Origin of the sequence: Vibrio sp. 661, assembly GCF_033339315.1 — a bacterium.
In the GTDB taxonomy this organism is placed as follows: Bacteria; Pseudomonadota; Gammaproteobacteria; order Enterobacterales; family Vibrionaceae; genus Vibrio; species Vibrio alginolyticus.
In genome coordinates this window covers 547,866-605,536 of the sequence record NZ_JAWOUJ010000002.1, presented here as the reverse complement: position 1 = coordinate 605,536, position 57,671 = coordinate 547,866, and the positions used below count along the sequence as shown (strand labels likewise).

General features: G+C 44.3%; 42 protein-coding genes and 1 tRNA gene (2 of these 43 cut by a window edge). 12 read left to right on the top strand and 31 right to left on the bottom strand.

Annotated elements, in window-relative coordinates:
• Positions 1 to 14,717, bottom strand: partial view of a retention module-containing protein gene (locus tag R7P69_RS06820; RefSeq protein ID WP_318121533.1) — the 5' portion only. It extends 3,901 nt beyond the left edge of the window; only the first 14,717 of its 18,618 coding nucleotides appear in the window; its start codon is at positions 14,715 to 14,717; its stop codon lies off the left edge, out of view.
• A gap of 861 nt (positions 14,718 to 15,578) precedes the next feature.
• Between R7P69_RS06820 and R7P69_RS06815 the strand changes: the two genes are divergently transcribed.
• Positions 15,579 to 15,830, top strand: a complete 252-nt coding sequence (locus tag R7P69_RS06815) for a YgjV family protein (RefSeq protein ID WP_005376619.1) — start codon at positions 15,579 to 15,581, stop codon at positions 15,828 to 15,830.
• A gap of 88 nt (positions 15,831 to 15,918) precedes the next feature.
• Here the strand turns inward: R7P69_RS06815 and R7P69_RS06810 are convergent, their stop codons facing one another.
• Together R7P69_RS06810 and R7P69_RS06805 are read right to left on the bottom strand one after the other, a co-directional pair.
• The gene (locus tag R7P69_RS06810; RefSeq protein ID WP_005376622.1) at positions 15,919 to 16,200 is read right to left on the bottom strand and encodes a DUF2218 domain-containing protein; all 282 of its coding nucleotides are present in this window, start codon (positions 16,198 to 16,200) and stop codon (positions 15,919 to 15,921) included.
• A 41-nt stretch (positions 16,201 to 16,241) separates the two neighbouring features.
• Entirely contained in the window at positions 16,242 to 18,248 is a 2,007-nt protein-coding gene (locus R7P69_RS06805) for a TonB-dependent siderophore receptor (protein WP_025767866.1), read from the bottom strand.
• Positions 18,249 to 18,364: 116 nt separating this feature from the next.
• Here R7P69_RS06805 and R7P69_RS06800 point away from each other — a divergent pair, with 116 nt between their 5' ends.
• Together R7P69_RS06800 and cueR are read left to right on the top strand one after the other, a co-directional pair.
• Positions 18,365 to 19,333, top strand: a complete 969-nt coding sequence (locus R7P69_RS06800; RefSeq protein ID WP_238952701.1) for a helix-turn-helix domain-containing protein — start codon at positions 18,365 to 18,367, stop codon at positions 19,331 to 19,333.
• Between the two features lie 87 nt (positions 19,334 to 19,420).
• Positions 19,421 to 19,807, top strand: coding sequence for a Cu(I)-responsive transcriptional regulator (gene cueR / locus R7P69_RS06795; RefSeq protein WP_005376627.1), 387 nt, complete (start codon positions 19,421 to 19,423; stop codon positions 19,805 to 19,807).
• Positions 19,808 to 19,849: 42 nt separating this feature from the next.
• Here cueR and vctC read toward each other — a convergent pair whose 3' ends face one another.
• The 13 genes from vctC to rbsD all read right to left on the bottom strand — a co-directional run bounded on the left by vctC (position 19,850) and on the right by rbsD (position 32,462).
• Positions 19,850 to 20,605 (bottom strand): iron chelate ABC transporter ATP-binding protein VctC, encoded by a 756-nt coding sequence (gene vctC / locus R7P69_RS06790; protein ID WP_005376629.1) that lies wholly within the window; start codon positions 20,603 to 20,605, stop codon positions 19,850 to 19,852.
• Between the two features lie 2 nt (positions 20,606 to 20,607).
• Positions 20,608 to 21,558, bottom strand: coding sequence for an iron chelate uptake ABC transporter permease subunit VctG (gene vctG, locus R7P69_RS06785; RefSeq protein ID WP_171345628.1), 951 nt, complete (start codon positions 21,556 to 21,558; stop codon positions 20,608 to 20,610).
• Positions 21,551 to 22,486, bottom strand: a complete 936-nt coding sequence (gene vctD / locus R7P69_RS06780; protein WP_017820306.1) for an iron chelate uptake ABC transporter permease subunit VctD — start codon at positions 22,484 to 22,486, stop codon at positions 21,551 to 21,553. The genes vctG and vctD overlap by 8 nt, the downstream gene beginning before the upstream one ends.
• Before the next feature lie 22 nt (positions 22,487 to 22,508).
• A complete protein-coding gene (locus R7P69_RS06775) occupies positions 22,509 to 23,417 on the bottom strand; it encodes a siderophore ABC transporter substrate-binding protein (RefSeq protein ID WP_005376635.1) in 909 nt (302 codons plus the stop codon).
• Positions 23,418 to 23,580: 163 nt separating this feature from the next.
• Complete coding sequence (locus tag R7P69_RS06770) at positions 23,581 to 24,261, bottom strand: Crp/Fnr family transcriptional regulator (RefSeq protein ID WP_238952702.1); 681 nt, start codon at positions 24,259 to 24,261, stop codon at positions 23,581 to 23,583.
• A 134-nt stretch (positions 24,262 to 24,395) separates the two neighbouring features.
• Positions 24,396 to 25,127 carry a nucleoside phosphorylase gene (locus R7P69_RS06765; protein WP_017635382.1) on the bottom strand — a complete coding sequence of 244 codons (732 nt, stop codon included), beginning with the start codon at positions 25,125 to 25,127 and terminating at the stop codon, positions 24,396 to 24,398.
• Between the two features lie 10 nt (positions 25,128 to 25,137).
• The gene (gene pnuC, locus R7P69_RS06760) at positions 25,138 to 25,869 is read right to left on the bottom strand and encodes a nicotinamide riboside transporter PnuC (RefSeq protein ID WP_025767870.1); all 732 of its coding nucleotides are present in this window, start codon (positions 25,867 to 25,869) and stop codon (positions 25,138 to 25,140) included.
• 499 nt (positions 25,870 to 26,368) lie between these two features.
• Positions 26,369 to 27,391, bottom strand: coding sequence for a substrate-binding domain-containing protein (locus tag R7P69_RS06755; RefSeq protein WP_025767871.1), 1,023 nt, complete (start codon positions 27,389 to 27,391; stop codon positions 26,369 to 26,371).
• Positions 27,392 to 27,426: 35 nt separating this feature from the next.
• Positions 27,427 to 28,344: a ribokinase gene (gene rbsK / locus R7P69_RS06750; protein ID WP_017820311.1), complete on the bottom strand. Its 918-nt coding sequence runs from the start codon at positions 28,342 to 28,344 to the stop codon at positions 27,427 to 27,429.
• A gap of 223 nt (positions 28,345 to 28,567) precedes the next feature.
• Entirely contained in the window at positions 28,568 to 29,446 is an 879-nt protein-coding gene (rbsB, locus tag R7P69_RS06745; protein ID WP_005373143.1) for a ribose ABC transporter substrate-binding protein RbsB, read from the bottom strand.
• A gap of 87 nt (positions 29,447 to 29,533) precedes the next feature.
• Positions 29,534 to 30,517, bottom strand: a complete 984-nt coding sequence (rbsC, locus tag R7P69_RS06740; RefSeq protein WP_005382618.1) for a ribose ABC transporter permease — start codon at positions 30,515 to 30,517, stop codon at positions 29,534 to 29,536.
• Positions 30,514 to 32,019: a ribose ABC transporter ATP-binding protein RbsA gene (rbsA, locus tag R7P69_RS06735; protein WP_238952704.1), complete on the bottom strand. Its 1,506-nt coding sequence runs from the start codon at positions 32,017 to 32,019 to the stop codon at positions 30,514 to 30,516. Before rbsA ends, rbsC begins: the two co-directional genes overlap by 4 nt.
• A gap of 23 nt (positions 32,020 to 32,042) precedes the next feature.
• On the bottom strand, positions 32,043 to 32,462 hold the full coding sequence (gene rbsD / locus R7P69_RS06730; RefSeq protein ID WP_005382620.1) for a D-ribose pyranase: 420 nt from the start codon (positions 32,460 to 32,462) through the stop codon (positions 32,043 to 32,045).
• A gap of 473 nt (positions 32,463 to 32,935) precedes the next feature.
• Between rbsD and R7P69_RS06725 the strand changes: the two genes are divergently transcribed.
• The gene (locus tag R7P69_RS06725; RefSeq protein ID WP_054574642.1) at positions 32,936 to 35,296 is read left to right on the top strand and encodes an EAL domain-containing protein; all 2,361 of its coding nucleotides are present in this window, start codon (positions 32,936 to 32,938) and stop codon (positions 35,294 to 35,296) included.
• Between the two features lie 139 nt (positions 35,297 to 35,435).
• Here R7P69_RS06725 and R7P69_RS06720 read toward each other — a convergent pair whose 3' ends face one another.
• Positions 35,436 to 36,011 (bottom strand): imm11 family protein, encoded by a 576-nt coding sequence (locus tag R7P69_RS06720; protein WP_025767876.1) that lies wholly within the window; start codon positions 36,009 to 36,011, stop codon positions 35,436 to 35,438.
• Positions 36,012 to 36,833: 822 nt separating this feature from the next.
• Between R7P69_RS06720 and R7P69_RS06715 the strand changes: the two genes are divergently transcribed.
• The 3 genes from R7P69_RS06715 to R7P69_RS06705 all read left to right on the top strand — a co-directional run bounded on the left by R7P69_RS06715 (position 36,834) and on the right by R7P69_RS06705 (position 38,672).
• Complete coding sequence (locus R7P69_RS06715; protein ID WP_025767877.1) at positions 36,834 to 37,475, top strand: murein L,D-transpeptidase catalytic domain family protein; 642 nt, start codon at positions 36,834 to 36,836, stop codon at positions 37,473 to 37,475.
• A 328-nt stretch (positions 37,476 to 37,803) separates the two neighbouring features.
• Positions 37,804 to 38,262, top strand: a complete 459-nt coding sequence (locus tag R7P69_RS06710; protein ID WP_017633653.1) for a hypothetical protein — start codon at positions 37,804 to 37,806, stop codon at positions 38,260 to 38,262.
• 86 nt (positions 38,263 to 38,348) lie between these two features.
• Positions 38,349 to 38,672: a hypothetical protein gene (locus R7P69_RS06705; RefSeq protein ID WP_042522561.1), complete on the top strand. Its 324-nt coding sequence runs from the start codon at positions 38,349 to 38,351 to the stop codon at positions 38,670 to 38,672.
• A 124-nt stretch (positions 38,673 to 38,796) separates the two neighbouring features.
• Here R7P69_RS06705 and R7P69_RS06700 read toward each other — a convergent pair whose 3' ends face one another.
• From R7P69_RS06700 to R7P69_RS06690, 3 genes are all read right to left on the bottom strand, one after another.
• Positions 38,797 to 39,477: a DedA family protein gene (locus tag R7P69_RS06700; protein ID WP_017820317.1), complete on the bottom strand. Its 681-nt coding sequence runs from the start codon at positions 39,475 to 39,477 to the stop codon at positions 38,797 to 38,799.
• A 50-nt stretch (positions 39,478 to 39,527) separates the two neighbouring features.
• Positions 39,528 to 39,965 carry a hypothetical protein gene (locus R7P69_RS06695; RefSeq protein WP_230855318.1) on the bottom strand — a complete coding sequence of 146 codons (438 nt, stop codon included), beginning with the start codon at positions 39,963 to 39,965 and terminating at the stop codon, positions 39,528 to 39,530.
• An 87-nt stretch (positions 39,966 to 40,052) separates the two neighbouring features.
• Complete coding sequence (locus R7P69_RS06690) at positions 40,053 to 40,571, bottom strand: DUF4136 domain-containing protein (protein WP_005382627.1); 519 nt, start codon at positions 40,569 to 40,571, stop codon at positions 40,053 to 40,055.
• A gap of 371 nt (positions 40,572 to 40,942) precedes the next feature.
• Here R7P69_RS06690 and R7P69_RS06685 point away from each other — a divergent pair.
• Positions 40,943 to 41,017: transfer RNA gene (locus R7P69_RS06685), tRNA-Gly, on the top strand.
• Between the two features lie 16 nt (positions 41,018 to 41,033).
• On the opposite strand, the gene R7P69_RS06680 is transcribed toward R7P69_RS06685, so the two are convergent.
• Positions 41,034 to 41,891: a sterol desaturase family protein gene (locus tag R7P69_RS06680; RefSeq protein WP_005373167.1), complete on the bottom strand. Its 858-nt coding sequence runs from the start codon at positions 41,889 to 41,891 to the stop codon at positions 41,034 to 41,036.
• A gap of 7 nt (positions 41,892 to 41,898) precedes the next feature.
• On the bottom strand, positions 41,899 to 42,909 hold the full coding sequence (locus R7P69_RS06675; protein ID WP_053307607.1) for a DUF2804 domain-containing protein: 1,011 nt from the start codon (positions 42,907 to 42,909) through the stop codon (positions 41,899 to 41,901).
• A 305-nt stretch (positions 42,910 to 43,214) separates the two neighbouring features.
• Between R7P69_RS06675 and gdhA the strand changes: the two genes are divergently transcribed.
• Positions 43,215 to 44,567, top strand: a complete 1,353-nt coding sequence (gene gdhA, locus R7P69_RS06670; protein WP_238952705.1) for an NADP-specific glutamate dehydrogenase — start codon at positions 43,215 to 43,217, stop codon at positions 44,565 to 44,567.
• Positions 44,568 to 44,643: 76 nt separating this feature from the next.
• Here gdhA and R7P69_RS06665 read toward each other — a convergent pair whose 3' ends face one another.
• The 3 genes from R7P69_RS06665 to R7P69_RS06655 all read right to left on the bottom strand — a co-directional run bounded on the left by R7P69_RS06665 (position 44,644) and on the right by R7P69_RS06655 (position 48,529).
• Positions 44,644 to 45,111 (bottom strand): OsmC family protein, encoded by a 468-nt coding sequence (locus R7P69_RS06665; RefSeq protein WP_025767882.1) that lies wholly within the window; start codon positions 45,109 to 45,111, stop codon positions 44,644 to 44,646.
• A gap of 99 nt (positions 45,112 to 45,210) precedes the next feature.
• Positions 45,211 to 47,568, bottom strand: coding sequence for an ATP-binding protein (locus R7P69_RS06660; RefSeq protein ID WP_238952706.1), 2,358 nt, complete (start codon positions 47,566 to 47,568; stop codon positions 45,211 to 45,213).
• Positions 47,561 to 48,529, bottom strand: coding sequence for a cytochrome-c peroxidase (locus R7P69_RS06655; RefSeq protein ID WP_411978696.1), 969 nt, complete (start codon positions 48,527 to 48,529; stop codon positions 47,561 to 47,563). The genes R7P69_RS06660 and R7P69_RS06655 overlap by 8 nt, the downstream gene beginning before the upstream one ends.
• A 498-nt stretch (positions 48,530 to 49,027) precedes the next feature.
• On the opposite strand from R7P69_RS06655, the gene R7P69_RS06650 reads away from it, so the two are divergent.
• Complete coding sequence (locus R7P69_RS06650) at positions 49,028 to 50,404, top strand: NfeD family protein (RefSeq protein ID WP_005373182.1); 1,377 nt, start codon at positions 49,028 to 49,030, stop codon at positions 50,402 to 50,404.
• Between the two features lie 10 nt (positions 50,405 to 50,414).
• Positions 50,415 to 51,197 carry a slipin family protein gene (locus R7P69_RS06645; protein WP_238952708.1) on the top strand — a complete coding sequence of 261 codons (783 nt, stop codon included), beginning with the start codon at positions 50,415 to 50,417 and terminating at the stop codon, positions 51,195 to 51,197.
• Positions 51,198 to 51,238: 41 nt separating this feature from the next.
• Here the strand turns inward: R7P69_RS06645 and R7P69_RS06640 are convergent, their stop codons facing one another.
• Positions 51,239 to 51,673 (bottom strand): globin, encoded by a 435-nt coding sequence (locus R7P69_RS06640; protein WP_115386585.1) that lies wholly within the window; start codon positions 51,671 to 51,673, stop codon positions 51,239 to 51,241.
• Positions 51,674 to 51,916: 243 nt separating this feature from the next.
• Here R7P69_RS06640 and R7P69_RS06635 point away from each other — a divergent pair, with 243 nt between their 5' ends.
• On the top strand, positions 51,917 to 52,573 hold the full coding sequence (locus tag R7P69_RS06635) for an NAD(P)H-dependent oxidoreductase (protein ID WP_042523604.1): 657 nt from the start codon (positions 51,917 to 51,919) through the stop codon (positions 52,571 to 52,573).
• A 96-nt stretch (positions 52,574 to 52,669) separates the two neighbouring features.
• Here R7P69_RS06635 and choV read toward each other — a convergent pair whose 3' ends face one another.
• The 5 genes from choV to betB form a co-directional block, all read right to left on the bottom strand.
• Complete coding sequence (gene choV, locus R7P69_RS06630; RefSeq protein ID WP_213972714.1) at positions 52,670 to 53,848, bottom strand: choline ABC transporter ATP-binding protein; 1,179 nt, start codon at positions 53,846 to 53,848, stop codon at positions 52,670 to 52,672.
• Between the two features lie 2 nt (positions 53,849 to 53,850).
• Positions 53,851 to 54,693: a choline ABC transporter permease subunit gene (gene choW / locus R7P69_RS06625; RefSeq protein ID WP_213869860.1), complete on the bottom strand. Its 843-nt coding sequence runs from the start codon at positions 54,691 to 54,693 to the stop codon at positions 53,851 to 53,853.
• A gap of 75 nt (positions 54,694 to 54,768) precedes the next feature.
• On the bottom strand, positions 54,769 to 55,707 hold the full coding sequence (locus tag R7P69_RS06620; protein ID WP_005382646.1) for a choline ABC transporter substrate-binding protein: 939 nt from the start codon (positions 55,705 to 55,707) through the stop codon (positions 54,769 to 54,771).
• Positions 55,708 to 55,743: 36 nt separating this feature from the next.
• On the bottom strand, positions 55,744 to 57,459 hold the full coding sequence (betA, locus tag R7P69_RS06615; protein ID WP_005373209.1) for a choline dehydrogenase: 1,716 nt from the start codon (positions 57,457 to 57,459) through the stop codon (positions 55,744 to 55,746).
• Between the two features lie 180 nt (positions 57,460 to 57,639).
• Positions 57,640 to 57,671, bottom strand: the 3' portion of a protein-coding gene (gene betB, locus R7P69_RS06610; RefSeq protein ID WP_025767886.1) for a betaine-aldehyde dehydrogenase. 1,429 nt of this gene lie beyond the right edge of the window; 32 of the gene's 1,461 nt are visible here — the last part of the coding sequence; its start codon lies off the right edge, out of view; it ends in the stop codon at positions 57,640 to 57,642.

Below are 57,671 nucleotides of genomic sequence, written 5' to 3'. Positions count from 1 at the left end.
CCATCTTCGTAACCAACACCATCCGCCGTGGGAACGTCGTTATTTAGATCAGTCACAGGTTGTTTGTTTGCATCCAAGCCGAAAGTACCGACGATATCTACTCTTACATTTGGTGTGACATCGCTATCCAACGGCTGATCCCCGGCTGAACTCGGAACGTCTGCAACCGGTAAAACCTGAACTGGAAACTGAACATTATTTTCTTTTTCATCACCGGACTCAGTGTCTTTAGTGACGAACCGAATTGGTAAATCGAAATCACCTGCGTAATCTTCTGCCAAGTGCATCGTCAAACCATCAAGGCCAGTAATATTTCCACTCGCATCGATATGGGCTTGGAACACGTATTTGCCATTGACAAAGTCGATATCCGTCCCCGTGATCACCAAACCAGGAGGAATGCCAGGAGCTGAAGGATCGACGATAATAGTCAAGACATCCTCCACGCCATCTGCATTAATCGCATCAACTTTCGACGTTAACTGAGCACCAAGGTTGATAGAATTATCTTCCAACGCTTGAATTTGGACATCATCAGCCACCTGAATCTCTGCCGCTACACTCATTTGCGGTGTGAGAACGGTAGGAAATTCAAGTGTCACATCCGTTTGGCGCACGACCGTCGCATCTTTTTCGTTGCCCAAATCTTCGCCCAAATCATTTACTTCTGCGTAAATGGTTAAGCCAATTTGAGAGAGACCACCGTTATCGCCATCGTCACTGTCATCGTTTGGTGTTAAATCAAGTCCAGACGGCGCTTTAATTGAGAAGTTGTCTTCATTGGTTACTGTCCAACGACCTCCACCTTCATTTAGTGCACCGACGATAACCAATTGGTTGAGGATCTCAGGGTCCACATTGTGAAATTGAACAACAAGTTGAGTCACCACTTCATCTGAAGACGCATCAAACTCTTGATATTTAATGATATGAGCACCAGATTCGCCCCCCATAGAAGTGTTGATCGTAAAGTCAATGTTACCTTGATCGTCTGACTTCACGATATCGGTAGCACCACCACCACTTTCAGTGACAAGCAGACGGGTTTGGTCATCTATTGCCCCCGTTTTATCCTCTGGCTCAACGATTGGATTAACTTGGACATTCACCGTACCATTGATGGTTTTCTCAGCGATACCTTCACCGGGATTCGAAGCGTCAACATATTCATGGTCAATCTCTTTCACAGTGACGGTCGTGGTCAAGTCAAAGTCAGTACTTGAATCCTGCTCCAACTGGACTTGAACATAGCCACTTTGAGAGATTTTAGCGGAAAAATCTTGCTCTGATTCACCGGCTTGCGGTGAAAGCGTTAGTGTTCCAGAAACAAGCGTTTGTGCCACACCATCTACATAGACCGTGCTGCCTGGAGGAAATCCAGAGATGGTTACATCACTAAAGAATTCATCGGTATCAGGGCTTTGTACGAGCGTCGGTTTCCAATCGATGTCAAAGCGCGTATCTTCATCTCCCTCCGATCGAACAACGTAGTTATCTTGAGCGTCAATAACGGGTTCGACCTTGATCCTTACCTCTCTTTCAATCACACGACTATGACCATCATTTTCGGTAACAATGATCGTCCCTGTAATCGCAATGTTTTCGGTTGAAGAGGCTTCTGGAATAATTTGAATACCGGAATTAAAATTCAGCCCAGTGATGTTTGCTTCGTAAATCGGTTGACCGTTACCATCATAGCCAACAAAGGTGAGGTCAACGCTTGAACCGTCTGAATCTACGACACGAACACCATCGGGGATGTTGGACAGGATAACAGTAATGGCTTCTGAATCATCCAGAGGTCTATCGGCAACTTCACCTGATACAACCGAGAAGTTGAGGTTTACAACACCATTCTCTTCAATAGTCGTCTCTATCCCGGCCACATCTCCGTCTACGAATCGGTTCCAAACGTTCCCCGCGTCAATTAATACCGTGTCTGGTATGTCAGCAACACCTTTTACACCAACGATGACAGTCTTACTGCCCAGTGACAACACATCTTCTGTCGTACCGGTAGACAATGATGCTGTGTCTTTCACAATGCCTTCGACATTGAAAGTAAAGTCATCATTGCTGTGCAACGGAGGAAGAACTTCGACGTTCGCTAATTCAGACTCTGGCACTTCGTAATAGAGTACATTGCCGCCTGAGTCGGTCACTTCTACTATCTGACTTGGGTTTGCTGAGTCCAGCCACACCAAAGTAACCCCATCAATTGAGAAGTTAGAAATGCGCACAAATAACGCTTCAGAACCATCTAAGTCCGCTGATGGTTTCATGGTGATCACTTCACTTAATTGGAGTGGGTCGTGATCAGTGACAGGGTCTACCGTATTTTGAGTTCGAGCATTATCCTCAAACACATTAATTCGGTTTACAGTAAAACTACCTTTATCCGCAACTGGGTTTACATCAATAATGATGGTTTCGGTTTCTGAGCGAGCGGTATCTTTCCCAAGCAGTGGATTGTTGTTTTCCGTCGTAATAGCGGTGACATCAATTCTGATTTCGCCCGAGAAGTTATCTATCGGATCAACTTGAACTTCATCAATTCGGCTTGCATCCACCAGATAAACACCACTGGATTTTGGTATCGCACTACCATCTGAATAGACTAACTCTGCGTTACCTTCTCCTTGTGTAAAGACAAGCTCGTACACAATGCCTTCAGGGTTACTAGTGTCTTGGGTTTCAGCCGTGATGTTAAGTGCGACATTGTTTCCATCTTCATCAACCGAGTAGTTAAATTCGCTGCTTGCCGTCCACGTTGCAATATCTGCAACGGCAGCAACTTCAATGTCTAAACGACCATTAATCGTATGATCTGGCGTACCATTGTTAAGAATTTCCACGCGGATACGAGGATCGATACCAGAAGGATCGGTTGATGTATGACGATCTGGTACGAAGTACAAGTTATCTAGCGAGACAAGCTCACCATTGAATGACTGCTCAACATTTGATGCGTCGAGAACAACCGTATTGCCCACAGATGTTAATTCAATGTAGTTGCCACTGCCGTCTCTGTAGTAGAACGTACCGTTGTGAGTATCAGCATCTCGAATAGTGATGTCACCTAAGCTCTCGTTACGGTCGATATCGTGTAAATTGATAACCAAGTCGACTTTCGCAGGGCTAACATCCAGCGTCGACAAGTTGTCCTGAGTATTTGCAGAGTCAACGCCCACAACGACACCATCACGCCCTTGGTCTTCGAACGCAGTAACGGTAGACGTGTCAATTTGCGCATTGCGGTCTCTTATCGAGATATCCACATCGGCATCTGCGATATCGCCATCACCATCGGTTGCAACAACGTTGATGGTGAAATCAATCGAGTCGGTTTCGGTATGGTCAAGGTCGTCATTCGGACGGAATGACACACTGCCATCGGTTCGAACAACCAAACGACCGATTTCAGTATCCACTCCGTCAAGAACCTTGTGAACAAATACGACTTGGTCGCTGCCGTTCAAATCGACAGAATCAGAATCAACACCGTTTTGCTTAAAGTAAATGCCTGAATCATCAGCCGAGAATGAAGTCACTTGTGCGCCGTCAGCACCAAGGTCATCATCCCCCTCTACAGGGTCTCGGAATAAACGAACCGTGCGGCTGCCTTGTCCCTCAACACGTGAAATAGACGCATCGTGCAAGGTTGGAACATCATCGGTAATCGTCACTGGTAAGTTAATACCGGCCGTATCGCCATCGACATCGGTCGCAAAGACTGGGAGATCAAGTATGAGTGTATCTTCGCCTTGAGTTGAGTGATCTAGCGCACCCTCAAGCGTAAACTTGTAAGAGCCGTCAGCGTTCAAAACTAGCGTGAACACTGAGTTACCATCAGGTGTTTGACCTTGATAAGTAAAGTTGTTGTTGCTTACCGCGGTTTGAACTAACGTCACCGCAAGACCACCTGAAGTTACTCCTGGTATCGGGTTAGAAGTAAGATCTAACTGGTAAGAGACAACGGTATCTGCCCCTTCCACCGTATCGAAATTGCCCGTTGCTTCTAGGCTGTCTTTGTTGGTTGCCTGAGAGCCGTTGGCAAGGTCATCCTCATCAACAGCCAAAGCATCTGCTGATTTAATTTCGGGAATGTCATCAACTACGGTAATTGGAAGATTCAGTGATGATGACGTGTCACCATCAAAGTCTGTTACTGTAATTGGAATATCAATGACAAGGTTGTTTTCACCTTGAACAGCGTCATGGTCGATTGGTCCCAACAGCTCAAATTGGTAGCTGTCATTATTCGCATCAAGAGACAGCGTGAAGATCTTAGTTGATGTGCCAGTAATAACCGCTTCGTAACTGGTTACTCCACCATTCGTGCCTACTAGATTCAACTCGATGCTGCTGCCGTTCGACGTTAAGCCAGACACGACTGCATCGAGGTCTGAAACTTGGTAGCTGACAATCTTGTCTGCACCAGCAACGACCTCAAATCCGCCGTTCAATACCGTTGAATCACTACTTGTCGTGTCAGAGCCACCAGCAAGATCATCTTCATCAACGGTTTGTTGGCTTGAGTCTGTCACTTTCACAATCGCTGGAACATCGTCCACTACTGTGATCGGCAAGGTGATGTTATTGGACACATCGCCGTCAAAATCGGTCGCGTTGACTGGGAAGTTGATGACTAACGAGTTTTCATCGTTACCCGCAGGATGATCAAGTGCACCCAACAGTTCAAATTCATAACTGTCTGCTGAACCATTTAGCGTCAGTTTAAAGACGGTGTCCGTCGTACCTTGTACATAAGCTCGGTACTCAATCACACCGTTTGAATTTGAAAACTCAACCAACTCAAGCGGTTGACCACCTGAGGTAAGTCCAGAAACAGGCGACGTTAAGCTATCCAACTGGAAGCTAACGATAGAGTCGGCACCATCAGTAACGTCAAAGTTGCCACCAATGATATTGGATTCTGGCGTGTCGTCCGAACCTTGGCTTGGAATATCATCCTCATCCACAGACAAGGTACTACCAGAGCTAATAGCATCAATGGTTGGTTTGTCATCTACGATGGTCACTGGCAAGGTCGCAGTGATGGTATCGTTGTCGCCATCCGTGATCTTCACAGGTAGATTCAACAAAATTTCATCAGAGTTAACCGCGTGATCTAACTGACCAGATAACTCAAAGTCGTATTTACCATCTTGATGAAGTGTCAACGTGAAGACCGTCACTCCACCCTGAGTTTGTCCCACGTATACAAGCACGTCAGCAGTTGAAGCGCCAACGTCTTGAGAAAGTGTTACCTCTTCTCCACCCGATTTCAGATTCGGGATAGGATTTGAGCTTAGATCCAATTCGAAAGCATCAATACCATCTGCGCTAGTGACTTCGAACTCACCTGATACCGTTAACGGCTCTTTAGTGCCATCAGAACCAAGAGGTAAGTCATCTTCGTCGACACGTAGACTTTCAATATTAGTAACAACTGGAACATCGTCCACAACGGTAATTGGCAATGTGAAGGCTGGTGAAGTATCACCATCATTATCTGTCGCCGTCACAGGGAGGTTAATAACAATCTCGTTTTGCTGATTACCATCGGGATGATCAAGCGGCTTCTGTAAATCGAACTCGTAGGTGTTGTTCGTTGCATCCAACGTCAGTTCGAACACAACTTCAGCAAGATTGCCAGCGACACCTTGGTATACGTTCACGCCGTTTGCGCTAGAAGACAGAACTAAGGTGATAGCTTCACCATCTGAAGTCAGTGACGCAACAGGCGTGGTCAGGTCACTCAGCTGAATAGAAGCAACTTGGTCAGCACCTTCGGTGATATCAAAAGTACCTGAAATAACAGTATCTTCTGCACTTGCAGCATCCGTACCTGCTGGTAGGTCATCTTCATCAACGGTTTGTTCGCTGCCTGCTAGTAAACCATCAATGGTCGGAACATCATCCACAACCGTAATTGGTAAGGTGATGTTGTTCGACACATCTCCATCAAAGTCCGTCGCGTTTATCGGCAAATTGATGACCAGTTCATTTTGGCCATCAGCATTTGGATGATCGAGAGGAGCGAGCAAATCGAACGTGTAGCTGTCATCAGAGGCATCGAGGGTCACACGGAATACCGGTGTCGTCATGCCATCAATACGAGCTTCGTAAACTGAAACGCCACCTGCGTTTGATACTTCAACCATAACCAGAGATTGACCACCAGAGGTCAGGCCTTGTACTGGCGTCGTTAGGTCAGAAACGCTGTACTCGACAATGCCATCAGAACCATCAGTCGCGATGAAGTTACCAGCAATGCTGTTCGACTGTGTACCATCAGATCCGACTGTTGGGATATCATCCTCATCAACCGTTTGCACACTTGTTGCTTCGATTCCGCCAAGTGTCGGCTTGTCATCAACGATCTTGACAGGAATTGTCTCAGCAGAGGTATCGCCATCAAAGTCTGTCGCGATGACTGGGAAGTTCAGTGTCAACTCATCACTATCTACTGCGTGGTCGATTGGACCTTCAAGCGTGAAGTTGTAACTACCATCAGTATTCACTATCAGAGTAAAGACCGCTTCAGTACCCGCTGTCGCCTCGTAAGTAAAGCTGCCATCACCGTTTGCGGTTTCCGTCAGTGTGACTGCCACGCCTTGTGATGTAAGGCCAGCCACTGGTGTTGCAGACGCGTCAAGCTGATAACTTACCACTCGGTCCGAGCCTTGTGTGGTAGTGAAGTTGCCATCGATTGAAATCGGGCCAGTCTGATCTGAACCAATCGTGCCTAGGTCATCTTCATCAACGGTAATCGCATCGACATCGGTAATGGTCGGCTTATCATCCACAATGGTGACTGGGATCGTTTCTGTGGTGGTATCACCATCAAAATCCGTTGCGATGATTGGGAAGTTCAGTGTCAGCTCATCACTACCCGTCGCATGGTCGATTGGACCTTGCAGCGTAAAGTTGTATGAACCATCCGTATTAACGGTCAGCGTAAATACTGCTTCAGTTCCTGCTGTCGCTTCATAAGTGTAGCTACCATCACCGTTTGCAGTTTCAGTCAGGGTCACTGCCACACCTTGTGATGTTAGGCCATCAACTGGCGTTGCAGCCGCATCCAATTGGTAGCTTACTACCCCATCAGAGCCTTGCGTTGTAGTGAAGTTGCCATCGATTGAAATTGGATCTGCGCCGTCAGAGCCAATCGTCGCTAAGTCATCTTCATCCACACGGATCGCGTCTACGTTAGTGATGGTTGGTTTATCGTCAACGATGGTAACAGGCAGTGTTTCTTTCGACGTATCGCCATCAAAGTCTGTTGCGATAATCGGGAAGTCGATTTGCAGGCTGTCGCTATTCACCGCATGGTCTAGTGGACCCTGCAGAGTAAAGGTGTAGCTGCCGTCTGGCTTCACCACCAATTCAAATACGTCATTGCCATTTGCTGTGGCAGTGTAAGTAAAGCTGCCATCACCATTTGCTGTCTCTGCAAGCACGACAGGCTCACCATGAGAGGTCAACCCTGCTACTGGATCTGCCGTTGCATCAAGCTGGTATTTAACAACGCTGTCTGAGCCTTCAGTTGTGCTGAAAGACCCCGACATAAACGCATCATCGTTTTGGTCTGAGCCAATTGTAGCGAGATCATCTTCGTCTACTGTCAGTGGAACAACGTTATTAATGGTTGGAACGTCATCAGTAATCGTGACTGGAATGGTCGCGGTCGTCGTATCGCCATCAAAGTCTGTTGCAATGATTGGGAAGTTCAGAACTAGTTCATCGCTGTTTAACGCATGATCAACCGGACCTTCTAGACGGAAGCTGTATGTGCCGTCAGCATTCACATTCATGGTGAAGACAGGATTGCCATCCGCGGTAGCCACGTAAGTGAAGCTGCCATCGGCATTCGCAGTCTCCACCAAAGTAACAGGCTCACCTTGAGAAGTTAAACCTGAAACAGGATCAGCCGTTGAATCAAGTTGGTAGCTCACCACACGGTCTGAACCTTGAGTGGTCGTAAACGCGCCTTCAACAAACACAGCGTCAGTTTGGTCTGAGCCAATGCCTGATAAATCATCTTCATCAACAGCCAGAGGCACGACATTATCAATGATTGGTGCATCATCCGTAATCGTGACTGGAATGGTTGCCGAAGTCGTATCACCATCAAAATCGGTGGCAATAATTGGGAAATCAATCGTCAGGCTGTCGCTGTTGGCGGCATGATCAATCGGGCCTTGCAGCGTAAAGTCGTACGTACCATCTGTTGCTACGTTTAACGTGAAAACAGGATTGCCATCTGCGGTCGCCACATAGGTAAAGCTGCCATCACCGTTGGCGGTTTCCACCAAGGTAATCGCCTCACCTTGAGACGTTAGCCCCGCAACAGGATCAGCGGTTGAATCCAGTTGATAGCTCACCACTCGGTCAGAGCCTTGTGTGGTAGTAAACGCGCCTTCAACGAACAGATCGCCGCCAGGGTCCGAACCCACACCGGTAAGGTCATCTTCATCGACACTTAACGCATCCACCGCTGTGATGGTCGGTACATCATCAACAATCGTGACTGGAATGGTTTCAGTAACGGTGTCGCCATCAAAGTCGGTTGCGATAATTGGGAAGTTGAGTGTCAGTTCGTCACTATCAACCGCGTGATCAATTGGCCCTTCAAGTGTGAAGTTGTAAGAGCCATCAGTATCTACTGTCAGAGTAAATACTGGGTTGCCACCCGCAGTCGCTTCATAAGTGAAACTACCATCACCATTTGCGGTTTCAGTCAGCGTTACCGCTACACCTTGCGATGTTAAACCGTCCACCGGTGTTGCTGAAGCATCGAGTTGGTAGCTCACTACTCGGTCAGAGCCTTGTGTGGTAGTGAAGTTACCATCAATAGAAATCGGGTTGCTTTGGTCTGAGCCAATTGACGCTAGATCATCTTCATCAACCGTGATTGCGTCGACGTCAGTAATAACTGGCTTATCGTCCACGATCGTCACAGGGATCGTGGCGTTTGTGGTATCGCCATCAAAGTCTGTTGCGATGATTGGGAAGTTCAGTGTCAACTCGTCGCTATCTACCGCGTGGTCGATTGGACCTTCAAGCGTGAAGTTATAGCTACCATCAGTATTCACGGTCAGTGTAAAGACCGACTCGGTGCCTGCTGTTGCTTGATAGGTAAAGCTGCCATCGCCGTTTGCGGTTTCAGTTAGCGTGACTGCCACGCCTTGTGATGTGAGTCCAGCCACTGGTGTTGCAGAAGCATCGAGCTGATAGCTCACCACTCGATCAGAGCCTTGTGTGGTGGTGAAGTTGCCATCGATTGAAATCGGGCCAGTCTGATCTGAGCCAATCGTACCTAAGTCATCTTCATCAACGGTAATCGCATCAGCATCGGTAATGGTCGGTTTATCATCCACGATGGTGACAGGGATCGTTTCTGTGGTGGTATCACCATCAAAATCCGTTGCGATGATTGGGAAGTTCAGTGTCAGCTCATCACTGTCTGTCGCATGGTCGATTGGACCTTGCAGCGTGAAGTTGTATGAACCATCCGTATTAACGGTCAGCGTAAATACTGCTTCAGTTCCTGCTGTCGCTTCATAAGTGTAGCTACCGTCGCCGTTTGCGGTTTCAGCCAGCGTGACGGCCACACCTTGTGATGTTAGACCATCAACTGGCGTTGCAGCAGTATCTAATTGGTAGCTTACTACCCCATCAGAACCTTGCGTTGTAGTGAAGTTGCCGTCGATTGAAATTGGATCTGAGCCGTCAGAGCCAATCGTCGCTAAGTCATCTTCATCCACACGGATTGCGTCTACGTCAGTGATGGTTGGTTTATCATCAACGATAGTGACAGGTAACGTCTCCGATGAGGTATCGCCATCAAAGTCTGTTGCGATAATCGGGAAGTCGATTTGCAGGCTGTCGCTATTCACCGCATGGTCTAGTGGGCCCTGCAGAGTAAAGGTGTAGCTGCCGTCTGGCTTCACAACCAATTCAAATACGGCATTGCCATCTGCTGTGGCTGTGTAAGTAAAACTACCGTCGCCGTTAGCAGTTTCAGTAAGCACGACAGGCTCACCATGAGAGGTCAACCCTGCTACTGGATCTGCGGTTGCATCAAGCTGGTATTTAACAACGCTGTCTGAGCCTTCAGTTGTGGTGAAAGAGCCCGACATAAACGCATCATCGTTCTGGTCTGAGCCAATTGAGGCAAGGTCATCTTCGTCCACCGTAAGTGGGACAACGTTATCGATGGTTGGAACGTCATCAGTAATCGTGACTGGAATGGTCGCGGTCGTCGTATCGCCATCAAAGTCTGTTGCAATGATTGGGAAGTTCAGAACTAGTTCATCGCTGTTTAACGCATGATCAACCGGACCTTCTAGACGGAAGCTGTATGTGCCGTCAGCATTCACATTCATGGTGAAGACAGGATTGCCATCCGCGGTAGCCACGTAAGTGAAGCTGCCATCGGCATTCGCAGTCTCCACCAAAGTAACAGGCTCACCTTGAGAAGTTAAACCTGAAACAGGATCAGCCGTTGAATCAAGTTGGTAGCTCACCACACGGTCTGAACCTTGGGTAGTGGTGAACGCGCCTTCAACAAACACAGCGTCACTTTGGTCTGAGCCAATACCTGATAAATCATCTTCGTCTACAGCCAGAGGCACAACATTATCGATGATTGGCGCATCATCCGTAATGGTGACTGGAATGGTTGCCGTGGTCGTATCACCATCAAAATCGGTGGCAATAATTGGGAAATCAATCGTCAGGCTGTCGCTGTTAGCGGCATGGTCAATCGGGCCTTGCAGCGTAAAGTCGTACGTACCATCTGTTGCGACATTCAACGTGAAGACAGGATTACCGTCAGCGGTCGCCACATAGGTAAAGCTGCCGTCGCCATTCGCGGTTTCCACCAAGGTAATCGCCTCACCTTGAGATGTCAGACCCGCAACAGGATCAGCGGTTGAATCCAGTTGATAGCTCACCACTCGGTCAGAGCCTTGTGTGGTCGTAAACGCGCCTTCAACGAACACAGCGTCAGTTTGGTCTGAGCCCACGCCGCTAAGGTCATCTTCATCGACACTCAACGCATCCACCGCTGTGATGGTCGGTACATCATCAACAATCGTGACTGGAATGGTTTCAGTAACGGTGTCGCCATCGAAGTCGGTTGCGATAATTGGGAAGTTGAGTGTCAGCTCATCACTATCAACCGCGTGATCAATTGGCCCTTCTAGCGTGAAGTTATAAGAGCCATCAGTATTCACTGTCAGCGTAAAGACCGCTTCAGAGCCCGCTGTTGCTTCGTAGGTAAAACTGCCATCACCATTTGCAGTTTCTGTTAGCGTGACAGCCACACCTTGCGAGGTTAAACCGTCAACTGGTGTTGATGTGCCATCGAGTTGGTAGCTCACCACTCGGTCTGAACCTTGCGTGGTGGTGAAGTTACCATCAATAGAAATCGGGTTGCTTTGGTCTGAGCCAATTGACGCTAGATCATCTTCATCAACCGTAATGGAATCCACGTCAGTAATAACTGGCTTATCGTCTACGATCGTCACTGGGATAGTGGCATTTGTGGTGTCGCCATCAAAGTCGGTCGCGATGATTGGGAAGTTCAGTATCAACTCATCACTATCTACTGCGTGGTCGATTGGACCTTCAAGCGTGAAGTTATAGCTACCATCAGTATTCACCGTCAGCGTAAAGACCGCTTCACTACCCGCTGTCGCCTCGTAAGTAAAGCTGCCATCAGCGTTTGCGGTTTCAGTCAGCGTAACTGCCACGCCTTGTGATGTAAGGCCGTCAACTGGTGTTGCAGAAGCATCAAGCTGATAACTTACCACTCGGTCAGAGCCTTGTGTGGTGGTGAAGCTACCATCAATAGAAATCGGGTCAGTCTGGTCCGAACCAATCGTGCCTAAATCATCTTCATCAACAGTAATCGCATCAACATCGGTAATAGTTGGCTTATCATCCACGATGGTAACAGGCAATACGATTTGGCTTGTGTCACCATCGAAGTCTGTAGCAATAACGCTAAAATCAAGGGTTAAGCTGTCGCTATTTGCCGCATGGTCAATTGGACCTTGCAGCTCAAAACTGTACGAGCCGTCGGTATTCAAAATTAATGTGAAAACTGCACTGCCATTTGCCGTTGCGCTGTAGGTGTAACTGCCATCTGCATTTTGCGTTTCGGTAATGGAAACGGTTTGACCTTGAGATTGCAGGCCATTTAAAGAATCAGCGTTTACATCCAACTGATACTGTACGACGCCATCAGAACCTTGAGTTGTCGTAAACTGACCTTCGACCAGCGTTGACTGTGATTGGTCAGAGCCTACCAAACTTAAGTCATCTTCATCGACGGTAAGAGCGACAACGTCATTAATGGTTGGCACATCATCGGCAATGGTTACCGGTAGAACAAGTGAACTGGTGTCACCGTCAAAGTCCGTTGCGACAATAGTGAAGTCTAGAGTTAAGCTATCGCTACCCACAGCATGATCGATTGGACCTTCAAGGGTAAATGAATAAGAACCGTCAGGGTTCACTTGTAAGGTGAAGATAGCGTCCCCTTCTGCCGTTGCAGAATAGGTAAAGCTGCCATCTGAATTGGTTGTTTCCGTCAGAGAGATAGATCGCCCCTGCGATTCCAACCCATTGAGTGGATCAGTGCCGCTCTCTAATTGATAACTTACAACACGGTCTGAGCCCTGAGTCGTCGTGAAGCTACCTTGCGCGAACACAGAGTCGCTTTGATCGGAGCCAATGCTTGATAAATCGTCTTCATCGACGGCTAGCGCATCAACGCCATCAATCGAAGGAACGTCATCTTGAACTTGAATGACAATTTGCGCAGCTTCTGGTGTGTTCGAACCTTCGGTAATAGAGGAGCGGTCACCATCCGCATCTACCGCGTAAACTGGCAGTGAGAAAGTGAGCGAGTCATCGTTAGCACCCGTATGGTCAAGTTGTTCATACAAGTTGAATTGGTATTCGCCCAATGCAGGTGCATCAATCGCCACATCAAATACGGTAATACGCACACCATCCAGCTCGATGAAGCCTTCGTAAGTACGTACGCCGTTACTCTCGGACGCTAGTTCTAGTTGAACAACCTGCCCTTGAGATTGGAGTTCTCCACCAACATTGAACTCTGTAGGTTCCAACTCATAGTGATCAATGATGTCACTTCCGACCGCTGTCGTGATCGACCCAGTACCACTTGTTACTGCCGCGCCTGCCTGTGAACCTTGGTCAACCCCCGCCTCATCTAAAGACAAGCCCGTCACGTTCTCAATCACTGGGTTATCGCCATCGCGGATGGTCATCGTAAAGGTGTTGCTTGCCGTATCTTGGTCGAAATCGACGATTGTGGTTGGCAAAGAGAGCTCAATCGTATCTTCACCGTTTGTTTGTTCTAACGGCTTAAATTGCTCAAATTGGTAGGTACCATCAGTATTCAAACTGATGGTTAAGACGGTCTCATTCGAGCCCGCAATGGACAAGGTGATAGTACTGCCGTCTTCAGAGAGTACCGCTTCTGCCGCCTGATTATCACTCAGTAGGCCATCGAACTGACTAAGTCCTTCTTGATTAAACGTGACCGTTGCCAATTGATCACTACCAATATCAACAAAAGTGCCAGTAATTGGTGTAGAAGAAGATTCAACGTTTTCAAAAGTAACGTTCTGCGGCGCAGGATCATCGCCATCAATAACGGTTGTCGTAAAATCGATAGGCGCTTGAATGCTATTACCACCAATATCTGCGCCTGTAATGTCAAAAGCGATACTGATTTGATCACCGACGATAGATACTTGGCCATCAGCGATGGACGCCACATGGTCAATACCCTGGCTAATCGTGGTAACGACCTCTAACTCTAAATCACGGCCTAAAGATGTCGCTTCGATCTCGATACGAAGCACTTCGTTACCACCTTGAGTGCCGATAATGGCATTTTGCGCTTCGTCGTAAACAAACGCCACTGGCTGACCACCAGAGGTAATGTCACTATTTAACTCGGCTAACAAAGACTCTAATGAGGACGTTTCAGGTACAAATGAAGCAGTATCAAGTGCGAGATCCCCTGCTTCAACCAGCACACTAGAAGAAATGGTTTGCGGGTAGCTAGATAGAGAAATTGAGCCTTCTGTTACGCTAGATTGCAGTGACTGCCCACCATCAGCAAAAATCGTGACATTCAAACCATCATCTTCGTCGCGATCATCTTCTCCGCTGCGAGTCGCAGACGTTTCAAAAAAAGTAGAAGCGAGTACTTCCGGGTTATTATATTCAACCGTCACGTAGCCAGCATTAGCCGAGCCTTCAGCACCTGCGCCAGCAGCTGTTGCTTCTAAGATAGCGGTAGGGTCAGCTCCGTCTAAAATAGCTTGCTGGATAGCGGCAATATCGTTGGCGTCGAAGTCAGCACTTCCAATAGCCGTTGGGTTAAAAGTCACTAAGCCATTAACTGGAGATTGTACCAATACTGGTTCTAACGGTTCAGAAGAAGGCACAGGAAGACAAGCAACACAATTTGCATCGACCAGATAAAGCTCATTATTTATCTGTACGTCGAGAGAAGCATTATTTTCTGTGATAATAATCTCGCCAGGTCTTAACTCATCCCCCGCTTTTATGACCTTAACGTTTCCATCCAGGCCCAAAACCAAAACTTCACCTTTGACAGCATTTACAATCGCGCTCTGCGGTACCGTGTGCGTACTCATCTGACCTCCGCTAATGGCTTACGTTTCCCATTAACCTTTTTAGATAATTTCTTATTAATTTAGTGCGGCATACTGCACACCTTTATACGATTAAACTAAGTATTGAATCATTAAACAATCGATAAATACCCTACTACCAAGCAACATAAGTAAAACTTACTCGTAGTCACAGAAATGTGACACATGTGCTGACGCGTAGATATCGAATAATTATATGAAATTGATACCTTATTCTGATTAAGTGTAGTTGTTTTAAGAAAAGAAGAGAGATGAAATCATTCAGCTAAACGCCAGACTGCCGGTTGCGATCAATAATGGAAGAAAAGCAATGAGAATGTTGTATACACCGGAGCGTGATGACAGCTTAATCAATATCGGTGACGAAAAAAACGTAACGATTAAATATTGAACAACATAAATTGCAGGACAAAATGCAACGATAAAAAAGTGGCTTACGATATGAATCCCCGCACACCACGAGTTCGGTTTTGTTCTGATATACAGCAAAAAAAACACGAGCAAGCTAATAATAAAATACATAAACACAGCACTTGAAAATAATTATCATTTTCAATCATATGTAAATATTCCCTTACTTTCAATGGTGTTTGAGCTATTAATGTCATCGTTATTATCAATCAACACAATAAGTAAAATTATCAGTAATTCCAGTCCTAAACGTTTGCGTAATCGCTAACCTTCTCTTAACCTTGATTTGAGGCTTTTATCACGGTTTTTCCATTGATATAGTGCGTCCATACAACAAAAAAAGACCATTCGAGGCATGGAGCTTCCTCATTAATCTCAAGATGAGAAGAATTGGTACCGACAAAATTCGGCAGATTTTAAGAGGGTCAAAAAATGGACATGAATATGGTTGAGATTTTAGGTTATGCAGCTTCAATCATGGTCGCTATTTCGCTAACTATGAAAGATATTGTTAAGCTTCGTATCCTTAACTTTATTGGTTGTGCGCTATTTACTGCTTACGGACTAATGATTGATTCTTGGCCTGTAGTACTAACTAACGGTTTTATTGCTTGCGTTAACATCTACTTCCTAGCAAAAATGCAGCAGGAAAAAAAAAGCCTAGAGCCTGAGAAAGCGCAATAGCATTCAAACAATAAAAGCCCGCAAATCATAAGATTGCGGGCTTTTGCTTTTAACATTCCCTTTCTATCACAGCATCCTTAAACGAGCGCTAACGAACCCAGCTAAGTGCTAGTGTTTCTCGACGAGAAAACATGTCCACATGCGATGAAATGATCGCCTTCACCGTATTCAGTTTCTCTTCTGAATCCGCCTCACAGGTTATAGTTAAGCTAGATGCACAAAGGTTAAACTCAGCTTTTCCCGTCGGAAATGTCACCAAACCGCTATTTTCATTCCAAGTAGCAGGAACTTTTCGTCCAAAATGCCGACAAAGCGTCACTAAGTATTTGTCAGCGTGTTCGCTATCTATTCGGGTGCTTTCTTTAATCATGAACTTACTCGTTACTTTGAAACGTCCTATGAAGAACCTTGTTAGAATTGATAAGCTGCAGAGAGCTTGAAGTTGCGACCCGGCTCGTAGTCATCAAGCGTGAAGCCACGTGCAGTCCCCGAACGAGACGCATGAGAGCTGTACAACTCGTCAAATACATTATCAATACCAAAGGTCACCGACAGCCCATCAATATCAGACGGCACCCATTGAGCGTATAGATTATGCACATCATAACTTGCTTTCTTTGGCTGACCATCAAAGACGTTGTCTTCCTCTAGAACAAACATTGAGTTCCACCCGAAGATCGTTTCTAAAGCGTCTGACTGGTAATCCAAAGTTAGAGCAATGCTATCACCCATATCAATGCTACGCCCATTGCCCCCAGCAACAGGACCACCAGTATTCTTGTTTTTGGTGTCCGACTTAGAGTAAGAAAGTTTGCTGTTAAACTTGTCGTAACCATAAGAAGCACTTGCTTCAAAGCCTTTAATCTCAACATCACCTAAGTTGTAAATCAGGTAAGTTTGAGTCGCGTTTTGGTACTGATCTGCAATGTAATCATCAATTTCCGTTTGGAATACCGTAATATTCGCCCCAAAGAAATGTTTATCAAAGGTTTTATCAAAACGAACACCACCCTGCGTGTTCAATCCCGTTTCTGGCTTTAACCCATCCTCTAAAAATGCAACGTCTTGGTAAGCAATAAAGGTTTCCATTAGCTCTGGACCTTTAAATAGAGAGCGTGCACTCGCAAACAACGTCCAATCTTGCGTCACCGCCCATTCTGCTGCTAGAGCCCAAGTCACATCATCATAATTACTGTTTCCTGTCTCAGCTTTGCGTTTGTAATCATCAAAGCGCATACCTGCAGTAATAAAGAAGGCATCAGAGAAGAAGAACTGATCTTCTACAAACAGTGCGGTTGAAATCGCCGATTCGTCCATAAACTTACGACTACCGTAGTAACTCGAAGACGTTTTATCCATGTAGTCGAAGCCATAAGTGACTCGATTATCAAACTCACCTAACATAACATCTGACTGGAATTTGCCATTCAAACCAAAGTTTTGGTTTTTGGCGGTGTTCTTTGATAAACGGTTCGAGGGCCAACGAGGGGCCATCACCGTTTCGTCACGTTTAATTTCTGTCTCGGTATTATAAAGAGTGACGTTTCCTTGGTGTTGTTCGCCTCGCAACTCGTAACTCAAGGTAACGGTATCGCGGTCATAATCCGTAGGGATAAGTAACTTGCTCGACAGGCTATTATTTGCACTACCCGACATATCAGGACGCGGACTGTAATCTCCACTGTCTCGGTACATGTCATAAGAGAGCTCAAAACGATGGATGTCATTTAGTTCATACCCCAGCTTAGCCAGAATGTTGTAAACATCACCTGCAGCACCGTAGGTTTTATTGCCATCACCATCTTCAAAATCATCACGCGTAACGTAATGGCCATAGACCATCGCATCAATGTTTTCGGACAAAAGTCCGTACAGTGTCAACGAACCTTGTTGGTTGTCGTTGGATGCATAGCCGCCATAAACACGCGCACCAAACTTTTCATCGTAACGAAGTAAGTCACGAGCGTCTTTCGTTTCAAAGTAGACCGAACCGCCTAACCCGTTTTGAGTCACAGAGTTATTACCTACCTGAATGTCCGCAGATTTGAGAATGTCAGGGTTCAACGTCAAGTTACCAATATGATGGAACATGCTCGCATGCTGAGAAGCACCGTCAAGACGAATGTCCAAATCGGTTTCGCTCAAACCACGAATCGTAATACGTTGATTCACAGAGTGTGTTCCACCAACATCCACACCGGGAATATCGCGCAGTAAATCAGACATATGATCCGCTTGCTTCAGTGACATGTCGTCCGCAAACATCGACTCAGTGTTGCTGGAAACTTTCGTTCCCCATACAACGACCTCTTCAAAATGTGACTCAGTATCTTGAGCTAAAACAGGGGTTGATAGCGCCATTCCCACTGCAAGGCAAAGGCTTGAAAGCTTGATAGGTGAACAAGCAGGGCTTTCCATAACTTCATTCCTAAATATTAATGATAATAATTCTCAGGTATAATAAGCATGAGTTTTATAAATACAAAGGCGATTTGGTTATGCGAAATCGCACAAGTGTTATGAGGAAGTGTCAAATGCAGGAAGTCACAACAAAACGAACTAAAATTGCCAAGATAGCTTTAACCCAAAGACTAGAGGCGACAGAGAAACAATGGATTGTCACGCAAGGCCAACCTTGCCAAACTCAACTGGCCGAAGGTAAGTTCCTATCATATCAGTACAATGATCAAATTTTTGTTCATGGTGGGCGTTGTCTAGAACTTATTGATTCGAATATTGTTTCTACTGCACACGCCTCACTGCTGGTCACTATTCTTTTAGAAGGTAGACTCTCGTTTGGCTACGACGATTTGCAATTTGATTTAGACGCGAGCGACGGCCCTAAGGGTGTAGTGGTGAACTTACTCAAACCTGCAAATTTTCGTCGTTCACTGCTCAAAGATAACCTCATTAATAAGATCAACATATTGGTTAAGCCCCAATGGCTAGAGGCCCGCCTTGAGCAAAATTGTAGTCATCGAGCCTTTTTTAACTCTCATCAGGCGTTTCAACAGTTGGAGCTTAACCAGACGCTATGCGAGCTGGCTGAAACGTTAACAAATAGAGAAACACCGCAAGAGTTCCAAGAGAAACTAGAGGTCGAAAGCTTGATCTATCAAATATTACATCAAGCCACCAAGCAAATTCCTAAGAATTTCAGTGCTAAAAACAGCAGTATTGAACGACACATTGATGGTCGGATTGAGGATATTGTCAGCTATATTGAAACTCACCTTGATCAAGAACTACGCTTGGAAAAGTTGGCGAGCCAATTCTCAATGAGTGTTTCAAACCTGCAGCGCCGATTTAAACAATCACTTAATATGACCATAAACGGCTACATTCGTTTTCGACGTCTTGAGATTGCTAGGCAACATTTGGAACGTGGCCTAGTGACGATAACAGAAGCCGCCTATGAAGCCGGATACCACCACCCTTCTAACTTCACTTATGCCTTCAAAAAGGCATTTGGTGTGCCACCACATGAATTGATTAAAGAGTAAGGGGACTCTAGGTAACTGACTGTTATTTAGGAGTGTCTTATCCACAACATCGGTATATACTCGCCTTAAACGTTATGGAGGTTAAACATGAATATTGGTGCTGTCGCGAAGCTCACTGGGCTTTCATCTAAGTCGATTCGATTATATGAAGACAAAGGGATCATATCTCCACCAGCGCGTAGCGACTCTGGCTATCGCGAATATTCAGATAATCATATTCAAGAGCTTAACTTGGTATCACGCGCCAAAAGCGCAGGCTTTTCGTTGCAAGAATGCAAAGAGTTCGTACAACTTGCTCATAACCCCAACCGCAAAAGTAGCGAAGTAAAAGCAAGAACCATGGACAAACTGAGAGAGGTTGAAGAAAAAATTGCACACCTCATGGAGATCAAAACGCAACTTGAAGGTTGGGTTTCTTCTTGTCCTGGAGATGCAGAGAGCCGATGCCCAATCATAGACGAGCTCACCAAGTAAGCCCGCCTATCTATTGATCTCGTTAAAAACGAACTAGCTCGCTTAATGATAAGTACACATGCGCTTACCGTTTAACTCTATGATGTTAAATGGCGTTTCGTAGATGTCCTCTAGCGTAGACGCTTGAATAACCTCTTCAACCGCACCACTCGCCACAACTTTACCTTTCTTAAGCGCCAATATGACATCTGAGTAACACGCCGCGAAATTAATATCATGAATCACGACCACCATAGCTTTATTCATGTCATGGGCTAACTGCTGCACAACTTTCATGATCTGAAGAGAGTGTTTGATATCTAAGTTATTAAGAGGTTCATCAAGAAAGACATAATCTGTATCTTGTGCAATCACCATAGCAATAAATGCAAGCTGTCGCTGACCACCACTTAATTCATCCAAGTATTTGTCTTGAATATCTTGCAAATCTAAGTAGTCGATCGCTTTTTCTATGACCTCATGATCTTCTTTAGTCAGATTTCCTTTAGAGTATGGGAAACGACCAAAAGAGACTAACTCTTTTACGGTAAACCGCATTGTAATCGAGTTAGCTTGGCGAAGTACTGCCAGTTTTTTCGCTAGCTCTTTTGTGTCCCATTCCGCGATTTCCTTGCAATCAATGATAACACTACCGCCATCTCGCTCCGTTAAGCGCGAGGCCATAGATAACAGCGTGCTCTTTCCCGCGCCATTTGGACCGATAATCGATGTTACCTTGCCCTTTTCAAACTGAGTATTGGCCTCGTCTACGACTTTGTTTGAACCGAAAGCCTTCGTTAATTTGTCTATTACTATCATATTTATACAACTTTGTTTTTCAGCAGCAGGTATAAGAAATACGCACCGCCGATAAAGTTAATTACGACACTCAACGTCGTCTCAAAACTGAACACGTTTTCGATTATCCATTGCCCAGCAAGTAGTGAACTGATGGATAGAAACGAACATCCGACCAATAGCGTTTTATGTTGGTAACTTCGGAACATTTCTCGGCTTAAGTTGGTCACTAGTAAACCAAAGAACATGATTGGCCCTACCAAAGCCGTAGAAATAGCAATCAAAACCGCCGAGATAATAAACACATTTCTCGTCACTTTAGGTACATCAACACCCAAACTTTTCGCATTGTCTTGGTCGAGCCAAAACACATCTAAAGTGCGATGCATCCTAAACAACAACCAACATGCAAACATCAAAGCCGGAGCACTAAAGTAAACCAAGTTCACTTTGACATTATTGAAACTGGCGTACAGTTTCGACTGAACAATTGCATATGTGTTTGGGTCCATCAGCAAAGAAAAGAATGACGCCGCATTGGAAAATAGCTGACCAAAGATCAAGCCGACCAATAGCAACGTAATCAGGTTCTTGCTGCCTTTTGAAAAGTAAAACCCAAACAGCAGTAGCGAAAACGACACCATTACAATGACTGCAATCGCGAAATTGACGTACAAGTTAAGCACCAAGGTACTCAACCCACCAAAAATCAACACGATCAATATTTGGGTTAACACATACAGCGCATCAAAACCCATGATACTTGGCGTTAAAATTCGGTTGTGCGTAATGGTTTGAAATACAAGTGAAGACTGAGCAATGGCCACACCCGCTAGCACTATCGCCAATACTTTAGGAACTCTACGAGACAAAAAATATTGGTAGTTGTCAGCCGTTAGCCCAATACCAATAAACAGACACGCGAAAAGAATCGCAATGCCACCTAGCATCAGGATCTTCGTTGAATCACGCATGTTGCTTACCTCGCAACAACATAGCAATGAATACCACGCCACCCAATATGCTGATCACGATAGAGATTGGCATTTCATGAGGGAAAATAATTAAACGACTCACCAAATCGCAACACAACACTAAAATGGCCCCATACATGGCCGTAAGCGGAATGTTCTTTTTGAGGTTATCGCCATAAAAGTGACTCACGAGATTCGGTACAATCAGCCCCAAGAATGGCAACTGGCCAACAATCATCACGACACTTGCTGACATGATGGACACCAATAGCACGCCAATCGTCACAACCTGCTGATAATTCAAACCCAAGTTAATCGCGAAATCTTTTCCGATACCTACGGCAGAGATCCTTGCGGCAAAAAGATAGCTGAGGATAACCATTGGTACCGCGATGTACAGCAGTTCAAAATCACCACGCAAGATGTTGGCGAAGTTTGCGACTGTCCAAGCATTCAGACTTTGAAGTGCATCATATTTGTAAGCGATAAACGTAGTCATGGATTGGATGACATTGCCGAAAATAATCCCGACAAGAGGCACAAAAACCACGCTCTTAAATTGAATGCGCTGTATAAAGAAAACAAACGCTAGCGTCCCAAATACCGAGATGCCGAATACGAGCCAAAGGTGATTATCATTACCAAAGAAAACCACGCTCAGTACGTAGCCCAACATGGCACATTCGATCGTACCGGTTGTAGAAGGTGCAGCAAATCGGTTCTGGCTGATTTGCTGCATGACAAGTCCCGCAATACTCAAGCCAGCACCAGCAAGCAGTATGGCAAATAAACGTGGTATACGGCTGGTAAAGAAAAGCTCTAATGCTTTCTCATCACCTGAAAAGAGTTGTTGGGGCGTCATGTTTGCCACCCCAACAAATAACGAAACCGTGCTTAAAACCACAAGGGTTAGCAATAACTTCTTCAAAGTTAACCTCTGCTATCTTGGATTACAGTTCAACGGTTTGCTTTATCTCACTGACCATTTTTTCTGTTGCTGTCACACCAGACATCGACAAGTACCACGCGTCCACATCTAAATAAGTGATTTTATGATTTTTATATGCCGCAGTCGCTTTGACTAAGTCGTTATCCATAGATTTACGAATATCGTTATCCGGCGTACCTGTCAGAGAATTTCGGTCAACCACGAGAATATTTTTCGGGTTAGCTTCACGAATAAACTCATAAGAAATGACATCTCCGTGAGTGCCCGTTTTCACGTGCTCAACCGTTTCCAAGAAGCCAAAGTCGTTATAAATGACGCCAAATCGCGACTGGGCACCAAACGCGCTGATATTGTCACCCATGCTTAAAATCGTTAATGCATCATTTTTGTTCGATTGGTTGTAGTCACGGATTGCTTTGAATTGAGCATCTAGCGCTTCAATTTTCTGCTCTACTTTTTCTTCGATATTGAAGATCTTACCAATATTGCGCCATTGCGCTTGCGTGCCTTCCCAATAGCCTTGGTTCTCTTTCGCCGCAAAAACAACTGTAGGGGCAATTTCACTCAGCTCTTCATATTTCGCAGACGCCCGCGGACCAACCAAAATCAAATCCGGTTTTTGCATGTAGATGGTTTCAAAATCAGGTTCAAACAAACTACCCGCAGAGGTGTAGTTATCTTTGCTGTATTTTGAAAGGTAACTAGGAAGATTAGAAGAGTTAGATACTGCAACAGGATCGATACCAAAGTTGTCCAGCGCATCTAGCGGGCCAAAGCCAATCACAACCACACGCTCTGGGGATTGTTCTAGCTCTGTTTGACCCATGTAGTGGTCAATCACAACTTTAGCAGCGAAAGAAGGAGAAACAGTAAATAACGACAGCATAGCCGCACCAACGAATTTTTTCATTTTGTTAAGCCTTAATGAGATCTATTATCATACGCGTTCGCAATATAACGCTACTCTTTAATGCATTCAACAAAATTTAAGGTACTTTACATTAGTTACGTTTACTCAAGACTTAGATATATCAAAGACTTATAAAACCCATTAGTTTCAATACCTGGGCGTATCATTCATGCGCTTCAATAAACGCTTTGAGTGCCAGCTCATCAATAATCTCCAAACCGTTGTCTGTTTTGGTAATCAATCCCTTTTCAATCAAGTCCTTAACTGCACGTCGATAGACTCGGCCTGAGGTGCCAAACCGCTCAGCCTCTTGGTTCACTTTATCAAAGCCACCAACGAGCTTATCCGTCTGATTACGGACGAGAAGATCATAGGCAATGTTGTAAGTAATGGGATGCAACAAACGATTAGTGTAGATATCCATGGAGTCTTGATAATCCTCAGCCAATGCTGAAGCGAAGAACACCATCATTTCAGGATGATTTTGCAGAGCTTCGGTTAGTTTTTGGATACAGATAACATCAACCTGCATATGTTCATCTGCTATCACATTCCATTGACAAGGGGTCTGAGTGAAGAACTCCATTTCACCATAAATATGATAGTCGCAGTTAGCTTCCCCTAATTGAAAACGTCGTCCATTTGCGGCCAATATGTTCATCGAGACTCGACCTACTGGCACAACATACAAGTACTGAAGTTGCTCACCTTGGCGGAGAATTGCTTCCCCAGCATCAAAGTAACGCGAATTTATTTGGCACTGATAAATCAAATCGCGAAAGGTGGCACTCTTTTCTTCAAGGTATGTTTTGAAGCGACCAGTCGGATAAGGGCTGATTTTCATTTTCTGCTCTCTCAGAAAAAGTTACGGACAACTATTTAAGGTGGATTGTACCCCGTAACTCCAAATAAAAAAGCGACAGTGACCTGTCGCTTTACATCTATTCTGTTTATGTGACTTACTGAGATAGAGACTGGCTAACGCTGAGCAACCAAGGCTTCTAATGCCGTAATCGCGGCACTCTTCTCACCTTGCATCATTACTTTGGCCTCATCAACGTACTGACCAACCCCTTCTTTCACATCTTGTTGATACAGCACCACGTTGTTTAATATCGAAGCCACATGAAGGCCTCGTAGTCGACCGACCGTAAACAGCGCAGAGGTTTCCATATCTGCACCTAAGATGCCTTTCTTGTTCCAATGTTGGCATATTGCATCCTCGTCATCGGTATAGAAACTGTCGTGAGAACGCACCACACCAAAATGATAATGCACTTTTTGCATCGACAAGTAACGCTCAACTTCCTTTAACAGTGAAAAGCTTGCGTAGGCTGGATAAGACGAATCGACATACGCTTTAGAGCCGCCCTCATCTCTTACCGCGCCTTCGGCAATGATCAACTCGCCAAGATGAATGCCTGATTGCATTGCCCCCGCAGATCCAACGCGTACCACATGAGTCACACCGCACTGTTTTAGCTCTTCCACTGCGATGATCATCGATGGCGCACCTATACCTGTACTACATACTGAAACAGGCTTGCCTTTGTAGTTGCCGGTAAACACACGGTACTCGCGGTTTTCCGACACCATTTCTGCATCATCAAATAATGCCGCGATACGATTCGCTCGATCTGGCTCGCCGCATACAATAACGAGGGGAGCGATTTGTGTTTCATCCACTCCGATATGAGGTTGTTTGGCCATTTTTCGTTCCTTACGCAGCAGCGTGCGCTAAGGTTTTATCGCCATTGCGCTTAGCGCTACGAGCCCACTCACGCGTGCCATTGGCAGCGATGAACATAAGAATCGCGTACTGAACAGACATTGCGTAAACACCTTGCGTCGCGTAGATACCCACACTGATAATGTTAATCACAACCCATAGAATCCAGTTTTCGACGTATTTACGTGTCATCAGAATTTGTGCAACAACAGAAAGTACTGTCATGGTTGCATCCCAGAACGGGAACGCGTCAGGCTCAAGCACCGGTTCAGCCAAGCCAGCACCAAAGAGATTCAAGCTATCAACAGCAATGTTTGCTAGCGCAAAGAAAAATGGGTCGATATAGATCGTTAATAATGCGATACATGCAACGCTAATAGAGGCAGTAGTAATAAGTTTCTGTTTATTTAACCAGCGAACTTCCAGCGTTTCACCTTGTGCGTTTGGGCGGGTCCACGCATACCAGCCGTAAATGTTCGCACAGAAGAAAAACAATTGAAGAAGCAATAATCCGTATAACTGAATTTGAAAAAAGATAACGGCAAAAAGCGTGACATTCAGCAAACCGAATAAGTAGTTGATGGTTTTTTCTTGGCTGGCAAACCAAATGCAAAGCAGTCCAAAAACGGTACCGAAAGCTTCGATCCAACTCATTGCGTAGCCGTCGCCGATCGGAATGTTAACGAGAGTATTATTAATATCGAGTAAGGCAAAGAGGTCCATAACATGTCCTTTATTATTTTGTTTGGAATACGCTTATATTAGAGCGTGATCCCCAACAAAAAGGAGGACATTTGTCCTCCTCTTGATGCACTCGATCATAATTCAGTTCAATGTTTACTTGAAAGCAATAAATGATGCTATTGAACGATGTTGGAAATAGACGTGCCTATGAATCCAAGCCTAGATAGCGTTTTTTGAATGCAGAAGCTGATGCAAATAAAGCTGACGCCAAAAGTGTAATAATAAAGCCAATTGCGTACTCAAATGCTTCATTAACCAGTAGCTGATAGCAGCTCACAAAAAAAATCAATACAACTGTAATAACATTAACTCGGTGAAACCAAGGGTGTTTTACAGATAACTTAGCGTAACCTTTTGATAACATTTAACTAATCCGCCAGACAACAATTAATAGTTTTATTTATAATCAACGACGATAGTAAGGCTTTATCGTATAAAGAGAAACGACTTTTTTAATTTTTTAGCTCAACATCACACGTCATTCAGTGACGTTTGACTTTAACCTCTTGACGCTTTTTCGTTCCACTAGAGTCGGTTCTAATTGTACGACCTGTGCCTCTGTTGACTTTTCATCCAACTTTCGGACAAGAGTCTCAACGGCAGCCTGCCCCAAACGGTACTTAGGCTGATGAATGGTAGTTAGCGATGGCGACATAAATTTCGCGATATGGATGTCATCGTAACCAATAATGGACAGGTCGTCCGGCACTTTAATATCGAGCTCATTTGCGGCGTTAATCACCCCCATCGCCATCATATCGTTAGAGACGAAAATCGAGCTAGGTAATGCGCCACGCTGAGCCATTTTTTTGAACGCTTGATACCCACCCTCACACTCGAAGTCCGATTCAATGATCCAATTGGCATTAAATTCCAAGCCCGCTTCGTTCATTGCTCGCTTATAACCTTCGTATCGCATTTGCGCTTGGTGTTTAATCAAAGGGCCAGTGATGCACCCAATTTCGGTATGGCCGCAATCAATTAAGTATTTCGCCGCTAAGTAACCGCCACGAAGTGAGTTGTCTTGGATTTTATCGCTTGTAAATAGCATCGGCCCCCAGTCCATTACCACTACTGGGATATCTGGGTAACGCTCAAATACATCGATACGCTCTCCTTCTAGCGACGAACACATCAAAATCAAACCATCGACACGCTTTTGCAATAGCGTATTAATGGATTGACGCATACGTTCGTTATCACCCTCGGTGTTACATAAAATGAGGCTGTAGCCTTTTTGGTAGCAGCTGCGCTCTACGCCTTTTACGACTTCGCCAAAGAATGGGTTGGTTGAGGTTGTCACGAGCATACCAATGGTTTTGGTACGATTGACTTTGAGGCTACGCGCCAACGCAGAGGGCGCGTAGTAGTTAAGCTCTTTTGCGGCATTGTTAACGCGTTCAGAGATCTCTTCGCTCACAAAACGCGTCTTGTTAATAACATGGCTCACTGTTGAAGTGGAAACCCCTGCCAGTTTTGCGATGTCTTTCATCGTCGCCATGTTACTACTCCTATTTTAATGAGGCGTTGTGCGCCTTATTGTTCAGCGAGAAACGCGTCCACCTCTTCGCGGGTTGGAATCGACGTTTGCGCGCCAAAGCGGGTCACAGAAATTGCAGCCGCCGCATGTGCAAACTTAATCGCTGATTCTAAAGGTAAACCTTCTAGGAGACCAGTGACGAATGCCCCATTAAATGTATCGCCCGCTGCGGTAGTATCCGTCGCTTCAACGCGGAAACCCGAGATGATTTCGCCTCGACCGTTTTGGCTTAGCCAAACGCCTTTTGCACCGAGTGTGATCATGACAATTTCTATACCTTTACCATGTAGCACATTCGCCGCTTCTTGCGCGCTTTCGTTGTCTGTTACAGTAATACCTGTCAGAACTTCAGCTTCCGTTTCATTTGGCGTAATCACGTCAATGTAAGACAGTAATTCATCTGACAATTCACGAGCTGGCGCTGGGTTCAGAATGACATTGGTTTTGGCATCTTTCGCTACACGCGCAGCTTTCTCAATGCCGCACATCGGCGTTTCCAATTGCATTAGCAAGTAATCTGCTTGGCGAATACGCTCTAAATCTGGCTCAATCGCTTCTGCTGTCAGTTTGGCGTTCGCTTCAGCTGAAATGCAAATGCTGTTCTCCCCACTGTCCGACACTTGAATCATCGCGATACCTGTCGGGCAATTTGGCTGCATCTTCACACCAGTGATATCGATGCCATCCATTTTGAAGTTTTCGCGAATGTTAATGCCGAATGAGTCGTCGCCCACACAAGCGATAAAACCGATGTCTGCATTTAATCGCGCCGCCGCGACGGCTTGGTTGGCACCTTTGCCACCTGGGATAACTTGATAGTTGCGACCATGCAGCGTCTCGCCTGGGCGAGGGAAAGAAGGCACTTGAAGAACATGGTCAGCGTTTACACTACCTAACACCACTAACTTATTCATACGGTTATCCTCGGTTCTGAATGAACCCTTTTTAAAAACTGTTTAGGAAAATACATTAGATGACTTTAACTTCTCTTCCTGACGAAGGAGTCTCGATAAAAAGCCAAAGGCATCTATACCCCACACTTTGCAGTATTTTGGGTAAGTTTGCCCTCACCTCCTAAACGACAGATATAAACGGAGGAGAGAGCAAAAATTAGGATGATTTATTGGAACTTGAAACTTACTTAGTGACTACTTTTAGTGGTACTGGGATGTACTCTTCTACTTCTTCACCTTTCAAAACTTTGTCAGCCGTTTCAACACCTAAAGCACCGATAAGGTCTGGTTGCTGAGCAATAGTTGCCGCTAGTTTGCCACGGTTAACTGCTGCAATGCCGTCTTCCGTACCATCAAAACCAACGATAACGACATCTTTGCCAGAAGCTTGAACTGCGCGAAGTGCACCTAGCGCCATTTCATCATTCTGTGCAAATACCGCTTGTACATCCGGGTTAGCCGCTAGCAGGTTTTCCATTACGTTTAGACCTTTTGTGCGGTCAAAGTCAGCTGGTTGGCTAGCAAGAAGATCCATATCGCTGCCCTTCACGGCATTCATAAAGCCTTCACCGCGCTCACGCGCTGCCGATGTGCCCGCAATACCTTCAAGTTGAATGACTTTTGCTTTTTCGCCTACTTTTTCCATGATGTAGTGGCCTGCCATTTCACCACCAATTACGTTGTCCGACGCGATGTGACTCACAACTTCACCACGGCTTGCACCACGGTCTAATGTCAACACAGGGATCTTAGAACGGTTCGCCATACGAATTGCATTAGACACTGCATCAGAATCCGTTGGGTTGATAAGAATTGCTTTTACGCCGCGAATACTTAAATCCTCGATATTCGACAGTTCTTTACTCGGGTCATTTTGCGAGTCCAGTACAATTAAGTCGTACCCCAATTCTTTCGCTTTTGCTTCCGCACCGTCTTTCATCGTTACGAAGAACGGGTTGTTTAGCGTCGAAACCACAATCGCCATGGTATCTTGAGCTTGCGCCGCTACCGATACGGTTGAAGAAAGAAGTGCAGCAGAGATAAGAGTTGCAAGTTTTTTCATCGTTCTAGTCCTTTGTGTAGGGTGAGCCAGTACACGTCCCCTGACTCGGTTTGTATTCACTGTTTTATATATACAGATTGTTATGAATTACTTGTTTTTGTTGTCTACCAATACCGCAAGCAAGATAACCACTGCTTTTGCAATCATTTGGTAGTAGGAAGAAACATCAAGTAGGTTAAGTGCATTGTTCAAGAAACCGATGATCAGCGCACCAATCAAGGTACCCATGATACGGCCTTTACCGCCCATCAAGCTGGTACCGCCAAGAACAACCGCTGCGATAGCGTCTAGCTCGTAGCCCATACCTGCTGTTGGCTGCGCCGAAGAAAGACGAGACGTTACGATAATACCTGCAAGCGCTGCTAGCATACCGCAGATGGCGTAGACACCAATCTTCACTCGGTCTACATTGATACCTGATAGGCGAGTCGCAGACTCGTTGCCGCCTAGTGCGTAAACATAGCGACCAAAGCGCGTGTGGTTAAGTAAATACCAAGCCGCTGCGAACACAACCACCATTAACCAAACAGGAACCGGAATGCCTAGCGCGTAGCCAGTACCAAACCATGCAAACGCATCTGCGGTGTCAGTAAAGCCTGTCGAGATTGGACGACCTTCGGTGTACACCATGGTCACACCTCGTAGTAACGTCATGGTAACCAGCGTAGCGATAAATGCCTGCACCTTACCCTTCGCAATAATGATACCGCTAATCGCACCTAACGCTGCACCTGCGACTAAAGCAGTTGGAACCGCCACCAGCACAGGAACCTCAAGCGCAATCATGCTTGCCGCAAAGGCACCACACAACGCCAATACCGAACCAACACTTAAGTCGATGCCTGCGGTTAAAATAACTAATGTCATACCCACTGCGATAATGGCATTCACGGAGGTTTGACGAAGAATGTTGAGAATGTTGTCGACCGTAAAGAAGTTCGGGTTCAAAAATGACACAACAACGATCAGAAAGATCAGAGCTATCAGTGATTTTTGTTCAATCAGCCACTCTTTTGTGAACAACTTCTTGTTGCCAGTTTCGGTTGGTTTGCTCATGGTATTCGTACTCATGCTGCTTCCTCATTGATCTCTTTGCCCACGGCACAGGCGAGTAGTTTTTCTTGATCGGCGTCTTTCGCATCGAATTCGCCAGTGATACGACCTTCATGCATCACTAAAATACGGTCGCTCATGCCAAGCACTTCAGGCATCTCGGAAGAAACCAAGATGATGCTCATACCTTCGGCCTTAAACTTGTTGATGAGCTGATAAATCTCTTTTTTTGCTCCGACATCAACACCACGTGTCGGCTCATCCAGAATCAGAACTTTAGGTTTCGTCATTAACCCTTTCGCTATCGCAACTTTTTGCTGGTTACCACCAGATAAGTTGCCGATGATTTGATCTCGCGTTGGGGTTTTAATGTTGAATAACTTAATAAAATCTTCCACAGCAATCACTTCGTCGCTGTGTTGAATCTGGAAGCCTTTGGTCAGCTGGTTTAGCGAACAAAGTGACATGTTCTCCTTAACCGAAAGACCTAAAACCAAACCATCGCCTTTGCGGTCTTCAGAGATGTAAGCGATACCATTTGCCAAGCCATCTTGCGGGCTAACCGGGTTAATAGTTTTGTTATCAAGATTGATAACACCATGCTCACTAGGTAATGCGCCGTAAATGACTTTCATGAGTTCAGTGCGGCCTGCGCCCATCAAGCCAGAAATTCCAAGAATCTCACCACGCTTGAGAGTAAAGCTCACATCCTGAACGCCAGACCCAGTCAAACCAATGACTTCAAGACAGGTTTCGCCATGTTGTACATCAATACGTGGATATTGCTCTTCTAATTTTCGGCCAACCATCATTTCAATTAGGCCATCTTCATCAGTGTCGGACACCTTGCACTCACCGATAAACTTACCATCACGAAGCACCGTAATATCATCACAGATTTCAAAGATTTCTTTAAGACGATGCGAAATGTATACGATGCCGCATCCTTGCTCGCGGAGCTCATTAATCACTTTAAACAGTGATTCCGTTTCGGTATCGGTCAATGCGTCCGTTGGCTCATCCATAATGATGACTTTCGACTCAAACGAAAGTGCCTTTGCAATTTCCACCATTTGTTGTTCACCAAGGCTTAAATCGCCAAGCAATGTTTTTGATGAATGCTTTACATTGAGACGTTTTAAAAGCTTGTCAGCTTCGTCATACATTTTGCCCCACTGGATACGCCCTAAGGAGCCGGTGAACTCTCGTCCCAAGTAAATATTTTCGGCAATCGTCAGTTCAGGAATCAGGTTCAGCTCTTGGTGAATAATGCTAATACCAGCTTCCTGTGAATCGCGTGGACCTTTAAAGGCCGCCGGCTGACCTTGATATTTAATGCTCCCCGCATCCATGTGGTAAATGCCTGTCAACACCTTCATTAACGTTGACTTGCCTGCTCCATTTTCACCCATCAGCGCCATAACACGGCCTGGATAAACATTCAGGCTTGCTTTGTCGAGTGCTTTTACGCCCGGAAACGCCTTCTCAATTTCGCTTAGTTGTAGAATGGCTTGAGTCATAATCTGTCCTCAATATCTCTGGCTTAAAAAACCACGCCCGCTTGGAAAATAACGTTCGCATATGGCGAGCATTCGCCGGTTCTTACGATAGCGCGACTTTGCGCCGTGCGTGCTTTAAACGCTTCATGTGACACGTAGCTCACCTCAATAGATTTGCCCGTTTCTTCACTCTCTTTGCTCAGTTCGTTGAGCAACGCTTCATGCAAAACTGGGCTTGCATCAGAGAACTCTTCCGCAATGATGACCCCTTCGATTTGGGACTCAGATAGAATTACGCGAACAGTATCAAGAAAACTTGGTACCCCATGCGTTAGCGCCAAATCGATTCGCTGAACATGCTCTGGAATTGGTAGACCAGCATCACATATCGTGATCTCGTCGGTGTGGCCTAGCGTCGCCACCAAGTAAGAAATATCTGAGTTAATTAGGGTACTTTTTTTCATCTCATCGACCTTTCGGTTACACGTTCATACAACCATGAGCGCCTGTCTTAAAGTGTTTTCGTTATTAACAGAAAACTCATCGAAACGTTTCGATGAAATAATAATTCGTCATCGCAATTTGACCAGTGTGAGATCGATAAGGTGTGAGAATGATCTGTAATTCAATTGTCATTGAATAGGAAAAGTGCACTTGAGTCACACTTTACCATCGAAACGTTTCGATGATGGTATTTACCTGTCATTACGGTTAGGTTTTATACAGGGAGGAAGGAAAAGAGACGTCCAACTACTGAGAAAACCTCTAGTTAATAAGCTCGAAACCTTTCACGTCATCACAATTCTTAGATAGCTGCCTGATTTTGGAGAACGCTCACCTTACAATCTGGTTACAATTTGCCAAAACACATCATCCGTTCAGTACCTTACCTGGTACGCGACGTTTGTAGGGACACAAACGGAAACTAAGAACCATAATGAAGTTAAGCAATAGAGTCATTTTGCTTGTCGCGCCAGTGATCTTATTAAGCGCGTTAGTATCTAGCTATATTATTTATAGCATTCAAAAAGTGACGCTCATCAAGCGGGAAGACAGCTATATTCAGTTGCAGATGGAAAAGCTCGCCGGGCAGTTTCGACAAGCGAATATTTTTCTTAATAGCTATGCCTATACGCTCAGTAAAAGTGATGTATTACAAGACTATTTGGTTAATCATAACAACCCCTATCGTGAGCGAGTCTTGTTTAATCGATTAGACGAGACCGCTGAAGTATTAAGCCATGGTTACAAAGGCGATGCGAGCATGGCGATCCTCGACGGCAAACAAAACCTTCTCTATTACACAGAAAACAAATATTACGAATCATCAGGTGTGGTCGACCCAAAGGTGTTAGAGTACATATCACGAAGTTTCAATGAGAGAGAGGCTTTCAGTCACACTGGCTTTATTTATAACTCCAGTGGACAAAGCATTCTTCTTCAATATGAGGTCGTCGACAAAAGAACGGGGACTCACCCTTTGAGCTTTGACTCAAAAAATGTGTTTTTTGTGGTAGTTTCCGTATCACTTGAAGCCTTTAACGAGATTAAGCATGACATCGAGTTTGACACGCACAGCGTGATTACTTTCGCCGACAAACCCATTTATCTTGATATTCCTCTCGCTCAAACCATTGAGCTGCTGCCGCACTTTTATGCCGTGCTTTCTCCTGCCGAATATTTAATGTGGAATAAAGTCGATAAAGTGTGGCTAGAACTTGCTTTCTCCTTTGGCGTAGCGGCGTTTTTCACTATCACATTAATCATTTTGGTGTTGTACCGCTATGTGTTGCGCCCTGTTTCTCGCCTTGATAAGCAGCTGAACGAACTTGAATCTAATCAACGTGACAATATTGAAAAGCTAGAAACAAACGATGAAATAGGACGCCTCTCTGCACGCTTTTTTGATATGTATGAGGAACTTAATGTCATCTATAAAAAGACAAAACGCCTAGCTGAAACGGATCACCTGACGCAACTCGCCAATCGCCATCGTTTTCATGAGCTTGCCACTCGTGAACTTATCTCCCCTTCGCAGTTTCTGTGGGTTGTTTACGTCGATCTTGATAACTTTAAATACGTGAATGATAAATACGGGCATGAATTGGGAGATAACTTATTAAAAGTGTTCTCATCACACATCAAGAATGCTTGTCAAAAGTTCTCGCACGATTACAACAGCCCCTGCTTTGCCGCCAGGTTATCTGGTGACGAATTTGCAATTTTGCTGAGCTCAAATCAAGAGGTAAAACGCTTGCCTGATTTGCTTGCATCAGAGTTACTAAAACCGATTAGTAATCTCAGTTCATCTTGGAGTAATTCATTTCCCGTTACGGCAAGCGTAGGTATTGCACAATATCCTCAAGACGGTACTGACATCGCGAAGTTACTCTCCAGTGCCGATGCGGCTATGTATCAAGCAAAACGGGCAGGGAAAAATCAATACGCCTATTATTCAGCCGCTCTCAATATTGAGTCTCAAAGACGAAGTCAACTTGAACGTGCGCTCCGAAAAAGCAATGTAGAGGAAGAATTTCACCTTGTTTTTCAACCCTATATGAACAATCGAAGCAACGAAATTGAGGGGTTAGAAGTCTTGTTGCGCTGGGAAGCCGAAGGTATCGGCCCTATCCCTCCAAAGGAGTTTATTCCAATTGCAGAGCAAGCCGGATTATTTGATAAAATTGACCGCTGGGTTTTCGCCAATGCAACGGCGGAATACCATCAATTAAGGAATATTTTCGGTAAGGATATTGTTCTTTCGGTCAATCTTTCATCAGCAGAGCTAAACTCGATAGAAATGGCAAACTACATCCATGAACAAGCGACACTGCACAGTGTTAAACCAGAATGTATTGAGATAGAAATAACCGAAACCTTTGCCGCAGAACAACAAGGCACGGCTCTACTTGATGAGCTATCAAAACGTGGCTACCGTCTTGCAATTGATGACTTTGGTTCTGGTTACACATCGTTAACTCAGCTCGTTCAGTATCCGGTTCAAAAAATCAAATTTGATCGAGAGTTCCTCGTTACATTGATGAACACCAACAACGGACATGTGATCAAACCTATTATTGAGCTATGCCATGCCCAAAATAAAACGGTTACAGCAGAAGGTATTGAACACAATATGATGCATGAATGGTTATCGGCATACCGCTGCGACTATATGCAAGGCTATTTATTTGGCAAACCAATGACTAAAGAACAATTGAGCTTGTGGTGGCAATCGGCAAATGACGACAGTCGATTTGATGCGTCCATGGTCAGCTCAATTAGGGTTTCAAGAACATAAGTTAAGGGGAGAAGTACAGCAGTCACAGCTGTGGCGGCTGTATTTAGTTATATATGAGCTTCATTGATAGATGCTCAGCTTTTGTTCCCCCATACCTATATCTATGACTTTAGTCGAGTAAATCACTATTTATTCGTTTTTAAACCAGCACTTCCTTGAAATCCAAACCGGTCAAATTCAGCGCTTTGACGCTATCGTACAAGCCACCTTTTTTGTCCGTGCAAAACGTTCTGAGCCCAGCACCTTTTACTCTGAACAAGTCAGATTCATTAACGGCTTCCCTATTCAAAACGAGTTTCTTAAACGGTCTAGCACGACTTAGCTTACCATGACGAAGATTATACTCGGTAGCAGAGGTATCAATGGCATCAATTTGAGTGACAATGTTTAATGCTCGCCAAGGCTTTCCTTGTAGATTTAATGGTAAAAATTCGACATTCTCGCTCAACACATCGAGCTTATCCGCAATAGAAGCGGATACAGCAAGAGTAAAAGATCCCCATGCTGCAATATCAGGCCTGGGTAATGGCTTTTCACCCTTAACGTCTAACCATTCAATATCAATACTTTTCCAACTGGCTTTAACAGACTCTCCATAGAGTTGGATAGGTTTGCTTGCCGTTACTTGAAGAGACATTTCCAATGGCGACTCTCGCAACATTGCAAAATCATTAACATTGGGAGTGACAATAAACACTTTATTAAATGCTGTCATAACCGTCCTTAAATCAATTTGAGCGCTTTCAAACCAAACATAATAAATAGAGTTTACTTTCATGTTCAAAAATTTAATGAATTCAGATCTGGCGTTCTTATCTTTTAATTTCTAAGTTTTATTATTTATATATTTTAATCCACACGATAGAATTATTTTTTAAATTTTTACTATGTACCCTTCCTTATGTAATCGAATAAATTAGAGAATAAACAATAGCACGCATCACTTCACTTTTGTCGAGCTCATCACTCTCACTTAAACGATACATTCACAAGTTCAATTTTTGTACGACTTAGACTTGGCTTTGTCAATCGTGAATTAAAAACAACCGATTCACCGCTGTTTTACTGCCTTTTCTTACCACCCTGTTGTTTATTCATACATTATAAATGCACTTATACACATAACGATTCGGCGTTACGATTTGTTACGAGTTAAATCACAAACTTTTGAGGTATTGGATAAAGCGTAGAAAAAGAAAACACATTGAAATAAAAAGAGTTTCTAAAGTACGAAAAATAAAACGCCGTTTTTATAAATTAGCAACTTCACAAATATCCTTAAACACAGTTTTATTAATTACATATATCAGATATTATTTACGCCGAAGTTTATAGAAACCATCGTTAAACTTCATATTTTATATAAGTTTCAATTAGTTAGTTTTTAACTCGAAAACTTATCGTCAACCCAATATCAAGCACCTAAGCGTGCAATAAGAAACATTGGGAATAGAATTATATTGATGTGCATGTTGTTTTAACGAATGCATGAAGCAATCGGTAAATTTGTAACACCATAGAGTTTTATTTAGCCAAGATGAAAAAGTTAATTTTATTATTTACATGTGCGCTGTTGTCTGTCTCACCTTTTGCTTTTGCAAAACAATCAGATAACGAACCCAGGGATCATTTACGACCAAAGCAAGTTGAACATGTGTTTAAACAAGCCAAGCTAGATGGCATAGTAGACTTTAAGTTGTTCAGTGACGCTTACATCGCTTATCAGAAGACACCCGATAGAAAGAAGTCGGTACTAACGATCATCGACTATAGTAAACCATCAACTGAAAAGCGTTTTTATGTGGTTGATTTAGATAAAAAGAAGCTAATCTACAATACGTATGTTTCTCACGGCGTGAACAGCGGAAAGAAAACAGCGACACAGTTTTCAAATGTCGTGAACTCGCGAAAAACATCATTGGGCACTTTTTTGACTGATACCACTTACTACGGCTCAAATGGCTATTCACTTCGATTAGATGGGCTAAGCTCTGGATTAAACGACAAAGCTCGCGAGCGTTACATTGTCGTGCACGGTGCCGATTACGCAAACCCTTCCTTTATCAAGAAGAATGGATACCTCGGACGCAGTTGGGGTTGCCCTGCTTTACCAAAGAAGTTGTCTCGCGAGATCATTGACACTATAAAAGGCGGCAGCGTTATTTACGCAAGCGCGTAATACCGATGCGACACATATGGGGAAGAAAAAAGAAGATTCTATTTCTTCCCCAGTAATAATCCTGTTAGCTTAATCGTCCTTGTGCAACGACTCTCTTTCCATTTTCGCTTACTCGAAAGCGAAAATTACTGTGTTATTCGCTCATATACCTAAGTGCGATCAGAAAACTCTGTTCATCCCCCTTCCATCTCGTTAGTATACGCTGAGTTCATCAGACACTGGCTTTCATCGTTATCATAGTTCCACTAAGATTCCTTAATCATGGTGGGTAACTGTGGCTTTATATGTTTAGGGTTACTTCTTGCGTTATCTACACCGTATATTATTGATGCTTTCTTTGTCCCTGCTCTCAGGGCTCATCACAGCTTCATATGCGCATGAGTGGCACCACACCAAACATTACACTTCCGAGCGCCTACTTAAACTCTCTCAACAAGACGATTTTGAGCTAGCACACACTGATTTTCATGCCTCAGCTTCTCTGAGCTCTTGGGGTTCAGAAAGTTACTACCTACATATAAAGCGCGAGTTGTTCGGGCTTGTCTCCTGTCGCCGAACATCAGCTACTGATGGCGTTTTATCATCAGATTTTACTCCTGATTATTTTTTACTTATTGCTTTCTCTTCTCCACCACTACTGGAGTTGGCAAAACAAGCATCTCGCTTACCTCTAGACAGTTATGGCGGACTCATGAGTCAACGCTCTCTTTATCGCCTCTCAGGAAGAAAGGAAGCGAACTTAATGTACGTCTTTACTCATGGTCGCAACGCCTTCTCTGTTGTTTAACTTTTTATGACATACAGAGAACACGAAAATGTAACGATAAGAGCCAATATGCTCATTGTTACTAGAACCAATTTGAGGTCCATATAATGACAAGAATCGCTACAACCATCGCACTAGCATTACTATTTTCAGCGGGCTCAACCTTTGCAAACACAGAAACTAAGCCAGAAGAAATGAGTAACGACACTCTGTTAGAGTGTGCCAACGTTTCTAACGCACGTATTGCAGTTCCGGAACACAGAGCGATGTTCAGACACTACTTAATGTCTGAGAGAGACTACAGCTTTGACCAGCTATCGTCTGCCGAACTTGAATTTAAAGCAGCAGATAAGAATGAGTCTGAAGTAGAGAACATCTACAAGTCTCAGTGCAAAGAAGTTGGCGAATACCTATATAGCATTGGCTATTAAATTCGAAACCCTAACGACACTCAAAAAGAAAGGCGCAATGTATGCGCCTTTCTTTTTACTGACAAAAGCCTGTCGATTAGATGTCTAATCTGCATACAAGCTTAAAAGTGCAAATCAAGTAAACTTACTGAGAAAACTCAGACACATCCTTGGGTTTACAGAACGCTCGACGTGCTTTAACAAACAAGAAACTAAGCACTCCAATCACAAGAGTAATTATTGGTGCCGCCATTAATAGCATTGTGATTGCTTTGCTCATATTTTCCGGTAGCAAAGGAAGTAATGAACCGAAACCGCATAATATCAGCGTCCATAAAATCGCACTCAGCCACGCAAAGTAATGGAATTTACTAATACGTTTCACTCGCAACCCCATCATTAATGGCAATAGGGAACGAACAACCGGAATAAACCGCGCGCACAAAAGCGCAATCAATCCATGTTTACTGAGTAATACGTCGACTTGTTCCAAACGCTTTTGAGGAACCGCACTCACCCAGCCTTGGACCTTAGGTAAGCGATTTAGCCACTTGCCTTGTAAATAAGCCGCCCAACTTCCCAACCCCGCACTAACAGCTATCACCAACATGATCATAATTGGGTCAAGGACGCCAACCGCCGCCAGCGTACCGGATAATACGACGACACTGTCGCATGGGAAAGGTGCAGCAGGAATAAAACCACTTTCCAAAAAGATAATCACAGCAACAACAAAATAAACCAAACCTGCACTGCCTGGCGCCATTAACGCCGTGAAATCTTGATGCCAAAAAGCACTCAAGACCTGAATGATCGAATCAAACATAAACCGCTCCCAAGCATAATTAACCAAAAGTTGCAAAAACATGGAATGTGTTAGCGAGCATGTATAAAGCGGTATATGAAATTCGATTCTTTTCTCACGCCGATTCTGTATTTAAAGTGAGTAAAAATACTTTCAATACAACAACCTAAAGCCTCATTGCCGATGCGTTTTAGCCGCTTCATCGAGTAAATTGCCGAACGATGCGCCCACCATACTACATCAAGCATTTCAAACCATTCGGGCTCTACATCGTCGTTCGAGCTCATTTCCTTAGCATGGCTAACCCTCAATACATTCCGGCTGTTTAAACTCGGATAGTCTTGTTGTATTGGAGAGATAGGATGTTCTGAAAAGTGCTTCGACTTAGCGTCAACAGCAATATTCTGGTTATGAAAGGAAAGAAAATTTGGGTGTGAGTGCGCCAGGCTCATGCTCGGAGCCAACAAGCAGAAAAGTAGTCCGAGTAAAGCAATCAGGGTCGTACGCACAAAGGTAACCAAAACCAAAATAATAAGTTCTTTTAACCCTGTGCGTAACTATTGGCAATTAGTATTCTTAATCGTTAAGAATACTAATTATTTTTCACCGTAAGGGTAGCTTTCAAACATCTTCGCGATTTCTTCTTGGATGAGAGATTCTCTTTTCTCAGAGCTCATTGACTCAGACAGTTTACGACTTGAAACGCCTTTCCAAACGACTTGATTAGCCTTTGCATCAACCAGTTCAACCACCAACTTCCCATACTTACGTTCTTTATATCTTTCTGGGCTTGAAGTGATCACACCAAAGCTATTCCAGCCATAGCCAAAGCTCACCGACGATCCTGAAGAAACAAGCTCGGATTCTTCTACGATATCATGATGTACGTAAAGGTCACCGCCACTATTTACCTTAATTAAACCCTTACCCTCAAGCTGTTCAGCAAGCCCTTGCTCAATACGTCGACCATCAATACTGGTAGGAGCTTCCGCCTGAGCACCGAAGTCAAACGTTCTGTAAGCTGAAAAGTCGGCTTGTTTATCTACATCGGTTGTAACGGTAGTACAAGCAGATACCAGCATCACCACCAGCCCTAATATCAAACCTCTCATCATGTTAAATCTCCTTTGGTTAAGCTGACTGTTTCAGCAGAATTACCCTGTGTTATACATACGCATCAACAGTAAAAAGTAATCATTTCAATATCTAGTCTTGACCATGAAACGTGACTGTTCAATAAACGAGATTAACCTTTACACAGAAAATCTTGAATATCATCAACATCTAAACACCTAAGAATTCGGTGTTTACGACCTAATTGGAAGCCTCTAGGCTTAGTAACGAAATCGCGAGTGCCACAAAAAACCAGAGACAATGAACACTTTAACATCAGTCCGCTACTTTTTTAGGCAACTGACAAACATTTGATGAGAAAAGACTTTTCTTTTTCGTCCAGTGTGGCATATTAACCGAGTCCTATCGATGCGCGGGCATCGTATAATGGCTATTACCTCAGCCTTCCAAGCTGATGATGCGGGTTCGATTCCCGCTGCCCGCTCCAATCTCTTTATCTCAATTTACTCATAAAAATCCGATGGCGGAGCGAACAAACGGCGGCAGCGTTGTTTCCATGATAAGTTTGGTCGAGTTACGTCATAAAACATGTCTTTCCATTCTGCAAACGTCACGCGGATGGGATTAAAGCTGTTTACAGGTTTAGAAACCCCATACCGAACCGTTTCCACCTCTGGTTCAAACGTTCCGAACATTCGATCCCAAATAATTAATACACCCGCATAATTTTTGTCGATGTACTGACGGTTCACACCATGATGAACGCGATGATGAGACGGCGTGTTAAATACCCACTCTAGTGGCCCGAGCGAACGAATTGATTGGGTGTGAACAAAAAACTGTAAGCCCAGATTAAACAACACAACGAAGACAACCCATTTTGGCTCAAAACCAATAATCACCAAGGGCAACCAAAAAATCCACATCCCCGCTAGCGGATACATTAAACTTTGACGAAAGGCGGTACTGAAGTTCATTCTTTCCGAACTGTGATGAACAACGTGCGCGGCCCACATCCAACGAATACGATGGCTAGCCCGATGAAACCAGTAATAGAAAAAATCTTGCAGGACAACAAGTAAAAGAAAAGCTGAGACGCTCATTTCGATATCAAACAAACGCCAATCGAACCACCACAAATACAACTGAGCAATCAGTAAACCCGTGAGTATGTCTGTCGCTTGGTGTAAGCCCGCAAGAACAAAATTACACGCTACTTCAGGGAAGTAATACGTCGCGCTTTCAGGCAAGCGTCCCCTTCTTTGTCCGAACCAATATTCGGCAAGCATGCAGAAAAAGAAAACTGGAGCCAGAATCATCAGAAGTAATTCTGGGCGGTCCATCAACTGCGTCCAATCCATTGTGTTTCTACCATTTTGCATAGTGATCTTCAGTAAGACCCATAACTTCTTCTAACTGATGTTTGATGCCATTTCCATCGATAAGATAGCCAGAGAAATAACCGATATACTGACGAAAGTTACTTTTGAGAAGCCAAAAATTTTTCTTCTCTGAGCGTCGATTCAAAGGCGTGAACTGTAAGTTAACTCGTTTATCTTCAGACGTAATATGCCACTTTTGCCCTTCATCACTTCGTGAAAACTGAAACTGCACAGGTTGCAAAAAGTGACGCTGACCATTAATCCACAATACATTTTCGCAATAGCCAGTTTCATTAACGCCAGCTGCCAAGTTCAACCCCAGACGCCTGTCATCCTCAAAGCAATTGATACTTGCCCAGCGCCAACTTGTTTCTCGCCGCATGTACCCAGCGGAAAAATCGTAACCAGCAGCCACCTCTGATAGATCTTGCTCTTTTCCTAATATGAACAAGTTACCGTCTACTGCTAACGCATTGTGCTTCTGAGTATATGTCCAACCCGCATAACCTGTTGGCGTACACAACATTAATGGCAAACTCATATTTTCTGGACGTAAATAGAGATCCGCATTGACTGACTCTGTCACAAAGTGGACGTGCCAAATACCATCCTTAATAGAAAACTGAACTCTTTTGTTAGCAAGATGGGCAAGACTGCACCAACTGGAAGGCTGAGTTTGATAACCTATATTAAAAGGTTTCAACCATTGTTGCTCAATCAACTTATTCTTTTTAATATCAAACAGGTAGCAAAAGCCGGATGCTAAATACCGTATATCAGCAATCGCTACTCCAATGACGTAATCAGGTGTGACCAAATTGACGAACTGAAACTGCTTATAATCGCGGTAACGGCGCCACTTAGACACTGGCTTATCCATCTCATCGAGGTAAGTAAATTTATCTAGCTGTAACGATGTTGGAATTCCATCAAGGTGGCCAAACGCTGGTAGACCATTCTGCTGAATAAACGAGTTCAGAACCTTAAGCTCATCCATATAGTTGTCTTTTCACAAGTTATCACACACACAAACTTTAACATGACGTTAACATAAACAATTTGCGTAACTGCACAACAACATCGACTAAAGTGATTTCTGCTTGTTATATGTGAAACTGATCACTCAACCACCCGCTTACTTAGCTCGCCCTACCTATCTCAACCAACACTGCCTGGGTTAGAAGCTGCACATTCTCATCCGCAGGAAAGACCACTACAACCATTGAATCTTGGTCAAAATCACTATTTAATGGAAATACATTCATATAAACTGATTGCTTATTCACATCAAGGAAGAAATCTATGTCATACATACACGATACTATTGTTGCGTTGCAACACAGTAGCCCTGCGCAAAAAGAATTTTACCAAGCGGTAGAAGAAGTATTAACTTCTCTCGCGCCGGTAATAGAAGGCAATAATAAATATAAGGAACAAGCGATTATCCAGAGGATCGTCGAGCCAGAACGTCAAATCATGTTTCGAGTTCCTTGGGTTGATGATGCTGGAAATGTACAAGTAAACAAAGGTTATCGAGTTGAATTCAACTCTGCTTTGGGGCCGTACAAAGGAGGATTGAGATTCCATCACTCAGTCAATGCGAGCATCATAAAATTTCTCGGCTTTGAGCAAATTTTTAAAAACGCACTGACTGGCCTTCCTATCGGTGGCGGCAAAGGCGGTTCAAACTTCGATCCTAAAGGAAAATCCGACGGCGAGATCATGCGATTTTGCCAATCATTTATGAACGAGTTGTACCGTCACATCGGTCCTACCACCGATGTGCCCGCAGGCGATATCGGTGTCGGGGCGCGCGAAATTGGCTATATGTTTGGTCAATACAAACGATTGACGGGCCGCTACGAAGGTGTGCTTACAGGCAAGAGTCTGCTTTGGGGTGGCTCACTCGCCAGAAAAGAAGCGACAGGATATGGCGCCGTCTATTTTGCAGAATGCATGCTCAACGACCGCAACGATTCATTGAAAGGGAAAACTTGTCTCGTTTCTGGTGCTGGAAACGTGGCTATCTACGCCATTGAAAAACTGTACCATATGGGAGCAACGCCAGTTACATGCAGCGACTCTCGAGGTACGATCTATCATGAGCACGGTATTGATCTTAAGCTCCTAAAACAACTGAAAGAAGTGAAAAGAGCAAGCTTAGAAGAATATTTAGAAACTTACCCTGAAGCAGAATACACACCAGAGGGCGACTATCCTAATGAAGGACATGCTGTTTGGCGATATCAGGCTGATGCTGCCTTCCCTTGTGCGACTCAAAATGAATTAACGTCAGACGACGCACTGGCTCTTATCGAAAACGGATGTATTTTGATTAGTGAAGGGGCGAACATGCCAACCACCCGTGATGCTGCCAATATTATCGTGGACTCGGACATAGCTTATGGGCCTGCAAAAGCAGCCAATGCAGGCGGCGTTGCAACCAGTCAACTTGAAATGGCGCAAAACGCCAGCATGCAAAACTGGACGTTTGAACAAGTGGATAGTCAGTTGCAAACCATCATGAAAAATATTTTCATCAATGCAAACGAAACCAGTAAAGAGTTTGGCCAACCTGGAAATTTAGTTTTAGGCGCCAACATTGCAAGCTTTAGAAAAGTCGCTGATGCAATGATTGAGCAAGGTGTCGTCTAGATGAACGAGCCAGCAGGATGACTGCTGGCTTAATATAACTCCGCAATAGGCCGCGCTTTTTGATAAAGAGCTCCACTTAATTCGCAATAAGCGTTGTCACTTCTGTTTTAACGGAGTTGGCGATAAAGCAATTCTCATGGGCCATGTGGTGCAGTTTTTCTAATTGAGATGGTGTCGGTTGTTTTTCACCTGAAAATGTTATCTTAGGGTTTAACGTTACCTTTGATACCCACTCTTTTCCGTTTTCGCCTTTTTCAAGCTCCCCTACCGCTTCATCGAAGTAACTGTCCACAACATAACGTCGCTTTGCTGCAATAGACAGGAAAACGAGCATATGACAACTAGAAAGCGCCGCGACAAACGCTTCTTCTGGATCAACGTTTTCTTCTACGGATAGTGGTAATGGTACTACGTGGGGAGATGGAGATGCTGGGACTTGCAACCCTCCATCAAATTGCCAAATGTGTGCCCTACTATACTTATTATCCTTAAACTCTTCGCCAGCTTTACGATGCCATTTGATTAAAGCGGAATGCTTACTCATTCTAACTCCCTGATTTTCCGACGACGAATCAACACTATCCGTCCTTGCCACAGTAAACCACAACAAAATGAGTTAAGGAAAGCATCGCACTCACAGGGACTATAAAATCTGTTGAGGATCGGCATTGTTCCTCTGGGTATCATCCAAAAGTCTATGAGACTGATGGATGTTGACCTGTAACCGATTGATCAGCATCTGCAACTGCTCAATCTCGGGACTTTGGTTGGCTTTAAGTTGAGTTTCCAGGGCCTCCGTTTGGCTCGCCAAAATAGGTAAACATAGGTTCAGTGCCATCCCTTTCATTTTGTGCAACGTCAGCTCTAATGAAGCAAAGTCTTCAGCCATAAAGTATTCAATAAGCTCATCAACAGATGTCTCAAAATCGGCAATAATGCTTTTTAGCAGCTCGTCGAGCGCTTCTGGCTCATCTCGTAAAGAAGCAAACATGCCTGAACGGGAGAGTTCTTCCTCTGTTAACCTTAGGTTCTCGATTGGCTTACGTTGCAACTGAAGCACATTGCTGTCACTCGTTAGTGGCGGATTCTGTTTCGGTTCGAGTCTGGCGGCAAACTGTTTGAGAGCGTCTGAAAAGCTCTCATGCTGTAGCGGTTTCGTAAGCACATGGTCTGCTCCTGCTTCAATAAAGCTATCGTGAGCTTCACGAAATACGTCTGCCGTGTACGCAAAGAGTAATGTCTTGATACCTAACTCTTGTCGGATAACGCGTGTCGCCTCAACGCCATTCATCTCGGGCATATGGTTGTCCATCAAGATCAGGTCGTACTCGTTCTCTTTCGCCTTTTTAACCGCGATTAATCCATTTTCTGCAACATCCACTTCATGCCCAAGCTTTTCGCAAAACCCTTTTGCCACAATGGCATTCACACGGTTATCATCAGCAAGTAGTATCTTTAAATGGTGTGATTTTGCGCGAGGTTTCGGTGCTTCTTGCTGCTTTTTCGGAGCAGATTCTACCCAAGGAATCGGCAACTCAACGATAAATTGACTTCCAACGCCTTCTATACTCTTCAGAGTAATATGGCCACCCATCAAATCGGTTAGTTTTTTGACGATGGCTAACCCAAGCCCTGTTCCGCCGAACCTTCGAGTCGTTGATGAGTCTGCTTGCTCAAACGAGTTAAAAATATGCTCGTGCTTGTCTGGCGCAATACCAATACCGGTGTCGCTCACGCGCATGACCAACAACTGATTCGATTCATCTAACTCAGTTCTAACCAGCACATGCCCTTCGTTGGTAAACTTCACCGCGTTACCGGCGAGATTAAACAAGATCTGTCGTAAACGCGCACAATCTCCAGTAAATTCAGTATATTCAGAAACCTCGTTTTCCAAGATTAACTCGATATTTTTTTCATCAACAAGTGGTTTTATTGCGCTACACACCGGAGAAAGCACTTGATCGAGCTTAAACTTAGCTTGCTCAAATTCCAGTTTGTTTTCTTCAACTTTAGAAAAATCCAAAATATCGTTGAGGATAGTCATCAGATGCTGGCCAGAATCAAGAATAACCCTAATATGCTCTTTCGTCGTCGGCTCTTTGGTCTCTTCTGCAATCATTTGAGAAAGCCCTAGTACACCATTCATCGGCGTCCTTAGTTCGTGACTCATTGCAGCGAGAAAATTTGATTTCGCTTTTGCCGCTCGCTCGGCTTTGTTTCTCGCCTCTTCAATTTCAAGATTCAACTGTTTTAAGTTATGCATTCGGTGATGTGACTGATAAACAAACGCGCTAACTAGAAACATCACCGCGATAAATACAAACAACCACGTAAAACGCGCCTCACTTTGAGCAATATTGAGTAACCGATGCTCTGAGCTTTCGACAAACTCAATATAAGTGTGATCAAGCAGTTCATTCGTCAGCAATTCAATTCTTTTATCACTCGTTTGAAGCCGTTTAAGGAAGTTCGCTTCCTTTTCACTCTCAACTTCAGTTTGTGTTAGAAGCAACTGGTTGAGAAATTCAAAATAACGACTGCCACCCAAAGATTGACCGCTCTCGGTAGAAACATCTTGCTGATATAAATTGAACAACATGAGTAATGCATACCGATTTTCTACCTGAACACCAATTAACATATCAAGCTTCAACGTTGTTTGAAGCACTCGCTCCTTAAACTGTTCAAGCGTATCCCTAACTTTTATACGATTGGGTGTCACGGGAAACCAAACTGATGCCTTTGATGATTCCAACAGTGCCTGTGCTGCGATTTCTATCTCTACTAAAGATGTTGTTAACTCATAGTTTTTCCTATCTTCAACGGCATATCGGTTCACGATAACATCACGCTCTTCAATCAACTCATGTCCGATATTCATTAGCCCTGCATGAAATTCTTGAGCGTTTTTTGAATTCATATACGACATATACGCCAGTGTGCAGCACGTCAGTATCCCAATAAAAAAGCAAAAGTTGATCAGTTTGAATTTATTCATTTTCCAACACCTCTAAAATTATGGGTCTAGGTGCTGTCAACGACTGCAAGAATGCTTCAATGTCCGCGACATTCTCATCGTTCATCGTTATACCGAGCTGGGTTTTAGCCATGATTTGTATCGCGTCGGATAACTTATCGGCTTGCCCATTATGAAAATAAGGACTCGTTAGCGCGACATTGCGCAAACTGGCTACTCTAAAATAGAATCGCTCTTCATCTTCTATCGTAACGAGTTGCCTGCCCGAGTCCTCTACTACTGGCTTATCCTTGAAATAGGCGAACCTTTGGATCATCGCTCCGCCGATATTTTTGCCCTGATGACACTGCACACAACCTGAAGTCTGAAATGTTTTCCAACCTCTGATTTGCTGTTCACTCAGTACATGCGTGTAACCCAATAAGTAAGCATCGAATGGTGCGCCAGGCGTCTGCAGCCCTTCAACAAACTCCACAATAGCGGACTTGATATTATGAACGTTAATCGGCAATTCACCGTCACGATTAAATAGAGCTTGATAATGTTCACTCTCTTTTACATATTGCTCTATTGTTTGCCAGTTTGAGTCCATTTCCATTGGATTATGGATTGGACCATCAATCTGAGCCATCAAGGTGTTTTCCGTACCATCCCATAAAAAACGATAATTTAACGCTGCATTAAACACTGTTATAGAATTTCTAATTCCATCACCTTTCACCCCCGTAGAGACAGGTGTATTTTCAGCGCCATTGGTTTGCAGATTGTGGCATGTCGCACAGCTGACATTACCATTTGACGATAATTGAGGATCGCGGAAGAGATGCCAGCCAATTCTCGCTAGCTTAATATCCACATTAGGATCACCCTGTATGGGCTGAACTAGGGAGATATCACCTAACATCTTCGCGTTTCTTGCGGTTGTTGTTTGGCTCAAAATGAGTGTTACAACAGCTAGTGCGATTGCGCTGAATTGCCTCATCAACTACATACCTTAAACTTGTCATTGATATGAATTTAGTTGCATTTTGGCGTTTTTTCCACCGACAGGAAGTTGAAAAAACGAGTTAAGTATTGCTTTGTTTAAGGCTTTGGTTGAAGAGGGAGTAATAAGGCGAATAGGAAGAAACCTATCGCCTTATGAGTAGCTAACGTATTGAAATCTGAGTTTAGTGTAGAAAAGCCAAAAACCGTTGAAACCAAGTCACCTCTCCATAGGAGATCAGATCGAAAATAGTAAAGAAAACGGCACAGATAACGGCCAACTTAATCAAACGCTGAACAATAAACATAAACATCACAATTACCAATAATTTGCTTTAGTTTACTATCTCACACAGCGTTTATATATAAAAAAGTAGTCTCCTAATTAGCCTCGGCAACTTATTCATTAGAACCTATACTCAAGCATCTCTAAGTTATTTGGATATACTTGAATTAGGATTTCAAAAAGTCCCTGTGACCACACAAGGAGGACTGCATGAAACGACTATGGATATGGTTCTTACCTTTACTCTTGATTGCCAGTCAAGCACTGGCGAATACCGTTTGGATTGTTCCTGTCAAAGGCGCTATAGGGCCTGCTACTAGCGACTATTTATCTCGTGAAATAGAAGAAGCTCAACTAAACGGTGTCAGTTTAGTGATCTTAGAGATGGACACACCAGGCGGCTTAGATAGCGCAATGCGAGATATTATTCACGCGATTACCACCTCCTCGACTCCCATTGCGACTTGGGTCGGCCCATCTGGTTCTAGAGCCGCCAGTGCCGGAACATACATCTTGCTCGCTAGTCACGTAGCCGCCATGGCTGAAGCGACAAACCTCGGAGCTGCAACGCCCGTCGCGTTAGGTGGTGCGCCTCAACCTCCTTCATCGGATGATGGCAAAGATCAAAACGCGGAAGAAACGCCAGAAGGAACCAACGAAAGCTCAGAAAAAGTTCCCGCTAAAACCGCAATGGAGAAAAAGGTAATTAACGACGCCAAAGCCTACATTAAAGGCTTAGCAAAACTTCATGGACGAAATGCAGAATGGGCAGAGAAAGCAGTAAGCGAGGCGGCGAGCTTGGATGCAACAGAAGCATTAGAATTAAACGTGATCGATTACATCGCCAATTCGCCAGAGGACTTAGTCAAAGCCATAGATGGGCAAACTGTTAAAGTAAACAATCGCACTGTGACATTGTCACTTGAAAATCCAACATGGGTTGAAAGAACGCCAGATTGGCGAGCAGAAATGTTAGCCGTTATCACCAATCCAAACGTTGCCTACATTCTAATGCTCATCGGCATCTACGGTTTACTTCTTGAATTTTACAACCCAGGAATTGGCTTACCCGGTGTGCTAGGTGGGATTTGTCTGCTTCTTGCCATGTACGCACTACAAATGATGCCCGTCAACTACGCAGGTCTTGGTCTGCTGTTACTCGGTATTGCACTAATGATAGCGGAAGCATTCAGCCCGAGCTTTGGTATTTTGGGCTTAGGCGGCGTTGTCGCCTTTGTTCTCGGTTCAATATTTCTCATGGACAGTGAGTTACCAGGATTCCAGGTCGCCCTTCCTTTGATTTTTGGTATTGCCATATTTTCCGTAGCTCTAATCGTGCTGACTGTCGGCCTGCTGCTTAAAATTCGTCGCCGGCGTGTAACGACGGGTTTAGAGACATACCCTGGGAAGGTCGCCGTGGTAAGCGATGACTTTATCGATGGCGAAGGACGCGTTCAACTCAACGGTGCGTTATGGCGAGCTAAAGCCAAAGACCATCAACAATTCAAACAAGGTGATCACGTCACCATTGTTAATGTTAAAGGGCTGACCTTAACTGTGATGCCTGATGACCGCCAAAATAAATAGGAGGCGCTTTATGATGCTCTATACCGTTGCGGTGATCGTGGTGCTGCTGTTCGCACTAGCGACCCAAATGTTCAAGGTTTTGAGAGAATACGAACGTGGGGTTGTGTTCTTTCTTGGTCGATTTCAAGAAGTCAAAGGACCTGGTTTGATCATCCTTATCCCATTTATTCAGCAAATGGTGAGGGTTGATTTACGTACTGTCGTTTTGGATGTGCCGACACAAGATTTAATTACCAAAGATAACGTTTCTGTGCGCGTCAACGCGGTCGTTTATTTTCGCGTAGTCGATCCTCAAATGGCGATTAACAATATTGAAAGCTACAACGATGCCACCAGCCAGTTAGCACAAACCACGCTGCGCTCGGTATTGGGTCAGCATGAACTCGATGAATTGCTATCAGAGCGAGAACGCCTCAATAAGGATTTACAATCCATTCTCGATCAACAGACTGATGACTGGGGAATCAAGATTGCTACGGTTGAAGTCAAACATGTTGATTTAAATGACAGCATGGTCAGAGCCCTAGCCCGTCAGGCAGAAGCAGAACGTAACCGTAGGGCGAAGATCATTCACGCTACTGGTGAGTTAGAGGCTTCAAATAAATTAAAAGAAGCAGCGCAAATGCTCAACGAAGCACCGAATGCACTGCAATTACGTTACATGCAGACACTCACTGAAATCACTACAGACAAAACATCCACTATTATTTTTCCAATGCCGATCAATCTTGTCGAAGCTGTCAATGATATCGCCGAAGCGGTGAAAAAGAATAAAGAGACACAAGATAAGTAAGGTTCTGACCCTAGGAAGTAACGACCACTCACGTTACTTCCTTATTTGGTACTCGCTTTAAGGAAGTGCCCATCTTCTTTATCACATTCTTGTTTCATTACTTCTAAGCCCGTTTTAAAGCATGTTCGCCAAGCGGTTTCAACATCGGTATCGTACCCGGAATCACACTGTCGAACCGTTTCTAACAAACTCTCAAGCCAAACATCAAAATCCTGCGGCTCTATACCAATTTCGGCACTTGCATGCTTTTTCCCATACTTTTCCACCATTTTGTGCGCTTCGGTCGAGGTATCTGCCATCATAAAAAATACGATAGACCCTCTAAGCATTCTCACTTGTTGGTGCATGTCTATACCGTCAAACTTCTGTCTAAAGTTGGCGCTTTTCGACCATAAATTTTTGTAGAACAAGTCGAAAAACTCCTGATCTGAAGTACAACGTTCATAGCTATCATTAAAAACTTCAATCACGTTCATGTTGCTTTCCCCTACGCCTCAATATGAGTTTAATTTAATATCAAATAAAAGCTTCCAAATAAGGACTTTTAAGTTTCAAATCGAGCAACTCACATCGATTTTCAACAAAAAGTAAAAAGTGATTTAAATAAACACCCTCTTATCAATGAAAAAATATCCATTATCATGAACCCATATTCGAGGTACGCATGGTTGTCGATGCTAGTGCATCCTCATCTGTCATCACATAAAGAGGATATAAACGTGTCCCATCAAATCATTACCGATCTAAATAACCGTTACACTGCAAAAAAATATGATGAAACCAAGCGCGTTTCTCAAGAAGACATGGCGATAATCAAAGAAGCACTGCGTTTGTCGGCGTCTTCTATCAACTCACAACCATGGAAATTCATCGTTATTGAAAGTGATGAAGCGAAGCAACGTTTCCACAATACGTTTGCAAATATGCATCAGTTTAACCAACCACACGCGAAAGCCGCATCACATACGATTCTGTTTGCTTACGATCCTAAATTTACTAAAGAGAAATTTGCGAAGCGTGTGGATGCAGAAGTAACATCTGGCCACTTGCCAGCGGAGATGTACAACAACTTTATGGGTGCTTACGCTTTTGCCGATGCAAATACGGACGAAAATGGCTTCAACGGAAACTGGACAAAAGCACAAGTCTATTTGGCACTAGGCAACCTACTACACACATTGGCACGACTAGGCATTGATTCAACACCGATGGAAGGTGTCGATCCGGCTCTGATTGGAGAAGAGTTTAAAGAAGAGCTCGAGGGCCATATTTGTGAAGTTGCGCTAGCGATTGGCTACCATAAAGATGGGGAAGATTATAATCATGGTCTTCCAAAAGCGCGCCTTGCAATGGATGACGTAATTACGACTCTATAGTCGACCATTGTCTTAGCTTAGCGACTTAAATCATTGTTTAAACTAAAAAGAGCCGCACATTAATGCGGCTCTTTTTTACTTGGTTCTGCGTCAACTTTACGCAACTTGCTCTGACTTAAAATTACCAAGCAATGCATCGTAAAGCTCATTGTCGCTCAACACACCAACCAGTTTATTATCTTCAACCATAAGCAGAGGTTGATTGCTACGCTGTTTAAGTTCAATCGCTTCTCGCATACTGATTTCTGGGCTAACCTGAACCAGAGAGTTTTTATTAACTTCGTCAAGGTTCGAAGAATCGCTCTTCCATTGAATCAACGATTTACCTTTATCCGCTAAACTTAACCCCTTGCTCTCTTGTATCACCCAAATATCTTTATCAGGGCAAATCAGAACACGCGTATCTTCGCGAACCAAATCGTCACGCATTAAGGAACGTCCCTTCAGTACATTTAATGGATTAGTGTGAGCAACAAAGTCCGCCACATAATCGTTTTCTGGAGCAAGAATGATCTGTTCTGGCTTGCCATGTTGAATCAGCTTTCCTGATTCCATAATGGCGATGTTGTTGCCGATTTTAAGCGCCTCATCCAAGTCGTGACTCACAAAAAGAATGGTTTTGTTTAGCTTTTCTTGAAGCAGAATCAATTCATCTTGAAGCTGAGCGCGAATCAATGGGTCAAGCGCTGAAAACGGTTCATCCATTAACAAGATATCAGTGTCCATCGCAAACGCTCGCGCTAGGCCAACACGCTGCTGCATACCACCAGAAAGCTCGTGCGGGAATTTGGTTTCCCACTCAGATAAACCGACCATTTCGAGCTGTTCACGCGCCTTTTTACGACGCTCTGCTTTACCAATGCCTTGCATCTCTAGACCAAACGCTACATTGTCTAACACCGTTAACCAAGGCATCAATGCAAACTTCTGAAACACCATGGACACGCGGTGCGTACGAAGGTGGCGCAGTTTCTGTTCGTCACAGTTAGAGAGCTCAACCATATCGTCGCCATCTTTAATTTTCAGAGAGCCACGAGAAATATCGTTCAATCCGTTAACCGTTCGCAGCAAACTTGATTTACCCGAGCCTGAAAGCCCCATCAAGACACAGATCTCACCCTGTTTCACGTTCAGCGAAACATTATCAACCCCAACCACTTGGCCAGTTTCATCAATGATTTCTTGTCGAGACTTCCCTTGATCTAGTAGTGCTAGCGCCTGTGCTTGTTGCTGACCAAAAACGACATCAAGATTTTTAATAGTAATAGCGTCCATGATTATGCCTCCTTCTGGTTTGGTGCTTTACACAAGCGATCAAGAATGATGGCAACGAGTACAATCGCTAAACCCGCTTCAAAACCTTGTGAAATGTTTACCGTATTCAGTGCACGTACGACTGGCTTACCAAGCCCATCAGCACCAACAAGCGCCGCAATGACCACCATAGAAAGAGACAACATAATGCACTGCGTAACGCCAGCCATAATACTTGGCAATGCCGCAGGCAACTCTACCTTGAACAGTAGCTTCATGCGGCTGGCACCAAATGCTTTACCCGCTTCAAGTAGCTCCTCCGGCACTTTAATAATGCCGAGGTACGTCAAGCGAATGGGTGCTGCGATAGCAAAAATGATGGTCGAGATTAGGCCAGGAACAATACCCAATCCAAACAGAACCAAGGTTGGAATTAGGTAAACGAATGTCGGGACGGTCTGCATTAAATCGAGTATTGGCCGCAACAAGGTGTATAACCAAGGACGGTGCGCCGCCATAATGCCCAACGGCACGCCAATTAATACGGAAATCGTTGTCGCTGCAAACACAAGGACAAAGGTTTCCAGCATTTCTTGCCAGTAACCAAGGTTGAGAATTGCGAGTAAGGCCAACACGATAAATACGACAAGAGGAATGCTGCGATGTAAGAACCAAGCAATTGCCGCCGTCATAATGATTGGCGCTGCAGGTGGCATCCATTTAAAAATGTCCACCACGAAAAGAATGATCGCTTCAAGTGTAATAGAGATTGCATCGAAAAAACCCGATGCATTGATGGTTAACCAATCGACGCCAGTTTCCATCCATTGGCCCAACGGTAGTTTGTTGTCCGTAATAAAATTCAAAATAAAACCTTTGTGTTAATGAAGCGGGCAAAACTGCCCACTTTCTTTTAAAAAAACGAGCTCAAATACTGCTTATTAAGCGTTTGTTTTTAAGTAGTTTGTGATAGCTGTTAGCGCATCTTGGCCATCTACCGTTTTCACGCCCTCTAGCCACGCTTCAATTTGCTCTTGGTTTGCATTCAACCATGCTTGCGCTGCTTTTGATGGCTTCTGTTTCTGGTTAAGAATCGCTTCCATCAGTTCATTTTCCATTTCTAGGTTAAACTCTAGATTTTTCACTAGCTGACCTACATTTGGACACTCAGCGAGGTAATTTTTACGTACGTTTGTGTAGACGTTCGCGCCGCCGTAGTTAGGACCGAAGAAGTCGTCACCACCCGCTAGATATTCCATTTCAACGTTACTATTCATTGGGTGCGGCGCCCAACCTAGGTACACAATCCATTGATTGCGGCGTGCGGCACGTGATACTTGAGACACCATGCCAGCTTCACTGGATTCAACTAGGCTGAAGTCTTTTAGGCCGAATGCGTTGCTATCAATCATTGACTGAATTAAGCGGTTACCATCGTTTCCAGGTTCAATGCCGTAAATGCGGTCTTTAAATTTGTCGGCATGTTTTACTAGGTCAGCGAAGTTGGTTACGCCTGCGTCATAAACGTATTTTGGAACCGCTAGCGTGTACTTTGCGCCAACGAGGTTCGCGCGTACGGTTTCAACAGTACCTGCATCACGGTATTTCGCGATATCACCTTCCATCGTTGGCATCCAGTTACCTAAGAAAATGTCGATATCGCCATTAGCCATAGAGGAGTAAGTTACAGGCACAGACAGAAGATCGGTCTTCGTTTTGTACCCCAACCCTTTAAGTAACTCTGATGTAACGGCAGTGGTCGCTGTGATGTCAGTCCAACCTACATCTGCGAAACGAACCGTTTCACATTGGTTGGCGTAAGCGCCTGTTGCTAAAGTACTTAGTGCAATTGTTGAGAAGATTTTTGTCATCTTAGACATGTTGAATTCCTTGTAATGATTACTGACTTTTTCATTTTATGAGATCGAATCGAGATCTCTTTTTGGCGGATGCATTCGTTGCATCTCTTGCCAGTCCGGTGCAATCCAAACTGGTACGTTGTTCGACGTTTCTAGGGCGTTATCCAAAATCATGTCCGCGGCGCGTTCTGCCACCATAATCGTTGGCGCATTTAAATTACCGTTCGGAATGGTTGGGAAAATAGAAGAGTCCACCACACGCAAGCCTTGAATACCGCGTACTTGGCATCGCTCATTTAAGACGGCTAATGGGTCATTATCTGCGCCCATTTTGCAGGTACAAGATGGATGGTAAGCACTCTCGACGTTTTGCTTCACCCATTCATCAATCTGTTCATCCGTTGTGATGTTCAGACCGGGTTGGATCTCATCCCCACGAAACTCATCCATGGCTGGCTGATTGAGGATCTCGCGAGTAAGGCGAATACAATCACGCCAATCCTGCTTATCTTGTTCAGTGGAAATGTAGTTAAACTCAATCTTCGGCTTATCATTCGGATTCGCAGAGACAACTTCGACCGACCCGCGACTTTCTGGCTTGTTAGGTCCAACGTGCACTTGGAAACCATGACCATCAAAAGCAGCTTGCCCGTCATAACGCATTGCCGCTGGCAAGAAGTGATATTGAATATTTGGCCACTTTAGTCCTTCACGAGAGCGGATAAACGCACACGATTCAAAGTGGTTAGTCGCACCAAGGCCTTTGCGAGTTAATATCCACTCAGTGCCAATCAAGCCCTTGCTCACCAAACCTAATTTGCTGTTGAGCGTGATAGGTTGTTTACAGTGATATTGGAAGTACACTTCTAAGTGATCTTGCAGGTTTTTACCTACTCCCTCCAACGAGTGTTTCACCTCAATGCCCGCTTTTTCTAATACTGCCTTAGGGCCAATGCCTGAAAGCTGCAACAGCTGAACGGAGCCAACCGAACCCGCACTCGAAATCACTTCATTATTCGCAAAACATTGCTGAATTGAACCTGACTTTTCAAATTCAACGCCTACCGCTTTCTTGCCTTCTGCACCAGTTTCTTCTAATAAAACTCGATGAACCGTCACCCTCTTCATTAGGGTGAAGTTTTTGCGTTTTTTAGCGCGGCTTAAGTATGCATTAGAGGTCGAAGCGCGTACGCCTTTGTCGACGGTCATATGCATTGGGCCAAAGCCCTCTTGCTGATAACCGTTGTAATCTTTTGTTTCTGGGTAGCCCGCTTCTTTGCCTGCATCAATAAAAGCTTGGTACAGTGGATTGAGCTTCATATCGTTGCCGTTACATGTGCCGACTGGACCGTGATCGCCCCGATATTCATCAGCACCACCAATCCAAGACTCTGCTTTACGGAAATAAGGCAAACACGACTGATAATTCCAGCCTTTCGCGCCTTCCTCTTCCCACTGGTCAAAGTCACAAGCGTGTCCGCGAACGTAAACCATGCCGTTGATAGATGAGCTACCGCCCAGAACTTTTCCGCGAGGACAATGAAGTTGGCGACCATCCAACCCTTGCTCTTCAACCGTCTCAAACTGCCACGCGTATTTTTCAGTGTTCATCGGGTAAGAAAGCGCTGTTGGCATTTGGATAAAAATACTTTTATCCGACCCACCCGCTTCGAGTAATAGGACCGAATTTTGACCACTTTCACTTAAGCGATCCGCTAACACACAGCCGGCCGAACCCGCACCGACGATGATGTAATCGTAGTGTTGTTGCATTTTTATTCTCCTAGGAGTTAATACGAATCACCGTAGATAAGTGAACGAAATTAGCGTAGGAAAAATGCTTGATAACAAGGCGGAAATTTTGATAAGTAGTTAACTTACAATCAAAATTGACAACGTAGTTATCGAGCATTTTAACAAGCTAAAGTGGTCAGTTATCTACTATGAGTAGTATCATTTGTAAGGGCTTTCGAAGTCGCTTAGCT

Excerpts from the sequence above, each read along its gene's own strand:
- rbsC (WP_005382618.1), bottom strand. The coding sequence starts at position 30,517 with ATGAGTACGAATACCATGAGCAAACCAACCGAAACTGGCAACAAGAAG.
- R7P69_RS06700 (WP_017820317.1), bottom strand. The coding sequence starts at position 39,477 with ATGTTTGATTCGATCATTCAGGTCTTGAGTGCTTTTTGGCATCAAGAT.
- rbsD (WP_005382620.1), bottom strand. The coding sequence starts at position 32,462 with ATGAAAAAAAGTACCCTAATTAACTCAGATATTTCTTACTTGGTGGCG.
- R7P69_RS06680 (WP_005373167.1), bottom strand. The coding sequence starts at position 41,891 with ATGGATTGGACGCAGTTGATGGACCGCCCAGAATTACTTCTGATGATT.
- R7P69_RS06755 (WP_025767871.1), bottom strand. The coding sequence starts at position 27,391 with ATGGCGACGATGAAAGACATCGCAAAACTGGCAGGGGTTTCCACTTCA.
- R7P69_RS06720 (WP_025767876.1), bottom strand. The coding sequence starts at position 36,011 with ATGACAGCATTTAATAAAGTGTTTATTGTCACTCCCAATGTTAATGAT.
- R7P69_RS06800 (WP_238952701.1), top strand. The coding sequence starts at position 18,365 with ATGCAGGAAGTCACAACAAAACGAACTAAAATTGCCAAGATAGCTTTA.
- R7P69_RS06655 (WP_411978696.1), bottom strand. The coding sequence starts at position 48,529 with ATGAGGCAATTCAGCGCAATCGCACTAGCTGTTGTAACACTCATTTTG.
- R7P69_RS06715 (WP_025767877.1), top strand. The coding sequence starts at position 36,834 with ATGAAAAAGTTAATTTTATTATTTACATGTGCGCTGTTGTCTGTCTCA.
- choV (WP_213972714.1), bottom strand. The coding sequence starts at position 53,848 with ATGGACGCTATTACTATTAAAAATCTTGATGTCGTTTTTGGTCAGCAA.
- R7P69_RS06705 (WP_042522561.1), top strand. The coding sequence starts at position 38,349 with ATGACAAGAATCGCTACAACCATCGCACTAGCATTACTATTTTCAGCG.
- vctG (WP_171345628.1), bottom strand. The coding sequence starts at position 21,558 with ATGCGTGATTCAACGAAGATCCTGATGCTAGGTGGCATTGCGATTCTT.
- R7P69_RS06665 (WP_025767882.1), bottom strand. The coding sequence starts at position 45,111 with ATGAGTAAGCATTCCGCTTTAATCAAATGGCATCGTAAAGCTGGCGAA.
- R7P69_RS06710 (WP_017633653.1), top strand. The coding sequence starts at position 37,804 with ATGCTTTCTTTGTCCCTGCTCTCAGGGCTCATCACAGCTTCATATGCG.
- R7P69_RS06620 (WP_005382646.1), bottom strand. The coding sequence starts at position 55,707 with ATGTCTAAGATGACAAAAATCTTCTCAACAATTGCACTAAGTACTTTA.
- rbsA (WP_238952704.1), bottom strand. The coding sequence starts at position 32,019 with ATGACTCAAGCCATTCTACAACTAAGCGAAATTGAGAAGGCGTTTCCG.
- R7P69_RS06645 (WP_238952708.1), top strand. The coding sequence starts at position 50,415 with ATGATGCTCTATACCGTTGCGGTGATCGTGGTGCTGCTGTTCGCACTA.
- betA (WP_005373209.1), bottom strand. The coding sequence starts at position 57,459 with ATGCAACAACACTACGATTACATCATCGTCGGTGCGGGTTCGGCCGGC.
- R7P69_RS06815 (WP_005376619.1), top strand. The coding sequence starts at position 15,579 with ATGGACATGAATATGGTTGAGATTTTAGGTTATGCAGCTTCAATCATG.
- R7P69_RS06810 (WP_005376622.1), bottom strand. The coding sequence starts at position 16,200 with ATGATTAAAGAAAGCACCCGAATAGATAGCGAACACGCTGACAAATAC.
- R7P69_RS06770 (WP_238952702.1), bottom strand. The coding sequence starts at position 24,261 with ATGAAAATCAGCCCTTATCCGACTGGTCGCTTCAAAACATACCTTGAA.
- R7P69_RS06650 (WP_005373182.1), top strand. The coding sequence starts at position 49,028 with ATGAAACGACTATGGATATGGTTCTTACCTTTACTCTTGATTGCCAGT.
- R7P69_RS06675 (WP_053307607.1), bottom strand. The coding sequence starts at position 42,909 with ATGGATGAGCTTAAGGTTCTGAACTCGTTTATTCAGCAGAATGGTCTA.
- R7P69_RS06775 (WP_005376635.1), bottom strand. The coding sequence starts at position 23,417 with ATGAAAAAATTCGTTGGTGCGGCTATGCTGTCGTTATTTACTGTTTCT.
- vctC (WP_005376629.1), bottom strand. The coding sequence starts at position 20,605 with ATGATAGTAATAGACAAATTAACGAAGGCTTTCGGTTCAAACAAAGTC.
- rbsB (WP_005373143.1), bottom strand. The coding sequence starts at position 29,446 with ATGAAAAAACTTGCAACTCTTATCTCTGCTGCACTTCTTTCTTCAACC.
- R7P69_RS06805 (WP_025767866.1), bottom strand. The coding sequence starts at position 18,248 with ATGGAAAGCCCTGCTTGTTCACCTATCAAGCTTTCAAGCCTTTGCCTT.
- pnuC (WP_025767870.1), bottom strand. The coding sequence starts at position 25,869 with ATGGACCTCTTTGCCTTACTCGATATTAATAATACTCTCGTTAACATT.
- R7P69_RS06690 (WP_005382627.1), bottom strand. The coding sequence starts at position 40,571 with ATGATGAGAGGTTTGATATTAGGGCTGGTGGTGATGCTGGTATCTGCT.
- cueR (WP_005376627.1), top strand. The coding sequence starts at position 19,421 with ATGAATATTGGTGCTGTCGCGAAGCTCACTGGGCTTTCATCTAAGTCG.
- gdhA (WP_238952705.1), top strand. The coding sequence starts at position 43,215 with ATGTCATACATACACGATACTATTGTTGCGTTGCAACACAGTAGCCCT.
- R7P69_RS06765 (WP_017635382.1), bottom strand. The coding sequence starts at position 25,127 with ATGGCCAAACAACCTCATATCGGAGTGGATGAAACACAAATCGCTCCC.
- R7P69_RS06725 (WP_054574642.1), top strand. The coding sequence starts at position 32,936 with ATGAAGTTAAGCAATAGAGTCATTTTGCTTGTCGCGCCAGTGATCTTA.
- R7P69_RS06660 (WP_238952706.1), bottom strand. The coding sequence starts at position 47,568 with ATGAATAAATTCAAACTGATCAACTTTTGCTTTTTTATTGGGATACTG.
- R7P69_RS06640 (WP_115386585.1), bottom strand. The coding sequence starts at position 51,673 with ATGAACGTGATTGAAGTTTTTAATGATAGCTATGAACGTTGTACTTCA.
- rbsK (WP_017820311.1), bottom strand. The coding sequence starts at position 28,344 with ATGAATAAGTTAGTGGTGTTAGGTAGTGTAAACGCTGACCATGTTCTT.